The sequence below is a fragment of the Paenarthrobacter sp. FR1 genome (assembly GCF_051106045.1).
Classification (GTDB): domain Bacteria; phylum Actinomycetota; class Actinomycetes; order Actinomycetales; family Micrococcaceae; genus Arthrobacter; species Arthrobacter nitroguajacolicus_A.
Genome location: NZ_JBPFSF010000006.1, coordinates 1 through 57,671, shown reverse-complemented (window position 1 = coordinate 57,671; position 57,671 = coordinate 1). Strand labels below are relative to the sequence as shown.

The 57,671-nt window shown below is 63.2% G+C and carries 47 protein-coding genes and 1 tRNA gene (1 of these 48 running past the window's edge); 14 read left to right on the top strand and 34 right to left on the bottom strand.

From position 1 onward, the window contains the following. The 10 genes from ACR30Z_RS13085 to ACR30Z_RS13040 form a co-directional block, all read right to left on the bottom strand. Positions 1-862: the 5' portion of an FKBP-type peptidyl-prolyl cis-trans isomerase gene (locus ACR30Z_RS13085; protein WP_144648305.1), read on the bottom strand. It extends 71 nt beyond the left edge of the window; 862 of the gene's 933 nt are visible here — the first part of the coding sequence; the start codon lies at positions 860-862; the stop codon falls past the left edge of the window. Between the two features lie 112 nt (positions 863-974). Beyond that, the gene (pafA, locus tag ACR30Z_RS13080; RefSeq protein WP_144648304.1) at positions 975-2,339 is read right to left on the bottom strand and encodes a Pup--protein ligase; all 1,365 of its coding nucleotides are present in this window, start codon (positions 2,337-2,339) and stop codon (positions 975-977) included. A gap of 1 nt (position 2,340) precedes the next feature. After that, positions 2,341-3,048: a proteasome subunit alpha gene (prcA, locus tag ACR30Z_RS13075; RefSeq protein WP_144648303.1), complete on the bottom strand. Its 708-nt coding sequence runs from the start codon at positions 3,046-3,048 to the stop codon at positions 2,341-2,343. A gap of 1 nt (position 3,049) precedes the next feature. Then, a complete protein-coding gene (gene prcB, locus ACR30Z_RS13070; protein WP_434372982.1) occupies positions 3,050-3,859 on the bottom strand; it encodes a proteasome subunit beta in 810 nt (269 codons plus the stop codon). 79 nt (positions 3,860-3,938) lie between these two features. Further along, positions 3,939-4,142: a ubiquitin-like protein Pup gene (locus tag ACR30Z_RS13065; RefSeq protein ID WP_043806102.1), complete on the bottom strand. Its 204-nt coding sequence runs from the start codon at positions 4,140-4,142 to the stop codon at positions 3,939-3,941. 119 nt (positions 4,143-4,261) lie between these two features. Further along, positions 4,262-5,881 (bottom strand): depupylase/deamidase Dop, encoded by a 1,620-nt coding sequence (gene dop / locus ACR30Z_RS13060; protein WP_434373193.1) that lies wholly within the window; start codon positions 5,879-5,881, stop codon positions 4,262-4,264. A gap of 50 nt (positions 5,882-5,931) precedes the next feature. Then, positions 5,932-7,737, bottom strand: coding sequence for a proteasome ATPase (arc, locus tag ACR30Z_RS13055; protein WP_434372980.1), 1,806 nt, complete (start codon positions 7,735-7,737; stop codon positions 5,932-5,934). Between the two features lie 96 nt (positions 7,738-7,833). Further along, complete coding sequence (locus tag ACR30Z_RS13050; protein WP_434372979.1) at positions 7,834-8,898, bottom strand: tRNA (adenine-N1)-methyltransferase; 1,065 nt, start codon at positions 8,896-8,898, stop codon at positions 7,834-7,836. A gap of 117 nt (positions 8,899-9,015) precedes the next feature. Beyond that, positions 9,016-10,179: a site-2 protease family protein gene (locus ACR30Z_RS13045; protein ID WP_434372978.1), complete on the bottom strand. Its 1,164-nt coding sequence runs from the start codon at positions 10,177-10,179 to the stop codon at positions 9,016-9,018. Continuing rightward, positions 10,180-10,992, bottom strand: coding sequence for an HAD family hydrolase (locus tag ACR30Z_RS13040; RefSeq protein ID WP_434372976.1), 813 nt, complete (start codon positions 10,990-10,992; stop codon positions 10,180-10,182). A gap of 30 nt (positions 10,993-11,022) precedes the next feature. Here ACR30Z_RS13040 and ACR30Z_RS13035 point away from each other — a divergent pair, with 30 nt between their 5' ends. After that, a complete protein-coding gene (locus ACR30Z_RS13035) occupies positions 11,023-11,928 on the top strand; it encodes a PAC2 family protein (RefSeq protein WP_434372974.1) in 906 nt (301 codons plus the stop codon). 71 nt (positions 11,929-11,999) lie between these two features. Here the strand turns inward: ACR30Z_RS13035 and mshC are convergent, their stop codons facing one another. After that, entirely contained in the window at positions 12,000-13,277 is a 1,278-nt protein-coding gene (gene mshC / locus ACR30Z_RS13030; protein ID WP_434372972.1) for a cysteine--1-D-myo-inosityl 2-amino-2-deoxy-alpha-D-glucopyranoside ligase, read from the bottom strand. 15 nt (positions 13,278-13,292) lie between these two features. Further along, a complete protein-coding gene (locus tag ACR30Z_RS13025) occupies positions 13,293-14,126 on the bottom strand; it encodes an undecaprenyl-diphosphate phosphatase (protein WP_144648295.1) in 834 nt (277 codons plus the stop codon). A 52-nt stretch (positions 14,127-14,178) separates the two neighbouring features. Between ACR30Z_RS13025 and ACR30Z_RS13020 the strand changes: the two genes are divergently transcribed. Continuing rightward, positions 14,179-15,111, top strand: a complete 933-nt coding sequence (locus ACR30Z_RS13020) for an aldo/keto reductase (RefSeq protein WP_434372969.1) — start codon at positions 14,179-14,181, stop codon at positions 15,109-15,111. Positions 15,112-15,116: 5 nt separating this feature from the next. Here ACR30Z_RS13020 and rfbA read toward each other — a convergent pair whose 3' ends face one another. Next, positions 15,117-15,983, bottom strand: a complete 867-nt coding sequence (gene rfbA, locus ACR30Z_RS13015; protein ID WP_434372967.1) for a glucose-1-phosphate thymidylyltransferase RfbA — start codon at positions 15,981-15,983, stop codon at positions 15,117-15,119. Positions 15,984-16,036: 53 nt separating this feature from the next. Here rfbA and rfbB point away from each other — a divergent pair, with 53 nt between their 5' ends. From rfbB to ACR30Z_RS13000, 3 genes are all read left to right on the top strand, one after another. Beyond that, the gene (gene rfbB, locus ACR30Z_RS13010; RefSeq protein ID WP_434372965.1) at positions 16,037-17,035 is read left to right on the top strand and encodes a dTDP-glucose 4,6-dehydratase; all 999 of its coding nucleotides are present in this window, start codon (positions 16,037-16,039) and stop codon (positions 17,033-17,035) included. 3 nt (positions 17,036-17,038) lie between these two features. Further along, positions 17,039-18,448, top strand: a complete 1,410-nt coding sequence (locus ACR30Z_RS13005) for a sugar nucleotide-binding protein (RefSeq protein ID WP_434372963.1) — start codon at positions 17,039-17,041, stop codon at positions 18,446-18,448. A 190-nt stretch (positions 18,449-18,638) separates the two neighbouring features. After that, on the top strand, positions 18,639-21,392 hold the full coding sequence (locus tag ACR30Z_RS13000) for a WecB/TagA/CpsF family glycosyltransferase (RefSeq protein WP_434372961.1): 2,754 nt from the start codon (positions 18,639-18,641) through the stop codon (positions 21,390-21,392). On the opposite strand, the gene ACR30Z_RS12995 is transcribed toward ACR30Z_RS13000, so the two are convergent. The 12 genes from ACR30Z_RS12995 to ACR30Z_RS12940 all read right to left on the bottom strand — a co-directional run bounded on the left by ACR30Z_RS12995 (position 21,393) and on the right by ACR30Z_RS12940 (position 35,107). Beyond that, a complete protein-coding gene (locus ACR30Z_RS12995) occupies positions 21,393-22,691 on the bottom strand; it encodes a hypothetical protein (RefSeq protein WP_434372959.1) in 1,299 nt (432 codons plus the stop codon). 49 nt (positions 22,692-22,740) lie between these two features. Then, the gene (locus tag ACR30Z_RS12990; protein ID WP_434372958.1) at positions 22,741-23,601 is read right to left on the bottom strand and encodes a Wzz/FepE/Etk N-terminal domain-containing protein; all 861 of its coding nucleotides are present in this window, start codon (positions 23,599-23,601) and stop codon (positions 22,741-22,743) included. Further along, positions 23,589-25,049, bottom strand: a complete 1,461-nt coding sequence (locus ACR30Z_RS12985; RefSeq protein ID WP_434372956.1) for an O-antigen ligase family protein — start codon at positions 25,047-25,049, stop codon at positions 23,589-23,591. The genes ACR30Z_RS12990 and ACR30Z_RS12985 overlap by 13 nt, the downstream gene beginning before the upstream one ends. Then, complete coding sequence (locus ACR30Z_RS12980) at positions 25,046-26,317, bottom strand: glycosyltransferase family 1 protein (RefSeq protein ID WP_434372954.1); 1,272 nt, start codon at positions 26,315-26,317, stop codon at positions 25,046-25,048. Before ACR30Z_RS12980 ends, ACR30Z_RS12985 begins: the two co-directional genes overlap by 4 nt. Further along, complete coding sequence (locus tag ACR30Z_RS12975; RefSeq protein WP_434372952.1) at positions 26,314-27,831, bottom strand: oligosaccharide flippase family protein; 1,518 nt, start codon at positions 27,829-27,831, stop codon at positions 26,314-26,316. Before ACR30Z_RS12975 ends, ACR30Z_RS12980 begins: the two co-directional genes overlap by 4 nt. Beyond that, on the bottom strand, positions 27,828-28,892 hold the full coding sequence (locus tag ACR30Z_RS12970; RefSeq protein WP_434373192.1) for a glycosyltransferase family 2 protein: 1,065 nt from the start codon (positions 28,890-28,892) through the stop codon (positions 27,828-27,830). The genes ACR30Z_RS12975 and ACR30Z_RS12970 overlap by 4 nt, the downstream gene beginning before the upstream one ends. Before the next feature lie 5 nt (positions 28,893-28,897). After that, the gene (locus tag ACR30Z_RS12965) at positions 28,898-29,560 is read right to left on the bottom strand and encodes an acetyltransferase (RefSeq protein ID WP_144648283.1); all 663 of its coding nucleotides are present in this window, start codon (positions 29,558-29,560) and stop codon (positions 28,898-28,900) included. Beyond that, complete coding sequence (locus ACR30Z_RS12960; protein ID WP_434372950.1) at positions 29,557-30,723, bottom strand: DegT/DnrJ/EryC1/StrS family aminotransferase; 1,167 nt, start codon at positions 30,721-30,723, stop codon at positions 29,557-29,559. The genes ACR30Z_RS12965 and ACR30Z_RS12960 overlap by 4 nt, the downstream gene beginning before the upstream one ends. Continuing rightward, positions 30,720-31,739 carry an NAD-dependent epimerase/dehydratase family protein gene (locus tag ACR30Z_RS12955; protein WP_434372948.1) on the bottom strand — a complete coding sequence of 340 codons (1,020 nt, stop codon included), beginning with the start codon at positions 31,737-31,739 and terminating at the stop codon, positions 30,720-30,722. Before ACR30Z_RS12955 ends, ACR30Z_RS12960 begins: the two co-directional genes overlap by 4 nt. Continuing rightward, on the bottom strand, positions 31,736-32,845 hold the full coding sequence (locus ACR30Z_RS12950; RefSeq protein WP_144648280.1) for a Gfo/Idh/MocA family protein: 1,110 nt from the start codon (positions 32,843-32,845) through the stop codon (positions 31,736-31,738). Before ACR30Z_RS12950 ends, ACR30Z_RS12955 begins: the two co-directional genes overlap by 4 nt. Positions 32,846-32,903: 58 nt before the next feature. Beyond that, entirely contained in the window at positions 32,904-34,583 is a 1,680-nt protein-coding gene (locus tag ACR30Z_RS12945) for a sugar transferase (RefSeq protein ID WP_434372946.1), read from the bottom strand. 266 nt (positions 34,584-34,849) lie between these two features. Continuing rightward, positions 34,850-35,107, bottom strand: coding sequence for a hypothetical protein (locus tag ACR30Z_RS12940; RefSeq protein ID WP_434372944.1), 258 nt, complete (start codon positions 35,105-35,107; stop codon positions 34,850-34,852). A 39-nt stretch (positions 35,108-35,146) separates the two neighbouring features. Here ACR30Z_RS12940 and ACR30Z_RS12935 point away from each other — a divergent pair, with 39 nt between their 5' ends. After that, entirely contained in the window at positions 35,147-35,380 is a 234-nt protein-coding gene (locus ACR30Z_RS12935; protein WP_017200923.1) for a DUF5703 family protein, read from the top strand. Positions 35,381-35,398: 18 nt separating this feature from the next. On the opposite strand, the gene ACR30Z_RS12930 is transcribed toward ACR30Z_RS12935, so the two are convergent. Both ACR30Z_RS12930 and ACR30Z_RS12925 read right to left on the bottom strand, forming a co-directional pair. Next, entirely contained in the window at positions 35,399-36,559 is a 1,161-nt protein-coding gene (locus ACR30Z_RS12930; protein ID WP_434372942.1) for an acyl-CoA dehydrogenase family protein, read from the bottom strand. 27 nt (positions 36,560-36,586) lie between these two features. Next, positions 36,587-37,891, bottom strand: a complete 1,305-nt coding sequence (locus tag ACR30Z_RS12925; RefSeq protein WP_434372940.1) for a M20/M25/M40 family metallo-hydrolase — start codon at positions 37,889-37,891, stop codon at positions 36,587-36,589. A gap of 263 nt (positions 37,892-38,154) precedes the next feature. On the opposite strand from ACR30Z_RS12925, the gene ACR30Z_RS12920 reads away from it, so the two are divergent. Both ACR30Z_RS12920 and ACR30Z_RS12915 read left to right on the top strand, forming a co-directional pair. Then, positions 38,155-38,237 (top strand) — tRNA-Leu (locus ACR30Z_RS12920). Positions 38,238-38,360: 123 nt separating this feature from the next. Beyond that, positions 38,361-39,326 carry an alpha/beta hydrolase gene (locus ACR30Z_RS12915; RefSeq protein ID WP_434372938.1) on the top strand — a complete coding sequence of 322 codons (966 nt, stop codon included), beginning with the start codon at positions 38,361-38,363 and terminating at the stop codon, positions 39,324-39,326. Positions 39,327-39,394: 68 nt separating this feature from the next. On the opposite strand, the gene ACR30Z_RS12910 is transcribed toward ACR30Z_RS12915, so the two are convergent. The 3 genes from ACR30Z_RS12910 to ACR30Z_RS12900 are packed head-to-tail and all read right to left on the bottom strand — an operon-like array spanning position 39,395 to position 43,021. After that, positions 39,395-40,321, bottom strand: coding sequence for a MaoC/PaaZ C-terminal domain-containing protein (locus ACR30Z_RS12910; protein ID WP_434372936.1), 927 nt, complete (start codon positions 40,319-40,321; stop codon positions 39,395-39,397). Next, on the bottom strand, positions 40,318-41,658 hold the full coding sequence (locus tag ACR30Z_RS12905; RefSeq protein ID WP_434372935.1) for a 3-oxoacyl-ACP reductase: 1,341 nt from the start codon (positions 41,656-41,658) through the stop codon (positions 40,318-40,320). Before ACR30Z_RS12905 ends, ACR30Z_RS12910 begins: the two co-directional genes overlap by 4 nt. 10 nt (positions 41,659-41,668) lie before the next feature. Beyond that, complete coding sequence (locus ACR30Z_RS12900; protein WP_144648272.1) at positions 41,669-43,021, bottom strand: acetyl-CoA C-acetyltransferase; 1,353 nt, start codon at positions 43,019-43,021, stop codon at positions 41,669-41,671. On the opposite strand from ACR30Z_RS12900, the gene ACR30Z_RS12895 reads away from it, so the two are divergent. Both ACR30Z_RS12895 and ACR30Z_RS12890 read left to right on the top strand, forming a co-directional pair. Continuing rightward, positions 43,020-43,784, top strand: coding sequence for a TetR/AcrR family transcriptional regulator (locus tag ACR30Z_RS12895; RefSeq protein ID WP_208759925.1), 765 nt, complete (start codon positions 43,020-43,022; stop codon positions 43,782-43,784). The genes ACR30Z_RS12900 and ACR30Z_RS12895 overlap by 2 nt on opposite strands. Positions 43,785-43,829: 45 nt before the next feature. Next, on the top strand, positions 43,830-45,935 hold the full coding sequence (locus ACR30Z_RS12890) for an acyl-CoA dehydrogenase family protein (protein ID WP_434372932.1): 2,106 nt from the start codon (positions 43,830-43,832) through the stop codon (positions 45,933-45,935). Positions 45,936-46,087: 152 nt separating this feature from the next. Here ACR30Z_RS12890 and glgA read toward each other — a convergent pair whose 3' ends face one another. Then, a complete protein-coding gene (gene glgA, locus ACR30Z_RS12885) occupies positions 46,088-47,284 on the bottom strand; it encodes a glycogen synthase (protein WP_144648270.1) in 1,197 nt (398 codons plus the stop codon). Positions 47,285-47,377: 93 nt separating this feature from the next. Here glgA and glgC point away from each other — a divergent pair, with 93 nt between their 5' ends. Both glgC and ACR30Z_RS12875 read left to right on the top strand, forming a co-directional pair. Continuing rightward, positions 47,378-48,790: a glucose-1-phosphate adenylyltransferase gene (gene glgC / locus ACR30Z_RS12880; protein WP_434372930.1), complete on the top strand. Its 1,413-nt coding sequence runs from the start codon at positions 47,378-47,380 to the stop codon at positions 48,788-48,790. A gap of 73 nt (positions 48,791-48,863) precedes the next feature. Next, positions 48,864-50,315 carry an SDR family NAD(P)-dependent oxidoreductase gene (locus tag ACR30Z_RS12875; protein WP_144648268.1) on the top strand — a complete coding sequence of 484 codons (1,452 nt, stop codon included), beginning with the start codon at positions 48,864-48,866 and terminating at the stop codon, positions 50,313-50,315. Positions 50,316-50,383: 68 nt separating this feature from the next. Here ACR30Z_RS12875 and ACR30Z_RS12870 read toward each other — a convergent pair whose 3' ends face one another. The 3 genes from ACR30Z_RS12870 to ACR30Z_RS12860 are packed head-to-tail and all read right to left on the bottom strand — an operon-like array spanning position 50,384 to position 53,773. After that, positions 50,384-51,235 (bottom strand): transglutaminase family protein, encoded by an 852-nt coding sequence (locus ACR30Z_RS12870; protein ID WP_144648267.1) that lies wholly within the window; start codon positions 51,233-51,235, stop codon positions 50,384-50,386. Next, positions 51,232-52,158: an alpha-E domain-containing protein gene (locus ACR30Z_RS12865; RefSeq protein WP_144648266.1), complete on the bottom strand. Its 927-nt coding sequence runs from the start codon at positions 52,156-52,158 to the stop codon at positions 51,232-51,234. The genes ACR30Z_RS12870 and ACR30Z_RS12865 overlap by 4 nt, the downstream gene beginning before the upstream one ends. Positions 52,159-52,216: 58 nt before the next feature. Further along, complete coding sequence (locus ACR30Z_RS12860; protein ID WP_434372928.1) at positions 52,217-53,773, bottom strand: circularly permuted type 2 ATP-grasp protein; 1,557 nt, start codon at positions 53,771-53,773, stop codon at positions 52,217-52,219. A gap of 111 nt (positions 53,774-53,884) precedes the next feature. Here ACR30Z_RS12860 and ACR30Z_RS12855 point away from each other — a divergent pair, with 111 nt between their 5' ends. Both ACR30Z_RS12855 and pepN read left to right on the top strand, forming a co-directional pair. Continuing rightward, on the top strand, positions 53,885-54,934 hold the full coding sequence (locus ACR30Z_RS12855) for a YeiH family protein (RefSeq protein ID WP_144648264.1): 1,050 nt from the start codon (positions 53,885-53,887) through the stop codon (positions 54,932-54,934). A gap of 4 nt (positions 54,935-54,938) precedes the next feature. Beyond that, entirely contained in the window at positions 54,939-57,545 is a 2,607-nt protein-coding gene (gene pepN / locus ACR30Z_RS12850; protein WP_434372926.1) for an aminopeptidase N, read from the top strand. The last annotated feature ends 126 nt before the right edge of the window (positions 57,546-57,671 follow it).

The window sequence follows — 57,671 nt, the reverse complement described above, 5'->3', positions numbered from 1 at the left end:
CGCCGTATGCCAGGTCGGTCGGAATAGTCAGGAGGACCTTGGACCCTACCTTTTGGCCGGTCAGTCCAAGCGTCCAGCCCTGGATGACCTGGTTCAGGCCGAATGTTGCGGGCTCTCCTCGGTCATAGCTCGAGTCGAACTTGCTGCTGTCTTCCCAACGCCAGCCCGTGTAGTTGGCGTCAATGGTGTCGGTGCTCGCCAGTTCCTCGCCGGACCCTTCGGACAGAACCTTCACGGACAACCCGGCAGGAGCGTCAACTTTGGGAATCTCCACGGACGGGACACCCTTGTCATCGAAAGTCACCTTGGGCAGCTTGCCGTCTTTGTCCAGTTGCTCGGTGTCTTCCTTGCTGAGGAGGCCGGGCGCGTCCTTCGCCGAGACGAGCTTGAACACGATCAACTTGGACGAGGTTGCGGGCGAAGCCGTGGCATCCCCGGGAGCAGCGATGGCAATGTGGCTGCCCACCTTTGCCCCAACAATTGCGTTGTACATGGCTGGGTTGGCTGACTTCAACTGATCGTTGATACCCAAGGACTCGGGATCGGCCGTGTAGGTATCCTCCAGAGACGAGCCGTCGTTGCCGTCCATCACGACGTAGGCAAGCTGGACGGTCTGCCCGGCCTTCACGGCATCGCCACTGCCTTCGCTGACCACCTTCACGGTGGGCTCGGCAACGGTGAGGGGCTTGGAGAATTCGATACCGGGTGCTTTGTCGTCTCCGTTGTCCGTCACTTTCACGGAGTCGAGCTTGGAAACGTCACCAGCCGACTGGCTGGTGGGCTCGGCGGCCGGAGTGCTTCCTCCACCGCACGCGGTGATGAGCAGCAAGGCGGGAAGGAGAATTGCTAGGAGTCGGCGCACAAAAAAGACACTTTCGTCGGGGCAAGGGACACTCGGAATAGCGCGTAGCGCATCCAAGCAGGTTGTCTCTTGGGAAGAGACCACTATCCAGAATAGCCCGTGAAGCTGGGAGTCAGCTCATAGAGTCCAAGAGCGCATCCACCCGTTCGTCGACGCTGCGGAACGGATCCTTGCAGAGAATCGTCTGGTGTGCGCGGTCGTTGAGCTTCAAGTGCACCCAATCAACGGTGTAATCCCGCCCAAGTTCCTGCGCGCGGCGCACGAAGTCGCCACGCAGTTTGGCGCGGGTTGTCTGGGGCGGTGCGTCCACGGCATCTTTGACATCGGTCTCCGTGACAAGTCGTCGTGCTGCTCCCCTGGCCTGCAGCAGGAAGAAGATGCCACGCTGCCGCGAGATGTCGTGGTAGGTGAGGTCGAGTTGTGCGATGCGGGGCGAATCAAGGCTAAGGTCATGCCGACGCATGTAACCGTCCATGAGCTTCTTCTTGATGGCCCAGTCGACCTCGGTATCGATGGTGCTGGTGTCGCCACTCTCGATGGCGTCAAGGGTCCTCTTCCACAGATCAAGGATCAGCGGTACATGGGCGTTATGGGCGCCGTTCGCGGCGACGAACTCGGTCACCTTGCCCAGGTACTCCCGCTGGATATCAAGTGCGGTAAGTTGCCTGCCATTGGCCAGCCGAACCAGGGCCCGGCCCGTGAGGTCGTGGGAGATCTCCCGGATGCTGCGGATGGGGTTCTCCATGCGCATGTCCCGCATGATGACTCCGGCTTCGATCATGCGCAGGATGAGGTCCACCGTGCCGACTTTGAGCAGTGCCGATGTTTCGGACATGTTGGAGTCGCCCACGATCACGTGGAGGCGACGGTAGAACTCGGCGTCCGCGTGTGGCTCGTCGCGGGTGTTGATGATGGGGCGCGACCTGGTGGTAGCAGAAGACACGCCCTCCCAGATATGGTCCGCGCGCTGGGAGAAAGCGAACGTGGCTCCGTGTGGTGTCTTCAGCACCTTCCCTGCCCCGGCAATCAGTTGGCGGGTCACCAGGAACGGAATGAGGATCTCGGCAAGGCGAGAGAATTCCCCGCGCCGCGGTATGAGGTAGTTTTCGTGGCTGCCGTAGGAGTTTCCGGCGGAATCGGTGTTGTTCTTGAAGAGGTAGACCGTGCCGTTGAAGCCCTCCGCAGCGAGCCTGGCCTGTGCCTCGTCCACGAGGTCGTCAAGGATGAGTTCGCCGGCTCGGTCATGGGCAATGAGTTGCGCGAGGTCGTCGCACTCCGCCGTGGCGTATTCCGGGTGCGAACCCACATCCAGGTAGAGCCGTGAGCCATTGGTTAGGAACACGTTCGAGGACCTGCCCCAGCTAACCACCTTGCGAAACAGGTAGCGTGCCACTTCCTCGGGAGCCAGCGGTCGCGAATCCGGGCTGGAATACGAGATTCCGAATTCCGTTTCGATGCCAAATATTCGCTTATCCATCTCAGCTCTCCTCTGTGAGCAGGCGGGTCATGTCTTCGGGCAGCAGCCGCCGGAAGGCTCTGCGTGAGCCACGGTGACTCTCCGAAGCGCGGTACAGGACTGCTGCTTCGACTGCGGTTGCCGGCAACGCGTCAACGTCCTTGTCGGCGGCCAAAGCTTGGAGCGCCAAACGCATGGCCCCCGCAAGGGTCAACTCCGGCTCCCAAGCCCCGCTGACGACGTCGGATATCTGGTCGGCCAGTCCGCCCATAACCACGAAACCGTTCTCGTCGGCGATGGAACCATCAAACGTGAGGCGGTAGAGGTGGTCCTGCTCCTGTGCAAGACCCACCTCGGCTACAGCCAGTTCCACTTCGAACGGCTTCTGCTCGGCCGTGAAGACAGCTCCGAGGCTCTGCGCATATACGCTGGCCAAACCCCGGGCCGTGACGTCTTCGCGATCGTACGAGTAGCCACGAACGTCGGCGTATCGGACGCCTGCTTGCCGCAGGCTTTCGAACTCGTTGTACTTGCCCACCGCAGCGAAAGCGATCTTGTCGTAGATCTCACCGATCTTGTGCAGCGACGGCGAGGGGTTCTCCGCGATGAGCGCGATGCCGTCGGCGCAGCTGATGACCACCACGGAGCGTCCGCGGGCGATGCCCTTCCGTGCGAAGTCCGCACGGTCCTTCATCAATTGCTCGGGCGAGACGTAGAACTGCTGTGTCATGTCAGGCCTCCCGTCCGGCGATGGCCCGCGATTCGACAATGGCGGCGGCAATGTTGGCCAGATCCCGGTCAGGGACGCGTCGGTTGCCTGCCCGGTTCACGGTGTAGACCACCGGCCACAGCTGGCGCACGGGGTCGGGGCCGCCCGTCGCAGAATCGTCGTCGGCGGCGTCGTAGAGAGCCTCGACGGCCACGGCGATGGCATTCTCTTCCGACAGGTTTGGCTTCCACAGTTTCTTCAGGGCACCACGCGCGAAAACCGAACCTGAACCAACGGAGTGGTGTTCCTGCTCCTCGTAGCGGCCACCCGTGACGTCATAGGAGAACAAGCGGCCCACGCCGGAGACTTGGTCGAAGCCCGCAAACAGCGGAATAACTGCCATGCCCTGCATGGCCATGGGCAGGTTCCCGCGAATCATGGCTCCGAGACGGTTGGCCTTGCCGACGAGGCTGAGGAGTGTGCCCTCGATCTTCTCGTAGTGTTCCAGTTCGACCTGGAACAGTCGGGTAATGTCGATTGCCAGCCCGGCCGTTCCAGCGATGCCCATCACGGAGTACTCGTCGGCCGGGAATACCTTCTCGATGTGCCTGCTGGCGATGATGTTGCCCATGGTGGCGCGGCGGTCCCCGGCCATGAGGACGCCCCCCGCGTACGTCAAGGCGACGATGGTGGTGGCGTGTGGCGACGATGGGACCGTGCCGGCGGGCAACGATTGATTGAACGGCAGGAGTTCGGGACGCGAGCGTTGGAGATGTTCCGTAAAGGAAGACGTTGCCTGGGTGGCCAGGGGGCCAGTTGATGGGTCCTGCATTGCTGCACTCCTTCGACTCTGCGTTCCGATGCCCGGCGGCCTCTCGCCGGCCGGGCAGTACATTCCGGGGTGGGTCCGGTTACTGGCCGCCCTTTTGGACGAACGCCCTGACGAACTCTTCGGCGTTTGATTCCAGGACGCCGTCGATTTCGTCGAGGAGGTCGTCCACGCCCTGTGTTGCTTCCGATGCTTGCGCTTCGGGTGCTGCCGGTGGGGCCTCCGGGACGTCCACTTCAGTTTCGGTTTCCCGTGACTGCGGTTGTTGCTGCTCCTGAGCTGCCATTTTCTTTCTCCCTACTGTCAGTCTCCTGATGACGGAGACTTCCTACTGCCATATTGCCACGCTGCGGGCTGCTGCGGATGGCTTTGACCAGGCATGAATCTTCCCGTGGCGGGCACGCCTCAGCTCTTGGCCGCCGGCGGATTCTGGCCCATCAATTCGGCCAGGAATGAGCCCGCGTCCTGATGGCGTTCAAAGAGTGCGCCGGTCAGGGTCTGGGTTCCCCTCAAGGGTTCGCGGGTGGGGACGCGCTGCAGCTTTCCCAACCCGGGAACGTCGAAGATCACTGAGTCCCAACTGGCACCGACAACGTCCTTGCCGAACTTGGAAACGCAGCGGCCACGGAAATACGCGCGGGTGTCCGACGGCGGTTCGCTGACCGCTCTGGCGATGTCGCCGTCGTCGACTATCCGCGTCATGCGGTCCCTTGAGAGCAGCCGGTAGTACAGGCCCTTTTCGGGGCGTATGTCCGACCATTGCAGGTCCACCAAGCCGAGCCGCGCGTCGTCCCACGCGAGCCCATCACGGTCACGGTAACCCTCCAGCAACGACCTCTTTGCCACCCACTCGACAGAGGAAGCGGCGGCGCTGATGTCACTGCCCAGCGTTGTCAACGTGGACTCCCAGCGCGCCAGGACCGCGTGGGTATGGCCGTCGCCTGTCACGGAATCGGCCACGCCGGTCTCCTGGGCGAGTTTCGCGGCGGCCTCGTAATACATCCATTGGATATCGAGGGCAGTAACCCTTCGTCCATCAAGGAGCCGCACCGTGGCAGTGAGCGTGGTGTCGTGGCTGATGGACTGCAGCGCCTGGACAGGTTCGTGCACCTCGATCTTCGGCGCCTGTCCCGCCTCGATGAGGCTCAAAACCATGGCGGTGGTACCAAACTTGAGATAGTTGGAAGCCTGGCTGAGGTTTGCGTCTCCGATGATGACATGAAGGCGGCGGTACTTATCCGCTGTCGCGTGAGGCTCATCCCTGGTGTTGATGATGGGACGCCGGATGGTTGTTTCCAGCCCAACCTCGGCCTCAAAGAAATCGGCACGTTGGCTGATCTGGTACCCGGGCGTCGAACTGTCCTGCCCAAGGCCCACGCGTCCGGCACCGCACAATACCTGGCGGGATACGAAGAACGGCGTCAGGCCACGGATGATGTCCCCGAACGGCACCGAGCGCGGCATGAGGTAGTTCTCGTGGGATCCATAGGACACGGACTTGTTGTCGGTGTTGTTCTTGTAGAGGTTGATGGGGGGAAGCGCTGTGTCAGCCGCCACCTTCCGAACCGTGGCCAGGGCCACCAAGTCCCCGGCCGCGTCCCAAGCCACAGCGTCCCGCGGGTTGGTGACCTCGGGGCTTGAATACTCGGGATGCGCATGGTCCACGTAGAGCCGCGCACCGTTGCCAAGCACCATGTTCATCAGCAGCGACCCGGACTCGTCCGCGCCATCCAGTTCCAGTTCCTGGCGACCATAGGCCAAGGCGACTGCTTCGGCGTCGAGCACCGGCGGCTGGTCGGTGAGCTGGCTGGGGTCGGCCGCCGCCCTGTCCACTGTCCAGCCGCGGGCGTCGTGCAACGGTTCTTCGTCCGTGTAATCCCAACGCGTCTCGGCTCCCCCGGCCGCCCGTTGCCGGGTCACCGTGGCATATGCCTGGATGATTCGTGCAGACATCATGGTGGCATTCGCCCCGGGGGCCGACGGTGCGTGGATTCCGTATTCAGTTTCCGAGCCCATCACACGCATGGCGCCGCCGGTAGGCAACTTTTCAGCAGGCGAACCTTCAGGTCTTGCTGTCACAGGTACTGGCCCGTGTTGGCGGTGGTTTCAATGGACTTGCCCGGTTCCTGCCCGGCCTTGCCTTGAACAATGGTGCGGATGTAGGTAATCCGTTCACCCTTCTTGCCCGAGATACGCGCCCAGTCATCAGGGTTGGTGGTGTTCGGCATGTCCTCGTGCTCACGGAATTCATCAACCACCGCACGCAACAAGTGGTCGATCCGGAGTCCCTTTTGGTTGGTGGTCAGGAGATCCTTGATGGCGTATTTCTTGGCGCGGTCAACAACGTTCTGCACCACTGCACCGGAGTTGAAGTCCTTGAAGTAGAGCATCTCGGTATCACCATTGGCATAAGTGACCTCGAGGTATTCATTGGATTTCTCCGTGGAATACATGGCCTCCACCGTGCGCTGCACCATGGCGTCCACGGTTGCCTGCACGTCTCCGCCGTACTCAGCCAGATCCTGGGAATGGAAGGGCAAATCAGTGGTGATGTACTTGGCAAAAATGTCGGCTGCTGCCTCGGCGTCCGGCCGCTGGATTTTCACCTTCACATCGAGGCGTCCGGGCCGGAGAATGGCGGGATCGATCATATCCTCGCGGTTTGAGGCGCCAATGACGATCACGTTGTCCAAGCGCTCCACACCGTCGATTTCACTCAGCAGTTGGGGCACGATGGTGGTTTCGACGTCGGACGACACACCCGTACCGCGGGTGCGGAACAACGAGTCCATCTCGTCGAAGAAGACGACGACTGGGCTGCCATCCGATGCCTTTTCACGGGCACGCGAGAAGATGAGGCGGATATGGCGCTCAGTCTCGCCCACATACTTGTCCAAGAGCTCAGGTCCCTTGATGTTCAGGAAGTAGCTCTTGAGATCGGTGTTGCCGGCGCGTTCTGCAGCGCGGGCCGCCAGGGAATTCGCTACTGCCTTGGCGATGAGGGTCTTGCCACAACCCGGAGGGCCGTAGAGAAGGATTCCCTTGGGGGCCTTCAGGCCGTGTTCGCGGTACAGGTCCGGGTGAAGGAACGGCAGCTCGACGGCGTCGCGGATCTGCTCGATCTGCGGCCCGAGCCCACCGATGTCCTGGTACGTGATGTCCGGGACTTCTTCCAGGACGAGGTTCTCCACCTCTGCCCTCGGAACCTTCTCAAGGGCGTAGCCCGTACGGGAATCCAAGGACAGTGCGTCCCCGACCTTCAAGTGGACGCTTTGGAGCGCCCCGGACAACCGGACGACGCGTTCCTCGTCCGCCCGACCCACGACAAGTGCCCGATCCTTGCCCAGCATTTCCTTGAGGGTGACAAGTTCCCCGGCACGTTCATAGCCAAGACCGGCCACTACCAGGAGCGCCTCGTTCAGGAGGACTTCCTGTCCAACGGCAAGCTGGTTGACGTTGACCAACGGGCTGATGCCCACGCGCATTTTGCGTCCGGCGTTGAAGATATCCACGGACTCTTCGGTAGCTGCCTGACCAGAACTGCCAGCGGCCGGCTGCCTGCGCGGATTGATCTGCACCACGGTCCCGAAGCTGTAGGGCGGCTGGCCCTCCTGTTCAAGGGCTCCCTTCAAGCGGAGAATCTCCGCCTTTGCCGTTTCCAGCATGCTCACAAGCTTGCTGTTGTTCTGGGTGGCCGCTGCCAACTGGCGGTCGATGTGGCGAAGCTTGTCCCGGAGGATGTTGATCTGCCGTTCGGCAACCGTCAGTTCACTCGAAGGGTCTGGCGGTTGGACAGCGGCAAGCCTCCGGCCTGCCGTTTCTTCCGCTGCGTCTGCTTCTTCCGGCGTCGGCCGTCCAAGGTCGTTGTTTGACGTATCCACGATTCATCAGCCCCTTCCTGCGCTTAACAAGACCATAGTCCCGAAAAGCTCAGGGTGCTGGGTGACATCCGGAATGCGGACCCTATTGTGACCTTTTCAGTTTGTGACCGACGGATCATCCTGGACGTTGGTTCCGGCGATGGCATCGCGGGCGGCGCGGCGGAGTTTCTTGTCCGATACTGAACGCTCCCCCACGGCGCCGGGGGTCCAGGCGTTGAGGTCCTCTTCGCTGAATTCCGTCTTGGACGGACGGCGCTTCACGGAGATTCCGGTGACGCCATCGGCGAGGCGGCGCGTGACCAGGAGGAATCCAGTGTGGGCCACCATGCGGTGGTCCGGCCGGACGGCCAGGCCCTCCAGGTGCCAGCCGCGAACCATTGACTCCCAGGCATCGGGCTCAGTGAAGCGGCCATCGGCACGGATGGCCTCGGCAGTGCGGGACAGCTGCGTGACGGTTGCCACGTAGTTGATCCACACGCCGCCCGGGGCCAGAACGGTGGCAACGGCGTCCAGGCACTCCCACGGAGCGAGCATGTCCAGGACCACACGGTCCACGGAGCCCGGAGCCTCGGCCTTGACGACCTCTTCCTGGAAGTCACCCAGGGAGATCTGCCACGCCGGGTGAGCTCCGCCAAAGATGGTCTCGACGTTGCCACGCGCAATATCCGCGAACTCTTCCCGCCGCTCGAAGGAGTGGAGGTAGCCGCCGTCGCCGACTGCGCGCAGCAGGGAAATAGAGAGTGCGCCAGAACCCACGCCCGCTTCCACCACGCGTGCGCCGGGGAAAATGTCGGCCATGGTGACGATCTGGCCTGCGTCCTTGGGGTAGACAACCGCAGCGCCACGGGGCATGGACAAGACAAAGTCCGAAAGCAGTGGCCGCAGCGTCTGGTACTGCTGACCGACGTTGTTGCTCACCACGGAGCCGTCCACCTTGCCGATGATTTCATCGTGGTTCAGGAAGCCGCGGTGGGTATGGAAAGCGCCGCCCACCTCCAAAGTAATGGTGTTCATGCGGCCGCGCTCGTCGGTGAGCTGGACCCGCTCGCCCACGCGGAAAGGCCCGCGGCGACGCGCAGCGCCCGTTGGCTGCACGGGCGTGCCGGTTGCTGCCTCGTCAGTGCCTGCGCCTGCTTCGGGGGCGGCGGTTTCGCTGCTCATGTGGGGTTCCTCGCTCCTGTACGGCTGGGCCGCGATGTGTTGCTGGCTGGTGGGCGCCAAAAAGTTCAACGCGTGGTCGGGTTAAAGCGGCCGGCATGTAACTCTACCGGCAGGGTGTCAGGCGCGTCCGCTCCGGCGGGCTTCCTTGCCTGTTATGGCCGTCACTACGGCCTGCTGGCGGAGGAGCCCGGTGACGATTCCGTTGTGGTCCACCACAGCGTATTCGCCGCCCTCCAACCGTGCCAAGTACTGGATCAGTTCCTGACCCTTGGACCATTCGGGGACGTAGGCCCCGGCGGCCAGGGCATGGGCAACCGCGGTGACGGGCGTCGTCGTCGCGGCTTCGGCAGGAACAGCGGCAGTTGCGCCGACGTCCACCACACCCTGCGGTTTGCCGTCAGGTCCGCAAATCACGACGGCGGGACTTCCCGCGGGTGCTACGGCCAGGACATCTGCCACGGTGGCCGTGTTCGGTACACCGACAGCGGGTTCTGCCAGGCCGGCGGCACTGACAAGATAGAGACGGCTGCGGAGCTTGGCGTGGTGGATGGAGCTCGAAGCGCTCATCCAGAGGAATCCGCAAACGAGGACAGTAATGACCGTGTACATGAGGTTGGGCAGCTGCCCTTGCAGGAATGGCACAACAATGAACCAGATGACCAGGGCCACCACGATGATTCGACCGGACCAGCCGGCAGCAATGGTCCCCTTGTCCTGGCTGCCGGTGGCTTTCCAGACAGCAGATTCCACCAACCGGCCGCCATCGAGCGGCATTCCGGGGAGGACGTTGAAGATACCGATCACCAGGTTGGCCAGTCTCAGGATGTCCGCGAGCATGGCGGGCACGCCGGTCAGCGCGTGGGTTGACAGAATTGCCCACATCAGTGCGGCGATGACGAAGTTTGAAGCCGGTCCGGCCAGGGCAACGGTGACGGAACGGCCAGGCGAAGCCGTGAAGTTCTCGAACTGCGTGTGCCCGCCCCAGAGATTGAGGACTATTTTCTCGCTGGGCCATCCGAACGCCCGGGCACTCAGCGCGTGTGCCAGTTCGTGGATCAGGACCGACACAGCCAGCAGTAAGGCGATGGCCAGCCCTACCAGGTAGCCCCAGTTGCCAATGCCCGGGAATAAGTCAATGACAACCGGGCCGTAGAAAACCACAGTGACAGCGGCGATGACAAACCATGAGTAGGCCAGATAGACGGGCACGCCCGCGATCTTCCCCAGCGGGATGCCTTCCCTCTTCGTCGCAACGTGATGGGGGGCGGGAGAACTGCTCACCTAGTTGGCCCCTTCAAGCAGGTTTTCTGCCGTGAAGCGGTCATCGACCAACTGGCCGACGTCCGCGGCAGTCCGGCCAACCAGGGTGTCCCACATGATCATGCGAGGGTCCTCGGGAAGGGGCACCTGGTGGGGAATCCCAACGGTGACCACACCCGAAGCGATGGCGGCCGTAGCGCCGGGTACGGAGTCTTCCAAGGCCACGCAATGGTGGATGGTCAGGGTGGGGTCGTCCAGCCGAAGCCGTTCGACCGCCGTCAGATAGGCCTCCGGGTGTGGCTTGCCGTTGGTGACGGTATCGCCGGTAACCATGAACTCGAAGTAGGGCTTGGGAAGGCTCTCCACTACGACGCCGGCGAGGGGGCCTTCGGACATGGTCACCAGGGCGCAGCGGATGCCGGCCGTGTTGAGTTCATCCAGCAGTTCACGCGCGCCGGGTCGCCACGGGACTTCCTTGCGGACCTGTGCAATGACTTGGGCGCTGAGGGTGTCCACGATTTCACGGGCCTCAAGCCTGACGCCGGCGGCCTGAAGAACGGCTGCCGAATGAAGCAGGGACTGTCCCACCAATTGCATGGCCTGCTGATGCGACCAGCTGCCGCCATGGGACTCCACCAGCGCGCGTTCGGCTGCAATCCAGTAGGGCTCGGTGTCCACGAGTGTGCCATCCATATCCCAGAGCACGGCTTTGAGGAGGGGCTGGCTGGGTAACGAATGCATGGTTTCCAGTCTACGTGGAACCTGACGGCCGGCTGTGCCTGCATTGCGCTGTGCGCGAATCGGTGACACGCATTGACATGAAATGCCATGCATCCACGAGGGTCTTGGACGTAGGGTGAGTGGATGAACAGTGTGGACGGGACCCCCGAAGGACAGGACATCACCGCGGAGCCCGAGCGTTTCCTCAAGGAACCCGCGGACGGCCAACGCGTCACCGTCATGCTCGCAGCTTTTGAGGGCTGGAACGACGCCGGTGAAGCCGCCAGTGATGCGCTGCACTACTTGAACAAACTCTGGGACGGCAAGAAGGTTGGCACGGTTGACGCCGAGGAGTATTACGACTTCCAGTTCACGCGTCCCACCGTGCGCCGTACATCCTCGGGCGCGCGGAAGGTCAAGTGGCCATCCACCAGGATCTACAAGGCAGCTGTTCCGGACAGCAACGTGGACGTCGTCTTCGTACTGGGCACCGAACCCTCCTACCGTTGGCGCGCCTACACCACTGAATTGCTGGTCCATGCCGAGGCGCTCAAGGTCGATTCCGTGATCCTGATCGGGGCGCTTTTGGCCGATGTCCCCCATAGCCGACCCATTCCAGTCAGCACGACCACCGAGGACAGTTCCCTCAGGGAACGCCTCAACTTGGAGGCATCACAGTACGAGGGACCGGTGGGGATCGTCGGCGTGCTCGCCGAGTTCGCCATGCTGGCGGGATTGCCCACAGTGTCCTTGTGGGCAGCAGTTCCCCATTACGTTGCCCAGCCGCCGTCTCCCAAGGCCCAGCTCGCAATCCTGCACAAGGTCGAGGACCTGCTCCAGGTTCCCCTGGACAGCCAGGCGCTGGCCGAAGAATCCGAGGCTTGGGAACGCGGCGTGGACGAACTTGCCACCGAGGACCCTGAGATAGCTGCCTATGTGCGGCAACTTGAGGAAGCCAAGGACACCGCAGATCTTCCGGAAGCTTCCGGCGAATCCATTGCCCGTGAATTCGAGCGATACCTTAAGCGACGCGGCAAAGAACGACCCTGACGGACACACCAAAGACAACGGCCCTGACAGGAAGTCAGGGCCGTTGGTGCTTAAGCGGTTCTGGCGTGTGCCTAGAGCTCAACGCCGAGCAAGGCATTGACGGCGTCGCCAACCTGGGCTGCGTCAAGCGCGGACACGGGGGTTTCTGCTCGGAGGGCTTCGTCGGCCCAGCGGTCAACAGCGGCAATGGCTCCAGGAGCGTTGAGGTCATTGGCCAACTCGCTGCGCATCGCGGTCACCAAAGCGGCCGCGGAACTGGCCGGAGCGTGGTTCAGGGCAACACGCCAACGCCCGAGCCGCTCCTTTGCTGCCGCGAAGTCTTCTGCGGTCCACGACCAGTCAGAGCGGTAGTGGTGGGCGAGGATGGCCAGGCGGATGGCGGCGGGCTCCTCCCCTGCCGCGCGGAGTTTGGAGACCAGCACCAGGTTTCCCTTGGACTTGCTCATCTTCTCGCCGTCCAAACCCACCATGCCGGCGTGGGCATAATGGCGGGCCAGCGGGACGCCGGACAGCGAATAGGCGTGGCCGGCACCCATCTCGTGATGAGGGAACACCAGATCCGAGCCGCCACCCTGAACGGTGAAGGGCGCCGGTAGGTACTTCTGTGCGATCACCGTACATTCGATATGCCAGCCGGGCCTGCCATCGCCCAGGGTTGCTCCGGACCAGCTCGGTTCGCCTTCCCGGGCAACGCGCCAGAGCAAGGGGTCCAGGGCATGGCGCTTCCCGGCCCTTGTGGGGTCGCCGCCACGTTCGGCGAACAAGGCAAGCATTTCGGTTTCGCCCAACCCGGAAACGTCTCCCAGCTTCCACGCGTCTGTTGCGTCCGACCGCTTGCCGGCCATTTCGACGTCGTAGTAGACGTCGCCGTCGGGTTCGCCATCCGTTCCATGGACGCGGTAGGCGACGCCGTCCGCCAGGAGCCGCTCGATGGCGGGCACGATGTCAGGGATGGCCTCAACGGCGCCAATGTAGTGGCTGGGAGCAATGACGTTCAGGGCGTCCATGTCCGTATGGAACAGGTCGATCTGGCTCTGCGCCAGGTCCCTCCAGTCCACTCCGGTGGCCGTGGCGCGCTCAAGGAGGGGGTCGTCGATGTCCGTGACGTTTTGGACGTAGGAGACACGGATGCCGGCATCCCGCCAGGCGCGGTTCAGGAGATCGAAGGCTACGTAGCTGGCCGCGTGTCCCATGTGAGTGGCGTCGTACGGCGTGATGCCGCAGACGTACATGGACTGTTCCGGTTGCCGCTCGACCTCCACGACGCGGCCAAGGGCTGTGTCGTACAGCCGTAGTTGCGGCATGCTGCCAGGCAGCTCAGGAACAGGGCGGGAGGTCCACGATTTCACGACTCAACCTTAGTGCTAGGCGCTGATCACATTGAAACCGAGCAGGACATACAACGCCAGGCCCAGCAGGATCCGGTACCAAACGAACAGCCTGTAGCTGCGGGTGGAGACGAACTTCAGGAACCATCCGATGATGATGTAGCCCACCACGAAGGCGATGACGGTGGCCAAGGCCGTCTCCGGAAGGCCGTAAGGCCCGGCAAGGCCCTCGTTGGAAACCGTTTTATACAGCTGGAAGAGGCCACTGCCGAACACCGCAGGGATTGCCAGGAGGAAGGAGTACCGGGCGGCGGCTTCACGGGTGTAGCCCATGAGCAGTCCAGCGGTGATGGTGCCGCCGGAGCGGGAAACGCCGGGAATCAAGGCCATCGCCTGCGCAAAGCCGTACAGGATGCCGTGCTTGTAGGTCAGTTGTGTGAGATCCCTCTCTTGCCGCCCAATGGCGTCCGCTACGGCGAGGATCATGCCGAACACGATCAGCATGGTGGCAACAATCCACATACTGCGCAACACTGATTCGATCTGGTCCTGGAACAACAGGCCCAGGACGATGATCGGCAGGCTGCCCAGGATCACCAGCCACCCCATGCGGGCGTCCGGGTTGTTGCGCTCTACTTTGCCCGTGAGGGACCCGAACCAGGCCCGCACGATCCGTACGATGTCGCGCCAGAAGTAGACGATGACGGCGGTTTCGGTTCCGAGCTGCGTGATCGCTGTGAACGCCGCACCGGGGTCGGCGGCATTCGGAAGGAATGAGCCCACAATCCGCAGGTGTGCGCTTGAGGAGATCGGGAGGAATTCGGTGAGGCCCTGCACGAGGCCCAGCAAGGCTGCTTCTATCCAGTTCACGTGAATAGACCCTACGTCATGAAGACTGGGAACTGCCCGTAAGCTAGCAGCTATGCAGCAGCGTTATGTCGGAAACAGCGGGTTCCGTGTGTCCTCTTTGTCCCTCGGAACCATGTCCTGGGCGCAGGAAACAGATGAACAGGACGCTGCCGAAGTGCTCCACGCATTCGTTGCTGCCGGCGGCACGGTCATCGACACGGCCGCGTCCTACGGACAAGGCCGGGCCGAAGCAATGCTGGGGTCCATGCTGGGTGACGTGGTGGCCCGTTCAGAAGTCGTCATCTCGACAAAAGCCGGCGTGTCGTCGTCGGACTCCCGGCGAAGCATCAACGCTTCCCGAGGTTCAATGTTGTCCGCCCTCGATGCCAGCCTTGCCCGGCTGGGAACCGATTACATCGACATTTGGTTCGCCCACGAGTGGGACCCGAATGTGCCACTTGACGAGACCCTTTCAGCTCTGGAGCTCGCCCAACGGACGGGACGCGCCCGTTACGTGGGAATTTCCAACTACAACGGGTGGCAGACAGCGAAAGCCGCTGCCGTGGCCGGTTTCACGCTGGTAGCCAATCAGTCCGAATACTCCCTCGTGCAACGCAAGGCCGAGGAGGAACTCATCCCTGCAGTGGAGGACGCCGGGCTGGGGCTCATGGCCTGGGCGCCGCTGGGCCGGGGTGTCCTGAGCGGCAAATATCGTGGACAGATACCTGCTGATTCCCGGGCAGCGCAGAGCCGGCTTGCTGCTTACGTTGAGCCGTACCTTGAACCGGGGGCGTCCCGTGTGGTGGAAGCTGTGGCGATGGCCGCCCGTGGACTGGGCCGGTCGCCGCTGGACGTTTCCCTGAGCTGGTTGCTGTCGCGTCCCGGTGTTGCGACGGCGATCATTGGTGCCCGGAACGCTGTCCAGTTGAAGGAACTGCTGGACGCGCAGTTGACGGTGCTGCCCGCCGAGATATCGCGCGCCCTGGAAGACGTTTCCGCCCCGTAAGTCCGCTAGTGGCGGTCCAGGATGTCCAGCAGGTAGTTGCCGTAGCCACTCTTGGCGAGTTTTGCCGCCTGCTGGCGAAGTTCGTCGTCGGTCAAATAGCCCATCCGCCACGCCACTTCCTCCGGGGCGCCGATCTTCAGACCCTGCCGGTTCTCGGTGGTGCGTACGTAGTTCGAGGCGTCGTTCAAGTCGTTGAAAGTACCCGTGTCCAGCCAGGCGGTACCCCGCGGAAACTTCTGCACGTGCAACCGGCCGAGGTCCATGTATTGACGGTTGATGTCCGTGATTTCCAGCTCGCCGCGAGGGGAAGGCTTGAGATCTTTCGCCATGGCCACCACGTCGTTGTCGTAGAAGTACAGGCCAGGAACGGCATAGTTGCTCTTTGGCACGGTGGGCTTCTCTTCGATGGAAACGGCCAGGCCGTCGTCGTCGAATTCCACCACGCCGTAAGCGGACGGATCCTTGACCCAATAGCCGAAGATGGCGCCGCCGTCGACGTCCACGTAGTGGCGGAGCTGATTGCCCATGCCGGGCCCGTTGAAGATGTTGTCCCCCAGGATGAGGGCCACCTTGCCGCTGCCGATGTGGTCGGCGCCCAGAATGAACGCCTGGGCGAGGCCGTCCGGCGTCGGCTGCTCCGCGTAGCTGAGGTTGACGCCGAACTGAGAGCCATCACCGAGCAGCCGCTGGAACTGAGCTGCGTCCCCCGGCGTGGTGATGACCAGGATGTCCCGGATGCCGGCGAGCATCAGCGTGCACAGAGGGTAGTAGATCATGGGCTTATCGAACACGGGAACCAGCTGCTTGCTGATTCCGAGCGTGATGGGATGGAGCCGCGAACCCGTCCCACCTGCAAGAACAATTCCTCGCAAACCTGCCGTCCTCACCTGTGCCCAGTCTCGCCGCGGACGGCTACTCTAGGGCCATGCAGAGAATCCTTGTCACCGGCGGGGCCGGATTCATCGGATGCAACTTTGTCCACTACATCATGGAGCACACCGGCCTGCATGTCACGGTCCTGGACAAACTGACCTACGCGGGCAACCTCGAATCGCTTTCCGGGTTGCCGTCACAACGCTTTGATTTTGTCCACGGCGACATCTGCGATGCCACGGTGGTGGATCCGTTGACCGCCGCTGTGGATGCCGTGGTGCATTTCGCTGCCGAGTCCCATAACGACAACTCCCTGCAGGAGCCCCGGCCCTTCGTCGACACCAACCTGCTGGGTACGTTCACGCTGATCGAAGCCGCCCGGAAGCACGGCACGCGCTTCCACCACATCTCCACGGATGAGGTCTACGGCGACCTTGCCCTGGACGATCCCGGACGCTTCACCGAAGATTCGGTGTACCGGCCAACAAGTCCCTACTCGGCAACCAAGGCGGGCTCGGACATGTTGGTCCGGGCGTGGGTACGGTCCTTCGGCCTCAAAGCCACCATCAGTAATTGCTCCAACAACTACGGCCCCTACCAGCACGTGGAGAAGTTTATTCCGCGACAGATCACCAACATCCTTGATGGCATGCGCCCGAGGCTCTACGGCAATGGGCGCAACGTCCGGGACTGGATCCACGTGGAGGACCACTCCTCGGCTGTGCTCGCCATACTCGAGGGCGGCAGGCTGGGCGAAACGTACTTGATAGGGGCGGACGGCGAACGTTCGAATCGTGAGGTAGTGGAAAAGCTGCTGGCGCTCACAGGCCAGTCCCCCGAGGCCTACGACCTGGTGGGCGACCGACCGGGCCATGACCTGCGGTACGCGATCGATTCAAGCAAGCTCCGCCGGGAGCTCGGCTGGGCGCCACGTTATTCGGACTTCGACGCCGGACTGGCTGCAGCCGTGCAGTGGTACAGAAGCAACGAACAGTGGTGGCGGCCCCAGAAGGCTGCCACGGAATCCAAGTACGCCGGCCAGGGGCACTGAACCGTGGAACCGGCACGGCAGCTGCGCTCCAGGACCACGCCGATCCCCGGGCTGGTGCTGTTCGAGCTGCCGGTCCACAAAGACGACAGGGGATGGTTCAAAGAGAACTGGCACCGGAGCAAGATGCTGGACCTCGGGCTACCGGACTTCGGCCCGGTCCAAAACAACATCTCCTTCAACACTGCGAGAGGGACCACCCGCGGCATCCATGCCGAGCCATGGGACAAGTTCATTTCCCTCGCCTCAGGCCGCATCTTCGGTGCTTGGGTGGACCTGCGCGAGGGTCCCGCGTTCGGGACGGTGTTCTGCTCGGAGCTCACTGCCCAGGACGCAATCTTTGTTCCCCGCGGGGTGGGCAATGCCTTCCAGACACTGGAAGACGATACTGCCTACACGTACCTGGTCAACGACCATTGGAGTGCGGAGGCACAGACGGATTACACCTTCCTCAACCTGGCGGACGAAGCCACTGCCGTACCCTGGCCGATCTCCCTGGACAGGGCGATTGTGTCTGCCCAGGACAGGAACCATCCACGCCTCCAGGAAGTGGTGCCGATGCCAGGTCGCCGCACGCTGGTGCTGGGAGCGGACGGGCAACTCGGGAAGGCTTTGAGGGTGGTTTTCACAGGGGACCCCACCGTGGATTTTGCCGGACGGAAACAGTTCGACCTCACCTCTGAAGCGTCGTTCGTGAACCGTGAGTGGCGGAAATACTCCACTGTGATCAACGCAGCGGCCTTCACGGCTGTAGACGCCGCCGAGACCCCGGAAGGCCGCCCGGCTGCCTGGAGCATCAACGCAACGGCCGTAGCCCGATTGGCGAGGGCCGCCGTCGAGCATTCACTCACTCTTGTCCACATTTCCAGCGACTACGTCTTCGATGGCACCAATGACGTACATCGGGAAGATGAACACCTGACTCCCTTGGGCGTCTACGGACAAAGCAAAGCGGCCGGCGACCTTGCGGTGGGCACTGTGCCGCAACACTACGTTGTTCGCACCAGCTGGGTGGTGGGCGACGGAACAAACTTTGTGCGAACCATGGCAGGGCTGGCCTCACGGGGAGCATCGCCTGCGGTGGTTGATGACCAGTGGGGGCGGCTGAGCTTTGCGTCGGACATCGCCTCGGGCATCCGGCACTTGCTCGATAACCGGGCACCTTACGGAACCTACAACCTCAGCAATAGCGGAGAACAACAGACGTGGGCGGATATTGCCGAGGACATCTATCGCCTGCGCGGCGCAGATCCCGGCCTTGTTCGCCGGACCAGCACCGCTGAATACGCCAAGCCGGGTACGGCACCGCGCCCCCGCAGCAGCGTCCTGGACCTGTCCAGGATTCGCGGCGCCGGTTTTAATCCACCGACGGCGGCCGAGCGGCTTGCCGCCTATCTGGACGGTTCCGGGACCTAGCGGAGCGCGAAAAAACGGCCTAAAGTGGCCCTACGGCAGCCCACCATGTGGCTGGGCCGGGAGACAACTCAAGTAAACAAGATGGTTGGGCAGCACCCGCTGCCCCCGGCGGTCCAGGCAGTGCAGCAGCCTCGGATCGTCGGCCTGATGGTTGTGCCCTGAGCTGGACCTTGAGCCTGGAGAGCCGAGAATGCTGCTGCCGAAGATTGCCCCCAAAAGGGGCACACTCCCCCACCGCCACCCCTCCTTGGACGTCGATGCCGGCGCCCTGCTGCTCCCGCCGCACAGACGCCCGGCGGTCCGGTCCGAAGTCTCCGCACCGCAAGGGCTGAACTCACAGCAATGGGTCAGCCTCGGCGGAGCGCCAGTGAAACTTATGGAGTTCGATCCCGCCATACGCGAGATCCTTGACCGCACGACGATAACCGGCGCGAAACCGCTCGGCGTCTGTTCGGCCAATCTCGACCATATCCGGCACTTCGGCGTGGGCAGCCGCTGGCGCGGCATCCTGGACCAGCCTTCACCGGTGGAATGGCTGACGTTGATCGATGGTGCGCCGCTGGTGTCGGAAGCCGGGCGCTTGACGCACCATCGGTGGCCGCGGCTCGCAGGCAGCGATCTGGTGGGCCCCTTGCTGGATGAGGCTGAACGCCGTGGCCTGCGCGTGGGCTTCCTGGGCGGGACCGAGGAGGCGCAGCAGCTCATCCGGAAGAAGTTCGCGGTGGAGCGTCCTGGTTTGACAGTTTCCGGGTGGTGGGCGCCGGAGCGCCCAGTGCTGGCCGATCGGAAAGCCTCGAAGCAACTGGCAGCGGACATAGCTGCCAGCTCCACGGACATCTTGGTGGTGGGATTGGGGAAGCCCCGGCAGGAATTGTGGATTGCTGAATACGGGAACCTCTGCGGGGCCAAGGTAATGCTCGCGTTCGGGGCTGTTGTGGACTTCCTGGCCGGCCGGGTGAGGCGTGCACCGGCCTGGGTGGGCGCCCATGGCCTCGAGTGGGCATGGCGTTTGATGCTGGAGCCCCGCAGGTTGGCCCGACGATATGTGGTGGAGGGGCCTGGGGCATACCTCAAGCTTCGACGGTCCAGCAGTGCAACGCTGCCTTCTTTGGTGCCCGCTGTGGCGCAAGCCTTCCCGGAGCACGAGCCCAGCCGTGTTCCGGGAGCCTTCTTACCTGCCGAGGCCGCAGCGAAGATTGCCGTGATCGTGGTGACGTACAACAATGCCGACGATGTCGGGCCCTTGCTGGCGAGCCTTCGCAAGGAAACCGTGGAGCAATCCATCAAGGTGGTGGTGGCCGACAACTCCCCCGACGGCCGTACTTTGGCAGAACTGGCGCGGCACCTGGACGTAGTGACCCTCGCGACGGGCGGCAACCTCGGATACGCCGGCGGCATCAACGCGGCGATGCGGGTCGCCGGTCCTGCTGACACCTACCTCATCCTGAACCCAGATCTCCGGGTGGAGCCCGGCGCGTTGGCTGCCATGCGCAGGAGGATGGCAGCGTCCGGTGCAGGAATGGTGGTTCCGGTCCTGTTGGACGATGACGGCAGCGTCTACCCTTCCCTGCGGAGGGAGCCGGGATTCCTGCGAGCGCTGGGGGACGCGGCATTTGGCAGCCATGTGCCTGGGCGGCCGGGGTGGTTGTCCGAGATGGATTGTGCGCCGGAGAGTTACCAGCATGCTCATTGTGTTGAATGGGCCACGGGGGCGGCGTTGTTGATCAGGGCGGACGTGGTGAAGGAGGTTGGTGAGTGGGATGAGCAGTTCTTCCTGTACTCGGAGGAAACGGACTATTGCCGACGCGTCCGGGAGTCCGGCCGTTCCATTTGGTTTGAACCTTCTGCCCGGATGTGGCACGAACGCGGAGGGTCGGGGACGTCGTCGCAGTTGACGGCGCTAATGTCGGTCAACCGTGTGCGTTACGCGGCCAAGTATGGAGGGTCGGCCCGGTTGGTGGCTTTCAGGGCTGTGGTTCTGTCGTCGGATCTTGTTCGGCTCCACAGGCCTGGGCACCGTGAGGCGCTACTGGCCGTGGCCAGCCGTCGGCGATGGGGTTCTTTGCCCAAGGCCTCGCGGAACAACGAAGCCTCGCGGAACAATGAATTCGGTGGGACTCTCCCGTCAGGGGCCGTGATCATTCCGGCGCACAACGAGGCGGCGGTCATCGCCAGGACGTTGGATTCGCTGCGTGAGGTCAGTGGTTGGGGCTCCGTTGAGGTGGTTGTGGCGTGTAACGGCTGTACGGACGATACCGCGGCCATCGCGTCGGGCTATGAGGGCGTCCGTGTCCTTCAGGTGGAGGAAGCGTCCAAGACTGCGGCGCTGAATGCTGCTGACCTGGTGACCCAACGCTGGCCCCGTCTCTACCTGGATGCTGACATTGAGGTCACGGCCGGGGCGATCGGCGCGGTGTTCGCGGCGCTTGACGGTGGTTCCCTGTTGGCGGCCCGTCCGGGGTTCCGTTACGACGCTTCCGGTGCTTCGGCGCTGGTCCGTTCGTATTATCGGGCCAGGAGCAGGATCCCTGCCAACGCGCGGGGTCTTTGGGGTGCGGGGGCTTATGCCCTCAGCAGGGCCGGGCACGATCGTTTGGGCACGTTTCCACCGCTGACCGGGGACGACTACTACGTGGACCGGCTCTTCGAGGCGGAGGAGAAGGCAGTGCTTGCCACCGAACCGGTGGTGGTCCGGACGCCGCGAACGTCGGCTGCGTTGCTGGCAATCCTTCGGCGCACGTACCGCGGGAACGCCCAGCAGGATGTGGTGGATGCTGGTGGGACGACGACCCGGACCTTTGGCGAGTTGCTGTTGTCCGTGCGGGGTCCGCTGACTGCTGTTGACGCCGCCGTCTACGCTGTCTTCGCCGGTCTCGGCCGCCGTCGTCCGCTGTTGCTGCGTAAGCCGGCAACCGCTTGGGAGCGGGACGAGACCAGCCGGTAGTCAGAAGCCGCAGCTTCCGCCGCCTTCGATGCGGTAGAGGTGGACGGCGTTGCCGTCGGCGAAGGCGTCCGTGAAGGTGCCGTCGGTGATGGGGATGGTCCGGTTTTCATCGATGACGACGGCGGAGCTGCCGCCGCAGCGTAGGTGGAATGCTGCCTTTCCGCCGGTCTTCTTGTTGGCGCCGGCGAAGACGTAGGTTGTGCCGTCGTGGAGTTTCGTGGCGACGTCCACGGGGCCGGTTGCTGTGGTGGCGCCGTCCAAGAAAGGTGCGTTCAGGACGGGAGCGAGTTCGGTGATTTGTTGGTTGAGGGCTCCCACGGTGGGCCGCACGTTGGCGCCGCAGTCCCGCAGGACGTGCTGGGAGATGCATTCGCTGCCGAAATTGTGGTTGAAATAGATGACTCCCCGGGCGCCGTGGATGAGGCTGCTCCAGACGGCTGCCCTGATTTCGGGGGCGGTGATGGTGGTTGCTCCGGGTGAGTCCTTGAAGGGGTGGCCCGCTTCGACGAAGGCCCATACGGGGCTGATTGGACCGGGAGCGTGGAGCTTGCGGACCCGATCGATGGTCCACCCATAGTTGGCCGCGAGCCGGCACTCGTCCTCTGTGAGGTCCCGGGTGTAGCCGTTGAGGGCTCCCCCTTCGCCTTTGGCGCAGATATTGGGGTCCGTGAACCAGTAGGTGTCAGCCGAGACGACGTCCTGGACCCCTGTAAAGAAGACCTGCGACTCTTCGTCGGACAGCCAGAAGGCGACGCCTTTGCCGTAGTTGGCGTACAGCATGGCCCCTTGTGGTGCCACGGCTCGTCGCTCCTTCTGGACGGTGTAACCGCACTTGCTTTCTTCCGGAACACAGAGTGGTCCTTCGCCGGGGTATTTGCCGGTCCATGGGGCATTTCCCGGCCCCGCCCACATGTCCACTTCGTCGCTGAGGGCGAATCCGGAGGCATATTCGGACGGAAACGTCGGGATGGCATACATGCCGGACGCTTGCACCAGGTGCAGATCTGAATTGGCGGTCAGTTCGACGTAGGTGTTCAGCCCAATCCCCGTGTCCAAGGTGACGTTTCCCTTGTCCAGGACGCTTTCGAACCACACTGCAATGGGAAAGAACGAAGGGTCCGAGGGGAGGCCGTCCTTGAATTTGGCATAGAAGTCCGGCCCGCCGTCCACGGGGCGGATCACCACTCCTTCATAGGATGCGGTTGGGGGTGCGGGGCTGGATGCAGTGTTACTGGGCGCACCCCCGGCAAAGGGTGGCACGCCGCTGGCAGCAGCCACCGCAATGGCCAGACTGGCCACGACAGTTCCGCCTAAGATGCCCGCTGTCCTCGGTTTCACGGGAGGCCTTTCAGGCAGAGGTTTCCTTGATGGGCGACTTGCCGTTGGCGCGTGAGCGGAGGGATTGACTCAATGGTCTGTTGGCTGCGAGGAACGGGTCTGCTTCAGCTGGCTCCAGAACGTCCTGGATGGTGAGTTCGTCCATGGTTGGACCAGTCCCCGTGCCCTTACCGTTCTGGTCTGGCCCGTGCTGCCGACGGCGGGGTTTCTTCTGCTCCCCTGCCGGTGCCGCTGTTCGGGCCCGCGCCCTGGATGCTTCCAATCCGCGGGCGATGGACACTGCCCCGAAGGTCAGGACCACGCCGGCGACGAGTACGACGATCAGGGACCTGAGGCGGCTGGAGAACTGTTCGGTGGCGTTGTCCGGAGCGGCGACCATCAGCGAGGTGTACAGGTACCGTTCATCAGCGCCATTGATGGACTGGATGGCCAGGAGATCGTTCTCCAGCCGGGCTCCGAGCGCTTTGACGGTGGCTACGGCTTTCTCTTTGCTTTCCGAGGCCGCTGAAATCTCGATCAGGAAGGACGCGGGCGGGCGTTGGACTGTGAAGTCCGTGCTGAGCCCCTCTCGAAGGAGGGCGTCGCCGGTGGTGTCGTCGTTCAACCGTGTGCCCACTACTTGGGCGATCAGGGAGGAGTCCGCTGAGCGGAGGTAGGGATTATCGGTGTTCAGTGAGTTAAGGGACGGGTTCTTCTCAAGTTCCGCGGCCGAAGGGATCTTCGGGTTCACAATGGCGTAGGTGGCCTTGGCTTCGTAGGACCGTGGAGCGAAAGAGTAGACGTAGAGGGCTGCGAGCGCGGTCACCAGCAGGACAGGCAGCACGATGAATTTGTGATGCCACAACGTTTTGAAAACTGCTACCGGGTCCATGTGATCGCCTCTTCGTTCAGGGTGGAAGGTTTGACGGGAAGTCCGTTCCGGGGCGGACCGCCGGTTTCTTGGTGTGGAACTGCGGATTCCCGGAGTTCGATTTCACGGCGGACCATGGTCCATGTGCCTCCTCCGAGGCCAACAATGAACGGGTAGACCAGGGCGAACACGGGGAAGGCCATCGAGTCGAACGTCAGGGAGCAAGCGGCAGCCACGGCACCCCCTGCTGCTACGGCCCCGGCAAGGGAACGCAGTGCCGGTAAACGTGATGCCCTGGCGGCCAGGACTGACGAAGTGAAGGGAAGGACCAGGTAGGCCACCATACCGATGAAACCCACGAGCCCGAGGGTTACCAGCGAGTTGAGGTACTGGTTGTCCAGGATGTGGAGGGCGTTGTCCGGAAGATAGTTGCCAGGCCCGAGCCCAAGGAATGGAAGCTCACCGAACATCTCGGCCACCCGGGGGTAGTTGTTGGTCCGCGTTGTCAGGGAGGGGTCGCTTTGTCCAGCCGTGAAGGAGGAGGTCAGTGTTCCCACCAGGCCGGGGATGGCCACGAACAATGCGGCCATGGCTGTGGGGGCTGCAACCAAGGCCCACCGCCGTGCTACGCGGGGCAGGAAGGGGATGAACACCAGCATGCCCACCACCAGTCCGAGGACTCCTGACCGGGAAACCGTGGAGGCGATGGCGACCACCAGGAGCCCGGTCCCTGCCCAGTGCAGCCACTTGTGGCCGGTGCGGTCATAGATTCCCCGCCAGATGGACAGGGGCAGCAGCATGGAACAAACCACTGCCAGTTCGATGGAGTGAAAGGTGCTCCCCGCAACCCGTGTCATGAAGCCGCGCACCTGGAAGGCTGTGTTTCCGCCATTATCCGTGAAGCCGGGCATCGCCTCCTGGATCCACACCATGGGATTGACGCGGAACAGGAACTGGACCAGGGCGACGAGGCAGCAGAAGAATGCTCCGGCCAGGATGGCCCTTACCAATGACATGGCGTCGTTCAGGGTACGGACAGCTTCGGTGGCCACCAGGGCTATCCCCGCGCTGGCCAGGATGAGGATCAGCCACCGGTCTGCGGCGGCCTGCGCGGAAACGTTGGTGTTGCCGGTGAAGCCTGAGAAAAGAGCCACATAGGAAGCGCATGTTCCCACCCACAGGAGCCCGAGCCCCAAACGTCCGGGATGGCTGGTCCTGAAGGGGTTGTGGAGTCCAAAGAGTGCCGAACACAACCAGAACGCCAGGAGCAGGAGCGCCAGCATGATCGGTATGGTGCCGACTGCGCCTATGGGTTTGATGATCATGTTGGAGGGGAAGAAGAACACGGCGAAGGCTGCGAACTTCAGCAGCAGGCTCACGTGTCCGGCATCGCTTGTGCTTCCCACCAGGTCGTGGAGCTGGACCTCGCGGGCCGGCGGAAAGATGAGCGACCTCCTCGTGGCCCTCATGGTCGCCCACCCCATGGGGAACCACTGGGACTTTCAAGGGGCACGCCCGCGCATGATGTCTCGAGGAAACGCGCAAACGATTGGCGGGAGTCGGCCCAGCCCAGCCTTGTCCTGCCCGCGACGGCTGCTGCGCGTTCGTCGATGCCGGGAGCAGTGACCACGTCTGCGAGCGCCATGGCAAGGCCCTGAGGTGTCGCGGGGGCCCATACAGCGTCAGGGTCCGTGAGCAGCCCGGATGCGAAGGCGGCCTTGTTGAGGACGGGAACGTTTCCGGCTGCCAGCAACTCTCCGGGAACCAGCGAAATGTTGGTGAAGGAGATGGCCAAGCCGGCGATCGTCCGGTTGTACAGGGCGTTCAAATCCTGGGGGCTGAGGTTGCCGTGGTTCGTTACCGGGATGTCCCACCCAGTGACGGTATCCCCATAGATGTGGATTTCCTGTTCTGGGTGGAGGGCGTGGAAATGTTCCAGGGCCAGCTTGGCCAAGAGGTAGCCGCGCCTGTCCACTTTCTTCTTGGCGTAGTACACCACTCCTGAACGGTTGGTCCCTGGTGCGTGCTCGAGCAGCCGGTAGGTGTCTGTGGCGCAGCCGAAAGGAACCACGGCCTGTGGGGGTTCGCCGAGTTCGGACTGCATGACCTGGCCGATCATGGCCCCGAGCGCAACATTGGTCAGTCCAAGGCGGTAGCTCTCTTCGGCCAGGGCATAGAGAAACCCGCGTGGGTAGAAGTAGGGCTCGTAGTCCTGGATGAAATAGAAGAGGTGGACGCCGTCCGGAGCCTGCCCCGCAACAACGTGTGCAGTCGGCCAGGAACTCGCGACAATGGCGTCCACCCCTTCCATCCCATATGTGGCGCTGCGAACCCCGGCACGCAGCGCCGGCCAGTGGCGGCGGATAGTCTCTTCGTGACGGCTTGCGTCGTCATCATTGGGGTCATAGAGGAACAAGGTGCACTGGTGGCCCCTTTCCTCCATCTCCTCCACCATTCGGAAAAAAGTGGTGTGGCCACCTGAACCGGCGGCTGGCGGGGTACAGACCCAGCCAACCCTGAGGTTGCCGGCTTTATAGGGCGCCGGTGATGAAGGAACACGTGTCCGGGAATCCATGATGTCCGTATCACGGAGCGGAAGGTGTGGTTCTGCCAGGTTCCAGGTGTCGACGGCCGTGGCAGCCAGTTTGGCCGCTGCGGTTCGCGCCACCGGGCGCCAGCCATCGGTGCGCAGGCGTCGTGCGATGAGCTTGGCTGTTGCCAACGTCGATGGTGTCATGGCTGGCCTGCGCTTCCGGTGATATGGGAAGGCGTCGTTGCCGGTTCCTGGGGGGCGGCCCGTTTCTCGCTGAGCAGCGTGCGGATTTCAGCCACGAGGCGTTTGCCGCGGTGGAACGTCAATGCTGTGTAGATGGCTGTTCCCAGCAGTGCGCCGACGGCGAGTGCCAGGAAGGGATTTCCCATGCTGTGGGTGGCCAGCCAAGCGCCGACTCCCGCCAGGGCCGCCGCGAGCAGGGAAGGCAGACTTCCGCTGAGCAGTTGCCACGCGGAGACGCGCAGGACAGTTGTCAGGGCTTTGACATACAGGGGAATAACCACCAGGCAGGCGACGGCTGCATGCGCCACCCCTGCGCCGGCTATCCCCCACCATTGGATGCCGAAGTACAAAGCCGGAGCAAGCGTGACGAGCCACGCCACCTGGACCCAGAAGAGCCACACGGTCCGGCCGGCGCCCACGCTCAGGTCCGCGAACAGCTCCACGAGGATCCGGGTGGCACCGAAGACTCCCAGGGTGGCCAGGGCGATCCCCGCCCCGGCCCAGGCATCACCATAGGCGGTGACGATCAGCGGATACGCCAATGCGATCACCAATGCCGAGATGGGAAAGGCACAGTAGGACACTCCGGCCACGAACCTGCCGGCGAGAGCGCCCAGGGTCCCGTCCTGGAAGAGCCTGCCGAACGTGGGAACGGCAGTAGCGCGGATAACCGCCGTGATCACCGAACTTGGCAGCCCTGCCAGATTGAAGGCCAGCAGGTACAACCCCAACGCCGCAGGGTCCAGCATCCTTCCGATCAGCAGGTAGTCAATGTTCAAGGTCACGAAAACGACCAGGTTCGCCATGGCCAGCGGCATGCCCAAGCGCAGGATCTCCACAGCCACGGAGCGGTCAAACCCAGGGGCATACCGTGCGGGCGTGATGATCCAGTACCCGGCCATGGCAACCACCTGCCCGCCAACCCTGGACCAAGCCAGCGCCATGGCGCCCCAGCCGTCCAAGGCCATCGGAACCACCAGAACCAGCACGGTCAGGAGGCTGCAGACGTCGACGACGACCCGCGGCTTTTGCAGGAACTCCCGCCACACCATGGTGGACGGTACTGCGCTGATGCCCTGCAGGAGGATGGTGATCGACAGGACCTGAATCACGGGAGTCGCGGCGGGATCGTCAAAGGCCGCCGCCAAGGCCGGCGCCAAGGCGATGGCGGCCCCGGTCATGATTCCACTCGTGACCAAGGCAATGGAGAAGACGGTGGGTGCGATCCTGTCCGGATCACCATTGCCCCGAGCCAACGCGGCGGTCGCACCAAGCTCAGCCATGTTGGTGGCGATGGTTTGCACCACGATGGCCACCGCCAGCGCCCCGAAGTGTTCCGGCGCAATCATGCGGGCCACGATGATGGTGGTGGCGAACTGGACGATCCTGCCGAGGGCCATGTTCGCCCCGCCCCAGAGCGTGGCGCTCGCGGCCCGGTTGCCCAGCGTGCGGCCTTCCCCGCGGACGGTTGTCATGAAATCCCCGTCATCGCCCACACGCGCCAGCGGACACGATCCAGTTGGCTGTGTAGATAGTGGGCAGCAGCCCGACCGGTACCAGGCTTCTTGCCGCGGGAGACCTGCGTGATCCGGGCTTGTAACGCGTTTGCCCGGTGGATGTTGCCCGGAACGTCATGCAGGCACTCAATGAACTTCCGCAGTTCCGTAGCGGCCTCCGCGGAACCGCCCCCCGTGATCTCCTTGAACCCGAGCTGCACAGCTTCCTTGCTCAAGGCGCGCTTGGCCCGCTGCAGTTGCTTGGCCCGTTTTTCCGGGGAACAAGGGAACCGGGGATCCTCAAGGACGCGGAAGGCGTCAAGCCTGTGCCGTAGGTCCACAGCGGCAGCTGCGAACTCGGTTTGGTGCATGTTGGCCCCGTGGACACGATAAAACGCCTGGACCCGTCCGTTGATCCGTCCCACGTCCCAGCGAGCGGCGGCACGCAACCAATACTCCAAGTCCCCGGAGTGCGGCAGTGCTGCACTGTACGCGCCGATGTCGAGTACAGCCGCTGTCCTCATCACCACTTCCGGGGAGAGGATGAAATTCCGTCCGCGGGCGCACGCCAAACCGATCCAGTTCATCCCGCCCCACACCGTCCAGGTGGTGCGCTCATGCAAGGGAACAGGCGGGGGCTGGTCAGTGAAGTCCTTCGGCAAGCCGTAGACCATACCCACCCGGGGATGGGCTTCCATCAAAGCAGCTGCCCGGGACAAGGCCCCTGGTGCTATGAGGTCGTCCGCCGAAAGCAGCGTGACGTAGCGGCCCCCGGCCCGGGAAAGCCCATCGTTGTAGGTCGCGATGTGTCCCTGGTTCCGTTCGTGGTGGACCACAGTAATGCGCCGGTCCATCGACGCCAAACGCCATGCCACGGCCGCACTGCCGTCAGTGGAGGCGTCATCGACCACTATGACCTCCACCTCCACGCCGTCCTGGGACAACGCGCTCTCCACGGCGTCAGGCAGGTACCGGCCATAGTTGTAGCAAGGAATTACCACGGTCACGCTGGGCCGGTCCGCTGTGGGCACTGGGCGCATCAGTTTCACTGGACTCCCTCCAGTGCAGGAGAATTGCCCCGCCGGATGACCCGAGCCGGGACACCTGCCCAGGTCTCGTCCTCGGGGACATCATTAAGGACCGCAGCACCCATCCCAATGGTTGCCTTCGCGCCGATGGATCGGCGCTCGCGGACGCTGGCATTCATCCCGATGTAGGCCGCACGGCCGATGTGTACGTTTCCGCCCAGGGACACCCCGGAGGCGAACGTTGCAAAGTCACCGATCACGTCGTCGTGTGTGAACGTGACGCCAGGCATCGCCACCACGTGGGAGCCGATGGTGACCGAAGCGGTCATGCTGACATGCGCCAGGAGGATGCTTCCCCTGCCGATCTCGCATCCTTCGGGAACATTGACGGACGGATCGATCGCTGTCGCATACCGGTCTTCGGCAAGCCCCAGAGAGCGCAGCCGCATCACGACGCTCTCCCGGCCGGTTCCGGATCCAATGCACACGAGCAGGAGCGCGTGGGGGAATTTCAGGGCGTCCCGGACGGGACCCAGCACGTGTGCGCCGTCCACCACGCGCCCGAGTTTGTCCTCGTCGTCGTCGAGGATGCCGATGACATCGAACGGGCCGCTGCTCCGGACCATGGCAAGCACCTCGCGGGCGAGGCCGCTGGCGGCGATCAGGAGGAGTTCGCTCATCGTCCCAGTCCTGCCGCGCGAAGCACTGAATCGATGACACGGACCTGGTCGCCCAAGGCGAGCTGGTGGTAGAGGGGCAGGATGAGGGTGTGGTCCGTCAGCCATTCGGTGGCGTCCAAAGAGGCGGCGCCAGTGTCCCGTCCGGCGTAGGCCGGTTGCCGGTGGGCAGCCATGATCCCGCGGCGGGCGGAGATCCCGTCTTCTGCCAAGCGGGTCATCAAGGCGTCCCTTCCCATCGGGAACCCGGGACCGACCCCCAGCCAGCAGGACTGGAAATTGCTGATGCCGTAGTCCGGGTCGCTGACCAGCCGGAGGCCTTCGATACCGGCAAAGGCGTTCGCATAGGTGGCCGCGAGTTCCCGCCGCCGACGGACAGCCTCGCGGAGCCGACCCAACTGGACGATTCCGACGGCGGCCTGAAGGTCGGTCATGCGGTAGTTGAAACCGACTTCGAGATACTCTTCGGCGGGTGCGAGGATGCTGGCGTGGCGGTCAGTAGCTGAGACGCTCATGGAATGTTCCCGGAGGCGCCTTGATCTGTCCGCAAAGTCTTGGCGTGAGGTGGAGAGCATGCCGCCCTCGCCGGTGGTGAGGATTTTGCGCGGGTGGAAGGACCACGCAGCCACTTCCGCGCCCGCTCCAACGGGCAGGCCATGATAGCGGGAACCAATGGCACACGCCGCGTCTTCCACCACCGTGATACCGAGGGGATCGCACAGCGCCCGGACTGGGCCAAGATCCACGGGCACCCCACCCTGGTCGACGGCGATCACCGCAGTGGTCGCCGGAGTCAAAGCGGCACGGATGGTTTCTGCTGTCACGCAGCCGGTCACAATGTCCACGTCGGCAAACACCGGACGCGCTCCCACATATGTTGCCGCGTTCGCAGTGGCAATGAAGGAGAACGACGGCACCACAACGTCATCCCCGGGTCCTATGCCTGCAGCGGCGAGCGCCAAGTGCAGCGCGGACGTGCAGCTGGAGGTCGCCACGGCGTAACCCGCCTGTTGTTCCATGGCAAAGGCTTCCTCGAACTGGCGAACCTTGGGTCCCTGGGCGACCCACCCGGAGGCGATCACCTCGGCCACTGCTTGCGCTTCCTCTACGCCGAGCCATGGCTTCATGACGTCGATGCGTGCTACACGGGTCTCCGACGTTGTCATCGAGCACCAACTGCCGGCGCTTCGGGCCGGGCCGTTGTGCGGGCGGAGGCGATCTCTTCGCGAAGTGGCCGCCACCAGGACACCAACGAGCGCAGCCCATCTTCCAATCCGATGGCAGCCTCGAAGCCGAGGTCTTTCCGTGCCGCTGAGACGTCCGCCAAGCGACGGGCGACACCGTTCACTGCCCTCTCGGGGCCATGTTCCAAATGCAGGGGTGATTCCATGACCCTGAGCAGGGTGCGGGCCAGCTCGGCCAGGCTTGTCTCGGTGCCGCTGGCCACGTTGTAGGCGCCCTCCCGCACGCCGCTGACTGCGGCCAGGATGTTGGCCCTTGCGACGTCGGCTGTGTGGATGAAGTCCATGGTTTGCTGTCCATTGCCGAAAATCAGCGGAGGAAAGCCATCGACGATCCGCTCCATCCATCGGACCAATACCTCGGTGTAAAGCCCGTGCACATCCATCCGGGGCCCGTAAACGTTGAAGTACCGAAGGGCCACGTAATCCAGCCCGGACATGGCCCGGAAGCTCCTGGCCATCCCTTCGTTGAATGACTTTGCTGCGCCGTAGAAGGTGTCGTTGTTGTGGTGGTGGTGGCTTTCCCCGGTGGGAAACTCCTCCGCCATGCCATAGACGGAGGCACTGGATGCTGCGATGAGTTTGTCCACTTTCTCCTGCGCTGCTGCCTCCACCACGTTGAACGTGCCGTCCACCAGCACTTCGAGTGCCAGCCGTGGTTCCTCCGCGCATTGGGTGATGCGGATGGCCGCCTGGTGGAACACCAGGTCCTTGCCCCGGGTGAGGTCGTGGACCAGGTCTCGATCCCGCACGTCGCCCTCCACCAGCTGAACGCGTTCGCTGGCAAGGGCGGCATCCAGGTTCGCCCGGCGTCCCCGTACGAGGTTGTCCAGGACGTCAACGTGGGCAGCACCGGCGTCGAGCAGTTGGTCGACTACCGTGGACCCTATGGTTCCCGCGCCGCCGGTGACCAGCACGTTGGCGCCCAGCAGCTCTTTCACCGTGCAACCTGGAGATTGACCTCGTTGCCGGCCACCAGGGTGGATTGCCCGTCCGAACTGAGGCTTTGGGTGACGGCCTCCAGGACAGACAAAACGCGAAGTCCTGATTCGCCGCTGGTGCGGGGCATGGTGTGGTTCCGGATGGAACCTGCGAGTTCGGCCACCACCTGGCCCAGGGGCTCACGTTCCTGCAACGCGGGTGACCACGTATCGCCGAGGCGGTAGGAAATGGCCGAGGTCCGTTTGTCGGCGGCCGATCGTGGCTGGTGCTCCAGGCTGACCCCGCGGTCGTAGACGCTGATCCGCTGCTGGGGGTTGAGGTCGTCCCACACGAGGGTCCGCTTTGATCCACCGATGATCATTTGCCGGATCTTCGTGGGACTGAGCCAGTTCACGTGAATGTGCACCATGGCGTCATTGGGGAGGCCGAAGGTCAGGTGCCCCACACAGTCCCGACCCGTCCCGAGCGGGTCTGCGCCGTGCGCAGCGATTTCGGTGGGGTGCAATCCGCCTGGCAGGACAAAGTCCAGGATGGAGAGGTCGTGGGGGGCCAAGTCCCAGAAGACGTTGACATCGGGTTGGACGAGTCCAAGATTGATGCGGACGGAATCGACGTACAGGATGTCCCCCAAGGCTCCGCTGGCCACCAGTTCCTGGATCTTCAGGACCGCTGGGGTGAAGCAGTACGTATGGTCCGCCATCAGCACCAGTCCCCTGGCCTTGGCTTCCTCGACCATTTCCAAACCCTTGGCACGGCTGTCTGCCAAGGGTTTCTCCACCAGTACATGCTTTCCGGCGCGCAATGCCGTCATCACTACTCCGTGATGGGTATGCGCCGGGGTCGCTACGGCAACGGCATCCAAGTTATAGGTGTCCAGCAGTTCGTCCAGGGACTCGACGACGGCCACGCCACCTACCGTTTCGGCGAGCTTCAGGCCGCGTTCGACGTCGAGGTCGCAGATGGCCACCAGGTCCCAGTCGGGGCTGGCCTTCAGGTTCCTGGCAAGGTTGGGACCCCAATAGCCCGCCCCTACCACCGCAATGCGAAGCCTCGGCCGCACTGCGTGGCCGTTCAGTTGTCCTGATGGAACAGTTCGTATACTCATTTCCCACTCGACTTCTGTGTTGATAGCGCGGTTGTTGTTGGCTAATGCGTGGCTTTCGCTAGTAGGCCCCGGAAGGCCGGGTCATGGCCCGGAACGTCCGCCACATGATCATCAAGTCCCCCGCTATCGACCAGTTCTCCACGTAATACAGGTCCAGCCGGACAGCCTCTTCCCAGGGAAGGTCGGAGCGTCCGTTGATCTGCCACAAACCGGTGATCCCCGGTTTGATCAAAAGCCGGCGGTGCGTGTGGCGTTCGTACCCGCTGACCTCGCGGGACAACGGCGGCCTGGGACCCACAAGGCTCATGTTTCCCACCAGGACGTTCCAGAATTGCGGCAATTCGTCCAACGAGTACTTCCGCATCCACCGCCCGCATCGGGTGATCCGTGGATCGCCCCGAATCTTGAACAGGACGCCTGCCCCCTCATCCTGGCCGCCGAGGGCGTCCAGGTGTGCTTCGGCGTCAACCACCATGGAACGGAACTTCAGCATCCGGAACGTGGTTCCTTGCTTGCCGATCCGCTCTTGTTTGAACAGGACAGGTCCGGGGCTGTCGGTGCGGACAATCGCGGCGAGAAGCAGCAGGAGCGGTGCCAGGACCAGCAAAGCCACAGCGGAGACGGTGATGTCCATCAGTCGTTTGAGGGTGTGTTTGCCGCCGGAGTAGTGGGGAATGTCCACGTGCATTAACGGCAGACCCTCAACGGGCCGCCAGTGGATGCGGGGACCGGCCACATTGGTCAGTGTTGCCGCCAAGACCAATTCAGCGGCGTTCTCCTCCAGCCGCCACCCGAGCTCCTGGATGAACTGGTTGCCGCCCGGAACCGGGCCGGCAACGATCACCGCGTTGGCGCCGGTCTGACGGACGGTTTGTGCAACGCCGTAGATCGACGACAGGACAGGGACACGCAGGTGGTCCACCGCAAGGACGGTTCCACGCCGCGCGCCGGGCAGGCAGGCTCCCAGGATGTCGTAGGCGGCGCCGGACTTCCGGTTAATCTGTTTGATGACGTATCTGACGTCTTGCGGTTCGCCCACCACGATCGCGCGGGACAAACAGCGGCCTCGCGATTTTTCGTAGGTCAGCCACCGCCGGAATCCCCATCTGCTGCCTGTGAGCGCCACCAGGCCCAGCGGCAATGACACCAGGACGAATGAGCTGACGGCTTCGAGATGGAAAACCACCGCCACGAGGCCAAGGAAGCCGAAAACGCGGAAACTGGCGGAGAGCACGCGCTTGTATTCTTCGGGACCAACACCAAGTACTTTGGGATCGTGGGTCCTGTAGACCTCCAAAGCGGCCACCCAGACGATGCCCAGGATCAATCCCAGCATCAGGCGCGCCGTATGCTCGGGGCTGTCGGTGGACGGGTGCACTCCACCGACATTCATCAACAGGCCTGCAACAACGGCTGCGGCAACCACTGCGGAGTCCGCCAAGCGGAGACTGGTGGTCAGGAAGTGTGTCCAGGTTGAGCGGTCCTTGTGCTGGGTGACACCCCGCGCGCGGCGGTGGGTGACTGGCGGCATGAGGTCCACGGTGACATCCGACCTCAGCGCCGCCAGTCCCGCCTTTTCAGTCCGCTGTGCAGCAGTGGACTTGCCAATCCAGGGAGACACCGGCGGATTGACGTCGGAAACGGCTGTATCGACCGAGAAGGCTGGCCTCACGGAGGCATGGGCCGCACTTTTGGGTGCCGCTGCCTTGCCTAAACGCAAGACTGGAATTTTCACCATGTCAGCCTTCTTTGCAGACCTGCCGTTGCCTACCTATCAGTGAAGCCGCGGCGGTCAGGAGGCGCACCAGTAGTCGGTACTCAAGTTTGCGCAGGATTACCCATGTAACCTACGTGCAAGTACCTAGCTGGCATCGGCGGGACTACGTGTTTTCGGGCGTAGCGAAACGATCAAAACCCGCAGAAATCCGGGCGATTTACGCAGGGATCCTGGCGGAGGAAAGCCACAAAAAACCGGCCACCCGAAGGTGGCCGGTTGATCAGGTGCTAGTCCTCCACGATTTCGAGGTCTTCATCGAGGGCCTCGTCATCATCCTCGTCCTCGTCATCAAAGACCTGCAGCGGAGTAACCTCGGAGTAGGCCTCGTAGAGTGCGTCTTCGTAAACCTCGAAGGCGTCCGCGACGGCGAAGAACGCGGCTTCGACGTTGGGGTCGCCCTCGCCCCGCCGGGCGGATGCGGCGGCCAGATGCTCTTCAAGGGCGGCGGTCAGTGATTGAAGCGCGACACGCGGATCGATGCTCATGACTTCACGTTAGCCGGAAAAGGACGAAAATGGAGAGGGATGAGAGAACAATTTCCGGGCAGCTCCGTGGAGCGCCAACGAGACTACGCACGTCAGTACGAGTACCTCGTCCTGACAGTGGGACCTGACGATTCGCTGCCTGAAGCACGGCGCCGGCTCGCCGAACATTCCGAGTACGGCAAATGGGAACTTGAGCGCAGCGTCCTCTACCTTGGAGGCGGGCGGCGCTTCTGGCTTCGCCGAAAGGTCTATTCCGTACAGCGAACCGTCTAGTCCCGGCGGCGACGTCGGCTAGCCTTCCAAGGGGCCCAACCACGCGTTGGCCACGGTGTTATGTGCGGATTCATCGTTGGATGGGTGGAAGATGCCGGCCAGGACATCCCGATACAGGCGCTCCATCTCGGAACCCTTGAAGTAGCTGGATCCGCCCGTCACCCGGATGGCCAGATCCACCACGTGGCGTGCGTTCTCCGTAGCCCGGGATTTGATCCCCACGAGCTTGGGAAACCATTGCGCCCCGTGGTCAACCCGGTTGTCGACGTCGCGGGCCACTGCCGAAATCTGCGGATAAATCCCATCCATCGCCAAGGCAGCGTCTGCCACCTTCCACCGGATATCCGGATCCTGGGCGTAGCTGCGCCCACCGTACTTCGCTGACACGCGGCGCTTGACGTTCTCCACGCCCAGGGTAAACGCGCGCTCGGCCACGCCAGTGTAGACGGCGGCGAGCAACGTTTCGAAGCAAGCGAAGATCGCAAAAATGAGCAGGTCCTTGTTCGGACCTACGGGCAGCTTGCGGAAGATACGTTCCGGGGGAATGACGGCCCCATGCAGGAGTGTGGTGTTCGAAGCACTGGCCCGCATTCCCAAAGTATCCCAGTCACTCAAGGTCTCATGGCCGGGTTCATCGCGGCGGAGGAAGCCAAAGACAAGTTCTCCCTCACCTTCCCGGGCGTCCGCATCCTTGCCAAAGGTCCCCAAACGCGTCCAGCCACGGGAAAGACTCGTGAAGATCTTGCGGCCCGTAAACCTGTAGCTGCCGTCGGCCAGCGGCTCGGCAACCGTGCCGGAATCGAACAACATGGAATCATTGCCGGCCTCCGAGATGCCGAAGGCAAAGACTTCGCCCTGCGCGGCCTCTTTCAGGACAAAGTCCAAGGAATCGTCTCCCCTGGCGGCCATGACCTGCGCGACGCCGGTCCACACCAAGTGCATGTTGACGGCCAGTGCTGTGGCGGGGGCAGCCGTGGCCAGTCGCTGCTGCAGCGCAGCTACCGCTTCCAGGCCGAGTCCCAAACCGCCGTCGGCCTCCGGGACGAACAGCTTGAGGTATCCGGCAGCCGCCAGGTCTTCCAGGTCCTCGTGGAAGAACTGATTGTTTTGGTCATACCCGGCTGCGCGGCCGCGCAGGCGTTCGAGCAGGGCCTCGGGCAGGATGTCTTCGGGAACCATCGCAGGGCCTCCTTTTGGTGGTTTGCTCTAGTAGTTACTGAGCAGCGTATTCAGGACGCGGGCGCCGAACTGGAGTGATTCGGCAGGAACGCGCTCATCAACGCCGTGGAACATCCCGGTGAAATCGAGCTCGTCCGGCAGCATCAGCGGGGCGAATCCGTAGCCCGTGATGCCGATCTTGCTCAGCGACTTGTTGTCGGTGCCGCCGGAGAGCGTGTAGGGAAGCACCTTGGCGCCCGGGTCCTCGGAGTGCAGGGCGTCGATCATGGAGTCCACGAGGTTGCCCGCGAACGGTACCTCCAAGGAGACGTCCTTATTGACGTAGCTGATCTCGATACCGTCGCCGGCGAGTTCCTTGATGGTCTCAAACACCAGTTCCTGCTGACCCGGGAGGGTGCGGCAGTCCACGAATGCCTCGGCCGACTCAGGGATGACATTGTGCTTGTAACCCGAACGCAGGAAGGTGGGGTTGGATGTGTTCTGCAGTGTCGCGCCAACGAACCGGGCCACCGTGCCCAGCTCCTTCAGGAGGATGTCCGGGTTGTCGGCATCGAACTCGACGCCGGTCAGTTCGGTGACGCCGTCCAGGAACTGGCGCGTGGTGGGCGTCAGTTCCACCGGCCACTTGTATTCACCGATCCGGGTCACGGCAGCTGCAAGCCGGGTGACGGCGTTGTCGGTGTTGATCTGGGAGCCGTGTCCCGCCCGGCCGTGGGCCACCAGCCGCAGCCAGGACAGGCCCTTTTCGGCAGTTTGGAGCAGGTAGGTCCGCTGTCCGCCGATGGTGGCGGAGAAGCCGCCCACCTCGGAGATGGCCTCGGTGGCGCCGTCGAAAAGCTCGCGGCGGTGTTCCACAGCGTACCGGGCGCCATAAGTGCCACCGGCCTCCTCGTCGGCAAAGAACGCGAAGATGATGTCGCGCTTGGGTTTACGGCCCGTCCTGGCGAAGTTCCGCATGACGGACAGGATCATGGCGTCCATGTCCTTCATGTCCACGGCGCCGCGTCCCCAGACCAGGCCGTCCTTCAGTTCGCCGCTGAACGGGTCCACGCTCCACTGGTCCCTCAGGGCAGGGACCACGTCGAGGTGTCCGTGTACCACCAGCGCATTTGCGGACGGGTCCTCGCCGGCCAGGCGGGTTACCACGTTGGCGCGGCCAGGGGCGGACTCGAAAATTTCAGCCTCAAGGCCTACCTCGGTGATCAGGCCGGCCGTGTACTCGGCTGCTGCACGCTCCCCCGGGCCGGTGTCGTCGCCGAAGTTGGAGGAGTCGATGCGGATGAGCTCCTGGCAGATCCGGACAACTTCGTCTTCGGGGCGGATGACAGACATGGAAATTCTCCTTGTGTGGCTGGGCTGCAGGTTCCGGCGACGCAAACTGCGGCTCCGCAGCCCGTCCCGTGTTCCCTCAGCCTACTCACCAGCAGCGGCCCCAGTCAGGAATTCGTTTCGTCGTGGGTCCTCCGACGGGCACGGAAGGGCCCCGACCAGCGCCGATTTTTCAGCTACCCGAAACCGTGTTAGAGTTTTTCTCGCTGCTTCGGAGGAAAGTGAAGCACCGGAAGGTGCAAAACGACCCATCTGAACACCACCTTGCGCGGGTGGCGGAATGGCAGACGCGCTAGCTTGAGGTGCTAGTCCTCGAAAGGGGGTGGGGGTTCAAGTCCCCCTCCGCGCACAATCACAAGGCCTGGAATCCACGGATTCCGGGCCTTGTTTGTTTTTTGCCCCGGCCCCTCCGGGCGAAATAGGATGCGAGTTTGATCACCTTTGTTTCTTCCGTGGACAGTGAAGGAAAAACATGACCAGCTCTGAAGACATCCTCGGTCCCGACTACATAGCTCGGACCCTGACCCTCCAGCCCGACTCCGAGGGCGATGTGGTGGCGACGCTGGTCAGCAGGAAGATACCTACCGGCACCGGGCGTGCCGTCCTCTATGTCCACGGGTTCGTGGACTACTTCTTCCAGGCGCACTTGGCCGATGAGTGGGCCAACGCCGGATACGACTTCTACGCCCTGGACCTTCGAAAGTATGGACGGTCCCTGCTCCCCCACCAAACGCCCAACTACATCGAATCCCTGCAGAGCTACGACGAGGAACTCGACGAGGCAGCCCGCATCATCAGGGATGAGGATGGGCACGATGTCCTGGTTGTCCTGGGCCACTCCACGGGAGGCTTGATTACCAGCCTCTGGGCACACCGGCGACGCTTCGATGGCACCGTGGATGCGCTGATCCTTAACAGTCCGTGGTTCGACCTGAATAAGCCGTTCCTCCAGCGGACGGTGGGGACCGCCGTCGTCGACCGTCTTGCGACGTACCAGCCGAGGCGGCAGGTGGGCGTCCTGGGTGAGCATTACGGACGCAGCCTGCACTCAACCACGGGCGGCGCGTGGGATTTCAACCTCAGCTGGAAGCCGCTGGAAGGATTTCCCGTTCTGGCCGGCTGGTTGCGCGCCATCAGGCGCGGACACGCCGAACTCGCCAGGGGCCTGGATATCCGCTGTCCCGTCCTGGTCTGCGCCTCCGCCGCCAGTGCATCGGTAACGGCACCGCCCGAGACCATCAATTCCTCGGACATCGTGCTCAACGTCCGGCATATCGCCGAACGCAGTACACGACTGGGGCGGTTGGTCACCTTGGCGCGGATCGATGGCGGTATTCACGATCTCGCCCTGTCTGCCGAACCGGCGCGGAGCAGATTCTTCGAAGAAGTCTTCCGCTGGGCGGGCGCTTACGTGCCGGAAAGTGGGGCGAAGCGCTGAGCTGGAGCAGCGAGTTAACGACGGCGGCGGTCACCTGAGGTGACCGCCGCCGTTTACTGCCTTGTTTGTCAGGGCAGATGGGAAACGCTGCCCACGAAATGGCGCCGTCCGGTGCGTGGGTTCCAAGCCACGTACGTCGATCGTTCCCAAGTGCCCGAGTTCCCTTGGACTGTGGCGATATCCAAGGCAACCCGTGCCGGAAGGAACACCGGGGCTTCAAAGGCGACGTCCCAGGCGAAGGACTCCGACTTGACCGCACCGACGTCAGCCAATGCCCGTGAGGCCAGGTACATTCCGTGGGCAATCGATCCCCGCAGCCCCAAAGCCTTGGCGGACAAGACGCTCAGGTGGATCGGATTGAAATCGCCCGAAACGGTGGCGTAGCTTCGGCCGGTCTCCAGGCCGAGCTGCCACAGCGCAGTGGGGTCCGGCGGCGAGAAATCACCGGCCATTGGCGCACCATTGGGGTTTCCCGCCTTATCTATGCCTGGCAGGAAAACACCCTTGGCAAGGTAGGTTGAAACACCCCGCCAGAGCAAGTCGCCGCTGGACGTTGAACGGACTTCAGCTACGATGTCCAACTGCGTCCCTGCACGGTGGCCGGCGAGGTTGGCCGCCCATGATCGGATATCCAGGGACTCGGTGAACTGGATGGGGACACGCTGCTCCACACGATTCTTGAGATGGATCATCCCCAAGAGGGGTAACGGAAAGTCGTCCCTGTTCATGACGCTCATGGACACCGGAAACGCCAGCGCATGAACGAAACCCGCAGGGAGGATATCGCTTGCGGTCTCGCCTACCAGGTGCTGGTAGGCGGTCAGGTTTTCCACCTCGGCCCGGATATTCCGGACCTCGTGGCTGACAGCCGGCAATCTGGTCTTCCCTGTCGACGCCCCAAGGACCCTGCGGCGCGCAGCAGTTGCGGCCGCATTGACATACAGCTTGGACAGCGACGGCAGCTCACCAAGGATGACGGGCTGGGGATCGGTCATGCTCCCACCAGTTGTTGTCCGCAGACGCGCAGCACTCCACCAGAAATTCCGCCGGCGGCATCACTGGCCAGGAAGGCGATCGCTTCGGCGACATCCTGGGGCTGGCCGCCCTGTTTGAGCGAGTTCAGGCGGCGTGCGGCTTCACGGATGGCAAACGGCATCCTGGCTGTCATTTCGGTTTCGATGAAGCCCGGGGCAACCGCGTTGATGGTGCCGCCGAAGGGCGCCAGCAGTGGCGCGGTGGACTTCACCATGCCGATCACCCCACCCTTGGACGCGCCGTAGTTGGTCTGGCCCCTGTTGCCGGCGATGCCACTGGTGGAAGCGACCGAAACGATGCGTGGCGAATTCCTGAAGTGCTCGGACGCCAGAAGGGCCTCGTTGATCCTCAGTTGAGCGGCGATGTTCACCGCGATGACCGACTGCCAGCGTCCCTCGTCCATGTTGGCCAGGAGCCTGTCGCGGGTGATTCCGGCGTTGTGCACCACGATGTCGATCCTGCCATGGCGTTGCACAGCATGTTCGATGATTCGGTGGCCGGCGTCGTCCCGGCTGATATCAAGCTGCAGTGCCGTTCCCCGTACCTCGTTGGCCACCGCTGCCAGGTGATCCCCGGCCGCAGGGATGTCCACAGCGACCACCGTGGCGCCATCCCGGCGCAGCGTGCGTGCGATGGCTGCTCCGATGCCCCGGGCTGCCCCTGTGACAACCGCGACCTTGCCTGCCAGTGGCTTCTCCGAATCGGTCGGCAATGTGCCCGAGGCCGAGCTGACGGTCAGGAACTGTCCGTCCACGTAGGCGGAGCGTCCGGAAAGGAAGAACCGCAGGGCGCCGAGCGCCGAGGGGCTTGTGGTTGCAAGGTCGTCGTCCAAGAGAATTCCGTTGGCTGTCGCCCCAGCGCGGAGTTCCTTGGCCAGGGACCGCAGGAGACCGTCGATACCCTGACGTGCCGCCGCGGACGCAGGAGACGTTGCCGAGTGGGCTGTCCGGGAGATCGTGACCACTCGGGCGTTCGACGCGAGGTCCCGCAGGGAGGCGCCGGCAGTCAGTACAGGTTTGGCCAGGTCTTCGGGATGTTGGACGGCATCGAGGACCAAGAGGATGGCACCCAGCTTTTCCTTGGGCAACGCGTTGCGCCGAACATCCAGGCCCCAACCCAGCAGCGTCGTGGCGATGTCATCGGCACCTGCGCTGTCGCCACTGACCAGCACGGGGCCGGTCAGCAGCGGGGCACCTGGTTGATGGCGTCGCAGGACCACAGGCTGCGGCAGGCCGAGCTTCTTGGCGACGTCCTTGCCCAATCCCTGACTCACCAGCTGTGTGTATTTGTCTGTCATGGAGTTCCCCCTACGCTGCTTCCAGGATGGCAACGACGCCCTGCCCGCCGGCGGCGCACACGGAAATCAGTCCCCGTGCGGGCCGTCCGTCGACCGCGCCCTTCTCATGCAGCATCTTTGCAAGTGAAGCCACGATCCTTCCACCCGTCGCGGCGAAGGGATGCCCTGCGGCCAGGGAAGATCCGTTGACGTTGAGCTTGGCGCGGTCCACCTTGCCAAGCGCTCCATCGAGGCCAAGCCGGGTGCGTCCGAACTCCTCGTCTTCCCATGCTGCCAACGTGCTCAGCACCGTGCCAGCGAAGGCCTCATGGATTTCGAAGAAGTCGATGTCTTCGAACGTCAGCCCGTGCCGGGCCAGCAAGCGCGGGACTGCGAAGACGGGCGCCATGAGGAGGCCATCCTTGCCGTGGACGAAGTCGACGGCGGCTGCCTCGCCATCCAGGACGGTGGCGAGCTTGGGCAGGCCATGGGAGTCTGCCCATTCTTCGGTGGCCAACAGGACGGTGGAGGCGCCATCGGTGAGGGGCGTGGAGTTACCGGCCGTCATGGTCGCCTCGGAGCCCAGGTTCTTGCCGAAAACGGGCTTCAGCGTGGCGAGCTTCTCCAGCGTGGTGTCGGCACGGAGGTTGGAGTCGCGGCTGAGTCCGCGGTAGGGCGTGATGAGGTCGTCGAAGAAGCCGCGCTCATAGGCGGCGGCAAGGTTGCGGTGGCTGTTGAAGGCCAGCTCGTCCTGAGCTTCACGGGCGATCTTCCACTGTGCGGTGGTGAGGGCTTGGTGCTCACCCATCGACAGGCCAGTGCGGGGCTCGCCGGTGTTGGGTGCGTCGGGGGCCAGGTCCTTGGGCCTGATGCGGCCGATGATCTTCAGCTTCTGCACGGGCGTTTTGGCACGGTTGAGGTCCAGCAGGATCTCGCGAAGGCCCTCGCTGACCGCGATCGGCGCGTCGGATGCCGAGTCCACTCCTCCAGCGATGGCTGAATCGATCTGGCCTAGCTTGATCTTGTTGGACAGCCCAATCACGGTCTCCAAACCGGTTGCGCAGGCCTGCTGGAGATCGTACGCCGGAGTTTCCGGCGACAAAGCGGAGCCCAGCACGGCTTCCCGGGTGAGGTTGAAGTCCCTGGAGTGCTTGAGCACTGCGCCTGCAGCAACTTCGCCAATGCGTTCATCCTGAAGTCCGAAACGTGCAACCAGACCCTCCAATGCCGCGGTGAGCATGTCTTGGTTGGACGACTTCACGTAGGCACCGCCTGTGCGGGCGAAGGGGATGCGGTTGCCGCCCACGATGACGGCGGAGCGTGTTGCTTGAGGGGTTGTGGTTGCTTCCCGGGTCGCGCCCGCGGTCACATCTGCTGCAGCCATGCTGGTCTCCTTCGATCAATGCCAGTTACTGATACCCAGCGTACCTGATACGCTGGGTATCGTGAACAGTCGCTCCGAAGAAGTCGCCGTTGCCGTCAACGCCCCGCAGGATGCCATCAGCGCAACCGTGGATGGACGCACAGCACGGTGGCAATCCCATCGCGAAGAACGGCGCCGCGAGCTGATCAAATCGGCACGAAAGGCTGTTCACCGCTTGGGCAGCGAGGCCTCCATGGAGGACATTGCCGGAGCGGCCGGCACATCAAAATCCGTCTTCTACCGCTATTTCGGTGACAAGGCGGGGCTTCAGCAGGCCATGGGCGAAGTTGTGCTGGGGCAGATGCAGCGCCGGATGCAGGAAGCTGCCCAGTCAGCCCAGACGCCCCGCGAAGGGTTGCTCGCCATGGTCTCCGCGTATCTGCAGATGGCGGAATCCAGCCCCAATGTCTATGCCTTCATAACGCGGCTGAGCCCCGGGGAGGCATCGGCGCAGGACGCCATCGCAGCATCCGGAGCGTTGGGCAACTTTTTCGAACAGATCACGGACATGATCGCGACCCCCATGCGGGAGCACCTTGGCGAGGAAAAGGAAGCAGTGATTGTGTACTGGCCCACCGCCGCCATTGGACTTGTCAGGAACGCGGGCGAGATGTGGTTGGGCAGCCCCGCCAGCAGCACCAAACCCGATCAGGCAACCATGGCCGGGCGGATCACCGATTGGCTGTGCCTCGGCATAGCCCCGGAACTCAAGACCACCACCTGACACAGCAATGACTCATCAGTTGTCGGAACCAAAGAAGGAAACAACATGACTGAAGTAGTGGACCGGGCCTCATCAGCCAACCAACCCTCAGGCCGCGATGACGCAGCCACCACCACAGGCGCGGAGCCTGTGGTGGATGTTGCTGCCCTTGGCGAGCAACTCCTGGGCAAGTGGGCCCACATCCGGCACCAGGCCCGTGCTGTTGCCGGCAATCCGGCTGTGCAGAAGGTCGAGGGCCTGTCTCACACGGAGCACCGTGCCCGGGTGTTCGAACAGTTGAAGTTCCTGGTGGACAACAACACTGTTCATCGCGCTTTCCCCACCCGTCTGGGCGGCTCCGATGACCATGGCGGCAATATCGCCGGGTTCGAAGAGATCGTCACTGCCGACCCCTCACTTCAGATCAAGGCCGGCGTCCAGTGGGGCCTCTTCGGATCAGCGGTGATGCACCTTGGCACCGTCGAACACCAGGACAAATGGCTGCCCGGCATCATGAGCCTGGAGATCCCGGGCTGCTTTGCCATGACGGAAACAGGTCATGGTTCGGACGTCGCCAGCATTGCCACAACAGCTACTTATGACGAAGCGAGCGGGGAATTCGTCATCAACACGCCTTTCCGCGCAGCGTGGAAGGACTACATCGGCAATGCGGCCAATGACGGTCTGGCCGCCGTCGTGTTCGCCCAACTGATTACCCGCAACGTCAACCGTGGCGTCCACGCGTTCTATGTGGAACTCCGCGATCCTGCCAGCCAGGAATTCCTTCCGGGTATCGGCGGCGAAGACGATGGCATCAAGGGCGGACTGAATGGCATCGACAACGGCCGGCTTCATTTCACGAACGTCCGTATCCCCCGCACCAATCTGCTGAACCGCTACGGCGACGTAGCTGAGGACGGCACCTACTCCTCCACCATCGAAAGCCCCGGTCGCCGCTTCTTCACCATGCTCGGCACGCTGGTGCAGGGACGCGTCTCACTGGATGGCGCGGCGGTAGCTGCCAGCAAGTTGGCCCTCAAGACGGCCATCCAGTACGCAACCGAGCGACGCCAGTTCAACGCATCGTCAGCCACCGACGAAGAAGTCCTCCTGGACTACCAGCGGCACCAGCGTCGCCTGTTCACCCGATTGGCAACCACGTACGCGGCCAGCTTCGCGCACGAACAGCTCCTGCAGAAATTTGACGACGTCTTCTCCGGCGCCCACGACACCGACGCCGACCGCCAGGACCTGGAAACGCTGGCAGCCGCACTCAAACCACTGAGCACCTGGCATGCCCTGGATACCCTGCAGGAATGCCGGGAGGCCTGCGGCGGCGCCGGCTTCCTGATCGAAAACCGCTTCGCCTCTCTTCGGGCGGACCTGGACGTCTACGTCACGTTCGAGGGTGACAACACCGTCCTGCTGCAGCTGGTAGCCAAAAGGCTCCTGGCTGACTACGCCAAGGAATTCCGTAGCGCGGACTTTGGCGTCCTGGCCCGTTACGTCGTGGACCAGGCCGCCGGCGTGGCTTTGCACCGCACGGGCCTGCGTCAAGTGGCCCAGTTTGTGGCGGACACCGGCTCGGTGCAAAAGGCTGCGCTGGCCTTGCGGGACGAGGAAGGCCAGCGGACCCTTCTTGCCGACCGTGTGCAGTCCATGGTGGCTGAGGTTGGCGCAGCCTTGAAGGGAGCCAACAAGCTTCCGCAGCACCAGGCAGCGGCCCTGTTCAACCAGCACCAGCACGAACTGATCGAGGCTGCCCAGGCGCACGCTGAACTGCTGCAGTGGGAAGCCTTCACCGAGGCCCTTGCCCAGGTCTCCGACGAAGGAACAAAGCGTGTCCTGACGTGGCTACGCGACCTTTTCGGATTGTCGCTGATTGAGAAGCATCTGTCCTGGTACCTCATGAATGGTCGGCTCTCCATGCAGCGTGGCCGGACCGTGGGCACCTATATCAACCGACTGCTGGTCAAGATCCGCCCGCATGCGGTGGACCTTGTGGACGCCTTCGGCTACGGCCCTGAACACCTCCGCGCCTCAATTGCCACCGGCGCAGAGGCGACGCGACAGGACGAAGCACGCCGGTATTTCCGCGAGCAGCGTGCCAGTGGAAGTGCCCCTGCGGACGAGAAAACGCTCCTGGCACTGAAGGCCAACAAGTCGCGGTAGCAGTTCTCCGCCGCCTTGCGGTGAACAGCAGCGGAACTTTGGTAAACCACGACGGCGCCGCCCCAGCAAAGGGGGCGGCGCCGTCGTGGTTTGGACTGCTGTTGGGACGCTTCAATCCCGATAAATCGCGGTACTGGTTACCGCAGTTCCGGCTACCGCAGTACGGAGCGGTAGACCTCAAGGGTTGTTTCCGTGATGGACTCCCAGGAGAAGTGCTCCTCTGCCCGGCGTCGACCGGCGATGCCCATCTCGCGCGCACGGGCAGGATCGGCCACTACCTCGTTCAAGGCGGCAGCGAAATCGCTGACGAACTTCTCCGGATCCAACGGTGTGCCGGTTCCGTCCGTGACCTGTTCCAATTGGACGAGCAGCCCCGTTTCCCCGTGCTGGACCACTTCGGGGATGCCGCCCGTGGCGCTGGCCACAACGGCTGCACCGCAGGCCATGGCTTCCAGGTTCACGATGCCCAATGGCTCGTAGATTGAAGGGCAGGCGAAGGCTGTGGCATGGCTGAGGACCTGGATAAGCTCGCGGCGCGGCAGCATCCGTTCAATCAGGACGACGCCTTCGCGCTTGGTCTGCAGTTCCTCGATGAGCCGCGCCGTCTCGGCGGCCAGTTCGGGGGTGTCGGCCGCGCCGAGGCAGAGCACCAGTTGGACGTCATCAGGGAGGCTGGACGCGGCGCGGAGCAGGTACGGGACACCTTTTTGTCGGGTGTTGCGGCCAACAAACACCACGCTGGGCTTGGCAGGGTCGATGCCCAAGGCCCGGATTGCGTCGTCTTCCTCGTCCCGCTCCCACAGCGAGACATCAATGCCATTGTGGACCACGCGGACCTTGTCAGGATCAACGTTGGGATAGCTGCGGAGGATGTCCTGGCGCATGCCGTCCGATACGGCGATGATGGCGGCAGCGGCTTCGTAGGCGGTTTGCTCCACCCAGGAAGACAGCGCGTAACCGCCGCCAAGCTGCTCGGCCTTCCACGGGCGGAGGGGCTCAAGACTGTGGGCGCTGAGCACGTGCGGAATGCCGTGCAGCAGCGAAGCGAGGTGGCCGGCCATATTGGCGTACCAGGTGTGCGAGTGGACAAGGTCCGCTCCCGCAATGTCCGGAACGATCCTCAGATCAACGCCCAGCGTCTGGATGGCAGCGTTGGCGTCGCCGAGGTCCTCGGGCGTGGCGTAGGAGGCCACAGTCGCCCCGTGATAGTCGGCATCACGAGGGGCGCCGAACGCCCGAACATGAAGATCGACGTGCTTTGCCAGCACCCGGCTGAGCTCGGCAACGTGGACACCGGCACCGCCATAAATTTCCGGAGGGAATTCTTTAGTCACAATGTCTATTCGCACGCTAACCAACGTAGTCGTTCCGGCGTATGTGTTCTAGTGTGAAAGAGTCCGGAAAATCGGACTTTTGGGGGCTACGAAGACGTACGGGGAGCTGTGACCATGGCGTTGAAGAAAGTTTTGGCAATCGTATTGGCAGGCGGAGAGGGTAACCGACTCATGCCGCTGACGGCGGACCGGGCCAAGCCCGCGGTTCCGTTTGCTGGCGGCTACCGTCTCATTGACTTTGCACTATCCAATCTCGTCAATTCGGGATATTTGAAAATTGTGGTTCTGACGCAGTACAAATCGCACAGCCTTGACCGCCACATCTCGGAAACCTGGCGCATGTCGACGCAGCTGGGCCGCTATGTGGCATCCGTTCCGGCGCAGCAGCGTGTAGGCAAGAGCTGGTTCCTTGGCAGTGCCAACGCCATCTATCAATCGCTGAACCTGATCCACGACGACGCCCCGGACATCGTGGTAGTGGTTGGCGCTGACCACGTGTACCGCATGGACTTCTCCCAGATGGTGGAGCAGCACATCGCCAGCGGTGCGAAAGCCACAGTTGCTGCAGTGCGGCAGCCACTGAACATGGCCAACCAGTTCGGCGTGATCGAGGTGGACCAGAACGATCCCCAGAAGATTGCAGCCTTCGTGGAGAAGCCGGCCAGCACCCCCGGGCTGGCGGCGGACCCCACGCAGTTCCTGGCATCCATGGGTAACTACGTCTTCAACGCTGATGCTCTTGTTGAGGCACTGCATGTGGATGCGGAACGCCTCGACACCAAGCACGACATGGGCGGCGACATCATTCCCTACTTCGTGGACCAGGGCGAAGCCGGCGTGTACGACTTCACCCTCAACGACATCCCCGGCGCCACCGAACGCGACCGGACCTACTGGCGCGACGTCGGTACCATCGACTCGTTCTACGACGCACACATGGACCTCATCTCCCCCGTGCCGGTCTTCAACCTGTACAACTCTGAGTGGCCGATCTACACCCGCCAGAGCATTTCCCCGCCCGCAAAGTTCGTCCGTGGGGAAAACAACACGGTGGGCACGGCCCTCGATTCCATCGTGGCCAGTGGCGTGGTGATCTCCGGCGGCATCGTAGAGGGCTCTGTCCTCTCAAACGACGCCTATGTGGCGGCTGGCAGCCGGGTCCAGGACTCCGTGCTGATGGACAAGGTCCGCGTCGGTGAGGGTGCCGTCATCAAACGGGCCATCCTGGACAAGAACGTCAAGGTCCCCGCCGGGGCTGCCATCGGTCTGGACCCCGCTCTGGACAAGGCCCGCGGCTACAAGGTTACGGAGTCCGGCATCACCGTCCTGGCGAAGGGGCAGGTGGTGCCCGAGCCCGGCGAGGCAGAGCTCGCTCTGTCCGCACAACATCGCCGAGCGCTGCCGGAAGCTGTCAAGGCGGCCACCCATAACGACCCCGATATCCGTGACTCCGCCGAAAAGGTAGCGGCCGGCATCCAGTCACGCGTGGCGGACGCTGCTGCGCAGGGTGCCGCGCACTAGCCTGTACCCCTCCAGCTGACGCAGACAGAACCCGAGGCAGGCCGCGGGCTCCCAAGGCTGTAAAATCAGGTCAATGAGCTCCACCGATCTGACGCCTGAAGAGATCCAGGCCTGCCTCAAGGTTCTGACCACGATCCACGTCTACGACGAAGAGCACCCGGACTACGTTGCAGTCCGGCGTGCCACCGGCAAGATGTTCAAGGCCGTCAAGCGCCACCGCCGCGTGACCAAACGCGATTCCATCGCCGAGGCGGACCGCGCCGTCATCGCCCTGACTGCTACCGCCGCGCCGGATCGTATTGACGATGAAACCCGCGGCAACAAGCTGGCCCCCTCCGCTACCGGCGAGATCGCGGGCCACCTCATCCGCTCGCGTCCCTGCTATATCTGCAAGAAGCACTACACGCAGGTGGACGCGTTCTACCACCAGCTTTGCCCCGAATGCGCGGCCTTCAGCCACAGCAAGCGCGACGCGCGCACCGACCTCACCGGCCGCAGGGCGCTGTTGACCGGTGGTCGTGCCAAGATCGGCATGTACATCGCGTTGCGCCTGCTCAGGGACGGCGCGCACACCACCATCACCACCCGATTCCCCAAGGACGCGGCGCGTCGCTTCGCCGCCATGGAAGACAGCGGCGAGTGGCTTCACCGGCTCCGGATCGTTGGCATCGACCTGCGCGATCCTGCACAGGTCATGGCCCTGACGGACTCGCTGAACGAAGCCGGCCCGTTGGACATCATCATCAACAACGCAGCGCAGACGGTGCGGCGATCCGGCAACGCTTACAAGCCCTTGGTCGACGCCGAGGACGAACCGTTGCCTGCGGCCCTGGAGGCGGCCAACGGAGGTCCCGAGTTGGTGACTTTCGGGCACGCACATGACAAGCACCCGCTTGCCCTTGCCAGCAGCGTCACCGAACACCCGGTTCTGGCGGGGGACGCGATCACCTCGCTGGCCCTCTCCACCGGATCGGCATCATTGCAGCGGATTGAGTCGGGAACGGCGATCGACGCCGGTGGCCTGGTTCCGGACCTTGCCTCGATCAACAGCTGGACCCAGGTTGTTGACGAAGTGGACCCCCTGGAAATGCTCGAGGTCCAGCTGTGCAACGTGACCGCGCCCTTCCTCTTGGTCAGCCGATTGCGCGATGCCATGAAGCGCTCCACGGCCCACAGGAAGTACATCGTGAACGTATCTGCCATGGAAGGGCAGTTCTCCCGTGCCTACAAGGGTCCCGGACACCCTCACACCAACATGGCCAAGGCGGCCTTGAACATGATGACGCGGACCAGTGCACAGGAAATGCTGGACTCCGATGGCATCCTGATGACCGCTGTGGACACCGGTTGGATTACAGATGAGCGTCCCCACTACACCAAGGTCCGGCTCATGGAGGAAGGGTTCCACGCACCCTTGGACCTGGTGGACGGCGCAGCCCGTGTGTACGACCCCATTGTGATGGGGGAAAAGGGCGAGGATCAGTACGGCGTCTTCCTTAAGGATTACAAACCGTCCCCCTGGTAAAACTCTCGAATTTGAGTACAGATAAGGCCCTTAAGAATGTTCTTAAGGGCCTTATCTGTACAAAATTTCTAAGCGAGCCGGGTGATCTCCACTGACACAGAGAGCCCGGATCCGCCGCCACCGGACAGGATACCTTTCAAGGGTGGCACGTCGCGGTAGTCCCGCCCCCTGGCAACAGTCACGTGGTAGTCACCGGCGGGCTTGTGGTTGGTGGGGTCCCAGCTGCGCCACTCCCCGTCCCACCATTCCAACCAGGCGTGTGACTGACCGGCCACGGTTTCGCCAATGTCCGCCGAGGACCGGGGGTGGATGTACCCGGAGACATAGCGGGCGGGAATACCGCTGCACCGCAGGGCGCCGATGGCCAAGTGGGCGAGGTCCTGACAGACACCCTGGCGTTGCGACCACGCCTGTTCGGCATTCGTCGTGACACCGGTGGTGCCCTTCATATAGGTCATCTCGCCGGCCATCCACGCGAACACCGCCAGCGCCGCCTCGTGCGGGTTCTTGCCATCGACGATTCCGGGAACGATGCTGAGGACTTCGTCGCCCGGGCCACTGAGCCGTGACTGGGGTAACCAGTCGCTGAACTCGTCCTGTACTTTCTCCGAGGCTATGACGTCCCATCCCACGATGTCATCCTCGGCAGCGATCCGCTCGGTTCGATGCACTTCCACGGTGGCCGTAGCGAGGACCTCAAGGCTCTCATGCGGCATCTGCATATCGAACGCCGTGACTCGTGTACCCCAGTAGTCGCGGTAGGTGCTGACAGAGGCCTGGTTGGGCGAGACCTTGAGGGAGGACTCCAGGACCACCTGCTGGCCGTCGGTCAGCGGGGTCATCCGGGCCTCGTTGTAGGACAAAGTCACGCGTCGGTGATACTTATAGGCCGTTTTATGGACGATGCTCAGCCGGGTCATGAAACTTCTCCCACCCAGGCGTGTTCATCAGCCTGATTGAAGTACTTACGGGAAATCGCGTCTGACGCTTGCGTCACTGCCTTTTGCACACGTTCCATGTGCTCAGGCAACTCGGACATAAGGTCATCCGTGCGGTGGAACTCAAGGAACGTCCTCGCTTGGCCCACGATGCGCCGGGCATCGTTGATGAAGCCAACGCGTTGCGCGGACGGATCCAGTTTGGCGAGGCACTCGTCCGCATCGCGCAGGGCGTAGACGATGGAGCGTGGGAACAGCCGGTCCAGGAGCAGGAACTCTGCCGCGTGCTGGTCTCCGAACGCGGCCCGTCGGGTCCGGATGAAGGACTCGTAAGCGCCGGCGCACCGCAACATGTTCACCCAGGACATTCCTGCGGACTGGACGTCCCGCGTGGACAACATGCGTGCAGTCATGTCGGCCCGTTCCAGGGACCGGCCGAGGACCATGAACAGCCAGCTTTCGTCATGGCTGACCGTGGTGTCCGCCAGGCCGCGAACCATGGCGGTCCGCTCCAGTACCCAGTTGCAGAAACGGTACGTTCCCACCACGTCCTTGCGGTGCTGGTTGAGTCCGTAATACGTGGTGTTAAGGCTCTCCCAGAGGGATTGGGAGACAGTTTCCCTGGCCCGGCGCGCATTCTCGCGGGCTGCACCGAGGGAACCGGCAATGGATGATGCGCTCTGTTTGTCGTAAGCCAAGGCATGGAGAAGTTCGGGCAGGCCAAAGTCTTCGCTTTGGGGCTTCGCTCCCATGACCGCCAGCAGCTCCCTGGCCACGCTGCGCTGCTCTTCAAGGGGCAGGTGGTTCAGGCGTTCCAGGTGGACGTCCAGGATCCTGGCAGTGCCGTCGGCGCGTTCTACGTAGCGTCCGATCCAAAAAAGTGATTCAGCAATACGGCTCAGCATGTGGCTGCGCCTCCTTCGCGTGGTGCATGTCGAAGTTCAGTTGTTGGGTGGAGCGGGGTCACTGCTGCTGCTCCGTCTGGCGGTCCCGCCAGTTGCTTTCCACGGGCCACACGGAAACCTGCTCGCGAACGGTGACGGACTGGCGCGGGATGACTTCGGCGGGCATCTGCGGTGAATTGGCCAAGACCCAGGTGTCTTTGGACCCGCCGCCCTGGCTGGAGTTCACGATCAACGAGCCTTCCTTGAGCGCCACCCGGGTGAGGCCGCCGGGCAGGACCCAGACGTCGTCGCCGTCGTTCACTGCAAAAGGCCGCAGGTCCACGTGGCGTGGCCCGAACTTGTCACCGGAAAGAGTCGGCACGGTGGAGAGCTGCAACACGGGCTGGGCGATCCAGCCGCGGGGATCGGCAATGACACGTTTTCGCAACGCATCAAGTTCTTCCTTCGAGGCGTCCGGGCCAATGACCAAACCCTTGCCACCGGAGCCATCAACGGGCTTCACCACAAGCTCATCGAGGCGGTCCAGCACATGCTCCCTGGCTTCCTTTTCTTCAAGCCGGAAGGTGTCGACGTTGGCAATAATTGGCTCTTCGTGAAGGTAGTACCGGATCAGGTCAGGGACGTAACTGTACACGAGCTTGTCATCGGCTACGCCGTTGCCCACGGCATTGGCAATGGTCACGCCCCCGGCCCTGGCTGCGTTGACCAGGCCCGGACAGCCAAGCATGGAATCGGAACGGAACTGCAGGGGATCCAGGAAGTCGTCATCGATGCGCTTGTAGATGACATCCACGCGCTGCTCGCCCGCGGTGGTCCGCATGTAGACGCGGTTGCCACGGCAGATGAGGTCGCGGCCTTCCACCAGTTCCACGCCCATAAGCCCCGCCAGGAGGGTGTGCTCAAAATAGGCGCTGTTGAAGACACCCGGTGTAAGCACCACGACGGTGGGATCGTCGACGCCGGCGGGGGACGTCTTGCGGAGGGCAGAGAGGAGCCGGCGGGGGTACTCTTCGACGGGGCGGATGTGCTGCTGGCCGAACGCTTCGGGCAGGCCCTTCGCCATGGCGCGCCGGTTTTCCAGCACGTAGCTGACACCGGAAGGTACCCGGACGTTGTCTTCGAGCACCCTGAAGGTTCCCGCAGCATCGCGGACGACGTCGATACCCGAGACATGGACGCGGACGCCGCCGGACGGCTCGAAACCGTGGACTGCCCGGTGGAAGTGTGCACTGGTGGTCACCAGTTGCCTCGGGATCACGCCGTCGGTCACCACGGCCATGCGTCCGTACACGTCATTCAGGAACGCTTCGAGCGCTTTGACGCGTTGGGCGACACCGCGCTCCAGCACGTCCCACTCGTCGGCCGGGATGACCCTTGGCACGATGTCCAGCGGGAACGGCCGCTCCTCCCCCGCGTAGTCGAACGTCACACCGCGGTCCAGGAACGTACGGGCCATGGAATCGGCACGGGCCGTGACGTCCGCCAGGGAAAGTTCGCGCAGAGCGCCGGAAACCTGACCGTAGGATTTTCTGGCAACGTGGCCTGGGGCAAACATCTCGTCGTAGGCGCCACTGCGCGCAGCGGCCTCGGAGTAATCCTGGAATAGGTCAGACATGGGAATTAGACAATCACCTTTTTGAGTCGGGCGCATTACGCGCAGATTGTGTCGCAGTTTCCGGGAGGTCCCGGTTCGCCTTTCCGTGCCCCCATCCGGCAGGGTTGAGGCATGCCCTTCAACAGTCTTTCGCCCCAGCTGTCCCGGCTGGGGCCCGGGTTGGTCCTGAGCATCGCCGCAACGGGTCTGGCCTTCGCCATCCACGCGGTGTTTCCAGCCGTACCAGCCATGACGCTCGCTGTTGCCTTGGGCTTGCTCTCAGCCAATATACCGGGCACAGCTGTCTTGGCTGCCGGGCGCGCCCGCCCCGGCCTGGACTTCGCGGGGAAGCACCTCATGCGAGCGGGAATCGTACTGCTGGGCCTCAAGGTCAGCATTCAGGATGTGCTCGGCCTCGGCTGGCTTTCCCTGCTCCTGATCGCCGGAGTTGTGCTGGTGAGCTTCGCAGGAACCTATGGCTTGGCCCGCCTGCTGCGCCTCCCCGGCGAAGCTGCCCTGCTGATCGCCACGGGCTTCTCCATCTGCGGGGCCTCCGCGATCGGAGCCATGGCGGCGGTGCGGCGCATCAAGCACCAGGACACGGTGCTCCCCGTGGCGCTCGTGACACTGTGCGGTACGTTGGCTATTGGCGTGCTGCCACTCCTGATGCACCCCTTGAACCTGAGTCCTGAGCAGTTCGGTGCGTGGACCGGAGCGTCCGTGCACGATGTTGGCCAGGTGGTGGCCACGGCGCAAACCGCGGGTCCAGCGGCGCTGGCGATCGCCGTCGTCGTCAAATTGACCAGGGTGGTCCTTCTTGCGCCCATCGCGGCAGCGGGCGGCCTGCACCAGAGGATCGACCATCTGCGACAGCGCGCTAACGGTTCAGGGGACGCGGCGACCGTCGGCGAGGGAAAGTTCCCGCCCATCGTGCCGTTGTTCGTCCTCGGCTTTATCGCGATGGTGGTGGTCCGTTCCCTGGGCTGGGCACCAGAGATGGGACTCGAAACAGCGGCGGCCCTTCAAGACATCCTCTTGGCAACGGCGCTGTTCGGTCTGGGCTCGGCGGTGCGGGTGCGCACCCTGATTCACACCGGTGGACGCGCTGTGCTGGTGGCGCTGGGTTCCTGGCTGATCATCGCTTCGCTGGGTCTGGGTGCCGCGTGGATCATGATTAGATAGCTGTGTGTCGAATCACAATCTGTCGCGCGATGAAGCCGCTACCCGTTCAGCCCTGATCACCACCCACAGCTACGACGTCACCCTCGATGTCCGAGACGCGGCAGATCCCGAAGTCGCCGGCTACCCGAGTATCAGCACCATCACCTTCTCCGCCAAACCCGGCTCCGCAACCTTCCTGGACTTCATCAGCGGAGGCGTGCAGTCGGTGGTGTTGAATGGCGTACCGCTGGATATTGGGAGCGCGGTGGACCGCGACAGGATCATCCTGGATGGCCTCGCTGCCGAGAACGAGGTAACAGTCACGGGAACGGCCCTTTACAGCCGCTCCGGTGAGGGCATGCACCGCTTCGTGGACCCCGCCGACGGCCAGTGCTACCTCTACACCCAATACGAACCGGCGGACAGCAGACGCGTTTTCGCCAACTTCGAACAGCCGGACCTCAAAGCCGAGTTCACGTTCCATGTGATCGCGCCCGCCGATTGGGAGGTTGCATCCAACGGCGTTGAAGCCGTCCGGACGCCCGCCACATCCGACCCCGGGGTGGCCCGCTGGGACTTCGCCACCACCAAGCGCATGTCCACTTACATCACCACTGTGCTTGCCGGGCCCTACTACAAGGCCACGGACCACTGGGGAGCAACCCTCGACGACGGCACCCGCCTTGACGTGCCGCTGGCACTTTTCTGCCGGGCCTCTTTGGCCGACTCCTTCGACGCCGACGAACTCTTCCGTCTGACCAAGGGTGGCCTGTCATTCTTCAACGAGCTCTTTGACTATCCGTATCCGTGGGGCAAATACGACCAAGCCTTTGTTCCCGAATACAACCTGGGAGCCATGGAAAACCCCGGCTTGGTCACGTTCACGGAGAAGTACGTGTACGCCTCAAGGGCCACTGACGCACAGTACCAGGCACGCGCCAACACCCTGATGCACGAGATGGCGCACATGTGGTTCGGCGACCTCGTGACCATGAACTGGTGGGATGACTTGTGGCTCAAGGAGTCCTTTGCCGACTATATGGGAACCCTCGGAGTGGACCGGGCTACCGATTGGGACACCGCCTGGGTGAACTTCGCCAGCAAGCGCAAGGCCTGGGCCTACCTGCAGGATCAGTTGCCCACGACGCACCCGATCGTTGCCGACATCCCCGATCTTGAAGCAGCCAAGCAAAACTTTGACGGCATCACCTATGCCAAGGGCGCGTCGGTCCTGAAGCAATTGGTGGCCTATGTGGGGTTTGACGCTTTCATTGACGGCTCCCGGCAGTACTTCCGCGACCACGCCTTCGGGAATACTTCCCTGCAGGATCTCCTGAAGGCCCTCAGCGCAGCCTCCGGACGCGACCTCGCCACCTGGGCACGCCAATGGTTGCAGACATCCGGGATCTCCACCATTTCCGCCGAGATCGTGGAAGACGGTGGGACGCTCGGCGCGGTAACACTCCAACAGGACGCCATCGATCCCATCACCGGTCACCAGGAGCTCCGTCCGCACCGCATGCGCCTGGGCTTGTACGACGCCGACACAACAGGCGCCCTGGTCAGGTCGGAGAGCATCGACGTGGACGTCGTCGGCCCCAGCACACTGGTAGCCGAGCTCAACGGAAAGCGGAGGCCGGCGCTGCTGCTGGTCAACGATGACGACCTCAGCTACGCCAAGGTCCGGCTCGATCCCGTGTCCGAGCACACGGTGCGCACCTCACTGGACAGAATCCAGGACCCCATGGCGCGTGCTCTCTGCTGGACGGCGCTCTGGGACTCTGCACGGGATGGTGTCACGTCTGCTGCACGGTACGTTGCCGCCGTCGAGCAGTTTGCTCCAGCAGAGAGTGGAATCGGTGTCCTGCTCAACGTGCTGGCCAATGCCACAGGCGCCATTGAACGTTTTGTTCCGGCCGCGACGCGGGCCGACGTCCGCAAGGAGTTCCTGGCTGTTGCTGCAAACCAGTTGCAGGCCGCTGCGGCAGGATCGGATCAGCAACTTGCGTGGGCCAGGACACTCGCGGACGTGTCGCGCCACGGTGACAGCGAGCTCTCGCTGATCCGGGGCATCCTGGAGGGCTCTACGGTCATTGGCGGCCTAGCTGTGGACGCGGAGCTGCGGTGGAGCCTCTGGCAAGCACTCTCAGCACACGGACAAGCGACGCAGGCTGAGCTGGACCGGGAACTTGAAGCTGACAAAACCGCTTCAGGCAGGGAGGGCCACGCGCTGGCTTCGGCCGCCCGACCGGATGCCTCAGTGAAAGCAGCAGCCTGGGACTCCGCGGTCAACACCACCGGCCTTTCCAACGAGATCCTCAGCGCTACGATCGCTGGCTTCGCGACGGCGCCCGCTGACATGCTGAAACCCTATGTTGAGCCGTACTTCGAGTGCCTTGAAAGAGTATGGGCTGAGCGAAGTATTGAAATCGCCGGCAGGATCGTCCGCGGACTTTTCCCGGCCGCACAGGATCTTGCGGACGGAATGCGGCCCACCAGCCATCCGGTCATGCTCCGGACTGATGAATGGATGCAGAATCACAAGGGTGCTCCCAGGGCCCTGCGGCGCATCATTATCGAACAGCGCAGCCATCTCCTGCGGGCACTGACAGCGCAAGCGTCGGAGGGCTAGCTGTAGTGTCCCGGCAGGTTGGTGACACGGGATTGATGTGACGCAATAAGAGGACCTCCGGGTGTTGTGTGGTGCTTGTCGAGAGCAGTTACACAATCCAGGAGGTCCTCGTGTCCCACTCTAACG

Bases quoted from the DNA above. Each gene is read 5' to 3' on its own strand.
- pafA (WP_144648304.1), bottom strand. From the start codon at position 2,339: ATGGATAAGCGAATATTTGGCATCGAAACGGAATTCGGAATCTCGTAT.
- prcA (WP_144648303.1), bottom strand. From the start codon at position 3,048: ATGACACAGCAGTTCTACGTCTCGCCCGAGCAATTGATGAAGGACCGT.
- prcB (WP_434372982.1), bottom strand. From the start codon at position 3,859: ATGCAGGACCCATCAACTGGCCCCCTGGCCACCCAGGCAACGTCTTCC.
- ACR30Z_RS13065 (WP_043806102.1), bottom strand. From the start codon at position 4,142: ATGGCAGCTCAGGAGCAGCAACAACCGCAGTCACGGGAAACCGAAACT.
- dop (WP_434373193.1), bottom strand. From the start codon at position 5,881: ATGCGTGTGATGGGCTCGGAAACTGAATACGGAATCCACGCACCGTCG.
- ACR30Z_RS13050 (WP_434372979.1), bottom strand. From the start codon at position 8,898: ATGAGCAGCGAAACCGCCGCCCCCGAAGCAGGCGCAGGCACTGACGAG.
- ACR30Z_RS13040 (WP_434372976.1), bottom strand. From the start codon at position 10,992: ATGCATGGCATTTCATGTCAATGCGTGTCACCGATTCGCGCACAGCGC.
- ACR30Z_RS13035 (WP_434372974.1), top strand. From the start codon at position 11,023: ATGAACAGTGTGGACGGGACCCCCGAAGGACAGGACATCACCGCGGAG.
- ACR30Z_RS13020 (WP_434372969.1), top strand. From the start codon at position 14,179: ATGCAGCAGCGTTATGTCGGAAACAGCGGGTTCCGTGTGTCCTCTTTG.
- rfbB (WP_434372965.1), top strand. From the start codon at position 16,037: ATGCAGAGAATCCTTGTCACCGGCGGGGCCGGATTCATCGGATGCAAC.
- ACR30Z_RS13000 (WP_434372961.1), top strand. From the start codon at position 18,639: ATGCTGCTGCCGAAGATTGCCCCCAAAAGGGGCACACTCCCCCACCGC.
- ACR30Z_RS12990 (WP_434372958.1), bottom strand. From the start codon at position 23,601: ATGGACCCGGTAGCAGTTTTCAAAACGTTGTGGCATCACAAATTCATC.
- ACR30Z_RS12985 (WP_434372956.1), bottom strand. From the start codon at position 25,049: ATGAGGGCCACGAGGAGGTCGCTCATCTTTCCGCCGGCCCGCGAGGTC.
- ACR30Z_RS12980 (WP_434372954.1), bottom strand. From the start codon at position 26,317: ATGACACCATCGACGTTGGCAACAGCCAAGCTCATCGCACGACGCCTG.
- ACR30Z_RS12975 (WP_434372952.1), bottom strand. From the start codon at position 27,831: ATGACAACCGTCCGCGGGGAAGGCCGCACGCTGGGCAACCGGGCCGCG.
- ACR30Z_RS12970 (WP_434373192.1), bottom strand. From the start codon at position 28,892: ATGCGCCCAGTGCCCACAGCGGACCGGCCCAGCGTGACCGTGGTAATT.
- ACR30Z_RS12965 (WP_144648283.1), bottom strand. From the start codon at position 29,560: ATGAGCGAACTCCTCCTGATCGCCGCCAGCGGCCTCGCCCGCGAGGTG.
- ACR30Z_RS12960 (WP_434372950.1), bottom strand. From the start codon at position 30,723: ATGACAACGTCGGAGACCCGTGTAGCACGCATCGACGTCATGAAGCCA.
- ACR30Z_RS12950 (WP_144648280.1), bottom strand. From the start codon at position 32,845: ATGAGTATACGAACTGTTCCATCAGGACAACTGAACGGCCACGCAGTG.
- ACR30Z_RS12945 (WP_434372946.1), bottom strand. From the start codon at position 34,583: ATGGTGAAAATTCCAGTCTTGCGTTTAGGCAAGGCAGCGGCACCCAAA.
- ACR30Z_RS12940 (WP_434372944.1), bottom strand. From the start codon at position 35,107: ATGAGCATCGATCCGCGTGTCGCGCTTCAATCACTGACCGCCGCCCTT.
- ACR30Z_RS12935 (WP_017200923.1), top strand. From the start codon at position 35,147: ATGAGAGAACAATTTCCGGGCAGCTCCGTGGAGCGCCAACGAGACTAC.
- ACR30Z_RS12930 (WP_434372942.1), bottom strand. From the start codon at position 36,559: ATGGTTCCCGAAGACATCCTGCCCGAGGCCCTGCTCGAACGCCTGCGC.
- ACR30Z_RS12925 (WP_434372940.1), bottom strand. From the start codon at position 37,891: ATGTCTGTCATCCGCCCCGAAGACGAAGTTGTCCGGATCTGCCAGGAG.
- ACR30Z_RS12915 (WP_434372938.1), top strand. From the start codon at position 38,361: ATGACCAGCTCTGAAGACATCCTCGGTCCCGACTACATAGCTCGGACC.
- ACR30Z_RS12910 (WP_434372936.1), bottom strand. From the start codon at position 40,321: ATGACCGATCCCCAGCCCGTCATCCTTGGTGAGCTGCCGTCGCTGTCC.
- ACR30Z_RS12905 (WP_434372935.1), bottom strand. From the start codon at position 41,658: ATGACAGACAAATACACACAGCTGGTGAGTCAGGGATTGGGCAAGGAC.
- ACR30Z_RS12895 (WP_208759925.1), top strand. From the start codon at position 43,020: ATGCTGGTCTCCTTCGATCAATGCCAGTTACTGATACCCAGCGTACCT.
- ACR30Z_RS12900 (WP_144648272.1), bottom strand. From the start codon at position 43,021: ATGGCTGCAGCAGATGTGACCGCGGGCGCGACCCGGGAAGCAACCACA.
- ACR30Z_RS12890 (WP_434372932.1), top strand. From the start codon at position 43,830: ATGACTGAAGTAGTGGACCGGGCCTCATCAGCCAACCAACCCTCAGGC.
- ACR30Z_RS12875 (WP_144648268.1), top strand. From the start codon at position 48,864: ATGAGCTCCACCGATCTGACGCCTGAAGAGATCCAGGCCTGCCTCAAG.
- ACR30Z_RS12870 (WP_144648267.1), bottom strand. From the start codon at position 51,235: ATGACCCGGCTGAGCATCGTCCATAAAACGGCCTATAAGTATCACCGA.
- ACR30Z_RS12865 (WP_144648266.1), bottom strand. From the start codon at position 52,158: ATGCTGAGCCGTATTGCTGAATCACTTTTTTGGATCGGACGCTACGTA.
- ACR30Z_RS12860 (WP_434372928.1), bottom strand. From the start codon at position 53,773: ATGTCTGACCTATTCCAGGATTACTCCGAGGCCGCTGCGCGCAGTGGC.
- ACR30Z_RS12855 (WP_144648264.1), top strand. From the start codon at position 53,885: ATGCCCTTCAACAGTCTTTCGCCCCAGCTGTCCCGGCTGGGGCCCGGG.